This is a genomic window from Leptothrix mechoopdaensis (SeqCode) (assembly GCF_053893855.1).
The window spans coordinates 4146089-4200839 of the sequence record NZ_CM132699.1; the positions used below are offsets into that span (position 1 = coordinate 4146089).

At 70.4% G+C, this 54751-nt stretch carries 57 protein-coding genes and 1 tRNA gene (2 of these 58 cut by a window edge); 24 read left to right on the forward strand and 34 right to left on the reverse strand.

The features are described 5' to 3' along the window. Both ACWA7K_RS17980 and ACWA7K_RS17985 read right to left on the reverse strand, forming a co-directional pair. Positions 1 to 124, reverse strand: the beginning of a protein-coding gene (locus ACWA7K_RS17980) for a helix-turn-helix domain-containing protein (protein WP_456162867.1). Its footprint begins 191 nt before the window's first position; the window shows 124 of its 315 coding nt (coding positions 1-124); it begins with the start codon at positions 122 to 124; its stop codon lies off the left edge, out of view. An 87-nt stretch (positions 125 to 211) separates the two neighbouring features. Next, the gene (locus tag ACWA7K_RS17985; protein ID WP_456162869.1) at positions 212 to 361 is read right to left on the reverse strand and encodes a type II toxin-antitoxin system RelE/ParE family toxin; all 150 of its coding nucleotides are present in this window, start codon (positions 359 to 361) and stop codon (positions 212 to 214) included. Between the two features lie 268 nt (positions 362 to 629). On the opposite strand from ACWA7K_RS17985, the gene ACWA7K_RS17990 reads away from it, so the two are divergent. Further along, on the forward strand, positions 630 to 2261 hold the full coding sequence (locus ACWA7K_RS17990) for a methyl-accepting chemotaxis protein (protein ID WP_456162871.1): 1632 nt from the start codon (positions 630 to 632) through the stop codon (positions 2259 to 2261). A gap of 10 nt (positions 2262 to 2271) precedes the next feature. Here the strand turns inward: ACWA7K_RS17990 and ACWA7K_RS17995 are convergent, their stop codons facing one another. Both ACWA7K_RS17995 and ACWA7K_RS18000 read right to left on the reverse strand, forming a co-directional pair. Continuing rightward, the gene (locus ACWA7K_RS17995; protein WP_456162873.1) at positions 2272 to 2679 is read right to left on the reverse strand and encodes a nucleotide pyrophosphohydrolase; all 408 of its coding nucleotides are present in this window, start codon (positions 2677 to 2679) and stop codon (positions 2272 to 2274) included. A 32-nt stretch (positions 2680 to 2711) separates the two neighbouring features. After that, entirely contained in the window at positions 2712 to 3578 is an 867-nt protein-coding gene (locus ACWA7K_RS18000) for a 2OG-Fe(II) oxygenase family protein (protein ID WP_456162875.1), read from the reverse strand. Between the two features lie 76 nt (positions 3579 to 3654). On the opposite strand from ACWA7K_RS18000, the gene ACWA7K_RS18005 reads away from it, so the two are divergent. Then, a complete protein-coding gene (locus tag ACWA7K_RS18005) occupies positions 3655 to 4569 on the forward strand; it encodes a Rossmann-like and DUF2520 domain-containing protein (protein WP_456210209.1) in 915 nt (304 codons plus the stop codon). Positions 4570 to 4831: 262 nt separating this feature from the next. On the opposite strand, the gene ACWA7K_RS18010 is transcribed toward ACWA7K_RS18005, so the two are convergent. Further along, a complete protein-coding gene (locus ACWA7K_RS18010; protein WP_456162879.1) occupies positions 4832 to 6259 on the reverse strand; it encodes a c-type cytochrome in 1428 nt (475 codons plus the stop codon). A 239-nt stretch (positions 6260 to 6498) separates the two neighbouring features. Here ACWA7K_RS18010 and minC point away from each other — a divergent pair, with 239 nt between their 5' ends. The 7 genes from minC to ACWA7K_RS18045 all read left to right on the forward strand — a co-directional run bounded on the left by minC (position 6499) and on the right by ACWA7K_RS18045 (position 11568). Next, complete coding sequence (gene minC, locus ACWA7K_RS18015; protein WP_456162881.1) at positions 6499 to 7278, forward strand: septum site-determining protein MinC; 780 nt, start codon at positions 6499 to 6501, stop codon at positions 7276 to 7278. A 51-nt stretch (positions 7279 to 7329) separates the two neighbouring features. Further along, positions 7330 to 8145, forward strand: a complete 816-nt coding sequence (minD, locus tag ACWA7K_RS18020) for a septum site-determining protein MinD (RefSeq protein WP_456162883.1) — start codon at positions 7330 to 7332, stop codon at positions 8143 to 8145. A gap of 4 nt (positions 8146 to 8149) precedes the next feature. Then, complete coding sequence (minE, locus tag ACWA7K_RS18025; protein ID WP_456162885.1) at positions 8150 to 8413, forward strand: cell division topological specificity factor MinE; 264 nt, start codon at positions 8150 to 8152, stop codon at positions 8411 to 8413. A gap of 159 nt (positions 8414 to 8572) precedes the next feature. Then, positions 8573 to 8827 carry a hypothetical protein gene (locus ACWA7K_RS18030; protein WP_456162887.1) on the forward strand — a complete coding sequence of 85 codons (255 nt, stop codon included), beginning with the start codon at positions 8573 to 8575 and terminating at the stop codon, positions 8825 to 8827. 35 nt (positions 8828 to 8862) lie between these two features. Then, complete coding sequence (locus tag ACWA7K_RS18035) at positions 8863 to 9147, forward strand: hypothetical protein (protein WP_456162889.1); 285 nt, start codon at positions 8863 to 8865, stop codon at positions 9145 to 9147. Between the two features lie 129 nt (positions 9148 to 9276). Next, positions 9277 to 10530: a CaiB/BaiF CoA transferase family protein gene (locus tag ACWA7K_RS18040; protein WP_456162891.1), complete on the forward strand. Its 1254-nt coding sequence runs from the start codon at positions 9277 to 9279 to the stop codon at positions 10528 to 10530. A 60-nt stretch (positions 10531 to 10590) separates the two neighbouring features. Next, positions 10591 to 11568 (forward strand): Bug family tripartite tricarboxylate transporter substrate binding protein, encoded by a 978-nt coding sequence (locus ACWA7K_RS18045; RefSeq protein WP_456162893.1) that lies wholly within the window; start codon positions 10591 to 10593, stop codon positions 11566 to 11568. A gap of 30 nt (positions 11569 to 11598) precedes the next feature. On the opposite strand, the gene ACWA7K_RS18050 is transcribed toward ACWA7K_RS18045, so the two are convergent. The 6 genes from ACWA7K_RS18050 to ACWA7K_RS18075 all read right to left on the reverse strand — a co-directional run bounded on the left by ACWA7K_RS18050 (position 11599) and on the right by ACWA7K_RS18075 (position 18434). Beyond that, positions 11599 to 12813 (reverse strand): 6-phosphofructokinase, encoded by a 1215-nt coding sequence (locus ACWA7K_RS18050; RefSeq protein WP_456162895.1) that lies wholly within the window; start codon positions 12811 to 12813, stop codon positions 11599 to 11601. A gap of 1321 nt (positions 12814 to 14134) precedes the next feature. Beyond that, the gene (locus ACWA7K_RS18055; protein WP_456162897.1) at positions 14135 to 14827 is read right to left on the reverse strand and encodes a substrate-binding domain-containing protein; all 693 of its coding nucleotides are present in this window, start codon (positions 14825 to 14827) and stop codon (positions 14135 to 14137) included. 64 nt (positions 14828 to 14891) lie between these two features. Beyond that, the gene (locus ACWA7K_RS18060; RefSeq protein WP_456162899.1) at positions 14892 to 15803 is read right to left on the reverse strand and encodes a metallophosphoesterase; all 912 of its coding nucleotides are present in this window, start codon (positions 15801 to 15803) and stop codon (positions 14892 to 14894) included. Positions 15804 to 15869: 66 nt separating this feature from the next. Next, complete coding sequence (locus ACWA7K_RS18065) at positions 15870 to 17339, reverse strand: ATP-binding protein (protein ID WP_456162901.1); 1470 nt, start codon at positions 17337 to 17339, stop codon at positions 15870 to 15872. Beyond that, positions 17336 to 18013: a response regulator gene (locus ACWA7K_RS18070; protein WP_456162903.1), complete on the reverse strand. Its 678-nt coding sequence runs from the start codon at positions 18011 to 18013 to the stop codon at positions 17336 to 17338. The genes ACWA7K_RS18065 and ACWA7K_RS18070 overlap by 4 nt, the downstream gene beginning before the upstream one ends. A gap of 58 nt (positions 18014 to 18071) precedes the next feature. Continuing rightward, on the reverse strand, positions 18072 to 18434 hold the full coding sequence (locus ACWA7K_RS18075) for a PepSY domain-containing protein (RefSeq protein WP_456162905.1): 363 nt from the start codon (positions 18432 to 18434) through the stop codon (positions 18072 to 18074). Positions 18435 to 18558: 124 nt separating this feature from the next. Between ACWA7K_RS18075 and ACWA7K_RS18080 the strand changes: the two genes are divergently transcribed. The 4 genes from ACWA7K_RS18080 to ACWA7K_RS18095 all read left to right on the forward strand — a co-directional run bounded on the left by ACWA7K_RS18080 (position 18559) and on the right by ACWA7K_RS18095 (position 20818). Then, complete coding sequence (locus tag ACWA7K_RS18080) at positions 18559 to 18981, forward strand: DUF1924 domain-containing protein (protein WP_456162907.1); 423 nt, start codon at positions 18559 to 18561, stop codon at positions 18979 to 18981. 14 nt (positions 18982 to 18995) lie between these two features. Continuing rightward, positions 18996 to 19463 carry a diheme cytochrome c gene (locus ACWA7K_RS18085; protein ID WP_456162909.1) on the forward strand — a complete coding sequence of 156 codons (468 nt, stop codon included), beginning with the start codon at positions 18996 to 18998 and terminating at the stop codon, positions 19461 to 19463. 36 nt (positions 19464 to 19499) lie between these two features. Beyond that, on the forward strand, positions 19500 to 20255 hold the full coding sequence (locus ACWA7K_RS18090) for a cytochrome b/b6 domain-containing protein (RefSeq protein ID WP_456162911.1): 756 nt from the start codon (positions 19500 to 19502) through the stop codon (positions 20253 to 20255). Positions 20256 to 20359: 104 nt separating this feature from the next. Further along, positions 20360 to 20818 (forward strand): tetratricopeptide repeat protein, encoded by a 459-nt coding sequence (locus ACWA7K_RS18095; protein ID WP_456162913.1) that lies wholly within the window; start codon positions 20360 to 20362, stop codon positions 20816 to 20818. 36 nt (positions 20819 to 20854) lie between these two features. On the opposite strand, the gene ACWA7K_RS18100 is transcribed toward ACWA7K_RS18095, so the two are convergent. From ACWA7K_RS18100 to ACWA7K_RS18125, 6 genes are all read right to left on the reverse strand, one after another. Beyond that, positions 20855 to 21691, reverse strand: coding sequence for an SIR2 family NAD-dependent protein deacylase (locus tag ACWA7K_RS18100; protein WP_456162915.1), 837 nt, complete (start codon positions 21689 to 21691; stop codon positions 20855 to 20857). A gap of 53 nt (positions 21692 to 21744) precedes the next feature. After that, a complete protein-coding gene (locus ACWA7K_RS18105; protein ID WP_456162917.1) occupies positions 21745 to 22029 on the reverse strand; it encodes a hypothetical protein in 285 nt (94 codons plus the stop codon). Between the two features lie 88 nt (positions 22030 to 22117). Then, on the reverse strand, positions 22118 to 23263 hold the full coding sequence (locus ACWA7K_RS18110; protein ID WP_456162919.1) for an N-acetylglucosamine-6-phosphate deacetylase: 1146 nt from the start codon (positions 23261 to 23263) through the stop codon (positions 22118 to 22120). 24 nt (positions 23264 to 23287) lie between these two features. Continuing rightward, positions 23288 to 23977, reverse strand: a complete 690-nt coding sequence (locus ACWA7K_RS18115) for a putative N-acetylmannosamine-6-phosphate 2-epimerase (RefSeq protein WP_456162921.1) — start codon at positions 23975 to 23977, stop codon at positions 23288 to 23290. A 342-nt stretch (positions 23978 to 24319) separates the two neighbouring features. Then, a complete protein-coding gene (locus tag ACWA7K_RS18120; protein WP_456162923.1) occupies positions 24320 to 25111 on the reverse strand; it encodes a FadR/GntR family transcriptional regulator in 792 nt (263 codons plus the stop codon). 105 nt (positions 25112 to 25216) lie between these two features. After that, positions 25217 to 26293 carry a YjhT family mutarotase gene (locus tag ACWA7K_RS18125; protein WP_456162925.1) on the reverse strand — a complete coding sequence of 359 codons (1077 nt, stop codon included), beginning with the start codon at positions 26291 to 26293 and terminating at the stop codon, positions 25217 to 25219. Positions 26294 to 26834: 541 nt separating this feature from the next. On the opposite strand from ACWA7K_RS18125, the gene ACWA7K_RS18130 reads away from it, so the two are divergent. Next, entirely contained in the window at positions 26835 to 27008 is a 174-nt protein-coding gene (locus ACWA7K_RS18130; RefSeq protein ID WP_456210211.1) for a hypothetical protein, read from the forward strand. A gap of 36 nt (positions 27009 to 27044) precedes the next feature. Here the strand turns inward: ACWA7K_RS18130 and ACWA7K_RS18135 are convergent, their stop codons facing one another. Continuing rightward, on the reverse strand, positions 27045 to 28241 hold the full coding sequence (locus tag ACWA7K_RS18135) for an IS256 family transposase (RefSeq protein ID WP_456162314.1): 1197 nt from the start codon (positions 28239 to 28241) through the stop codon (positions 27045 to 27047). A gap of 58 nt (positions 28242 to 28299) precedes the next feature. Between ACWA7K_RS18135 and ACWA7K_RS18140 the strand changes: the two genes are divergently transcribed. Continuing rightward, a complete protein-coding gene (locus tag ACWA7K_RS18140; protein ID WP_456162927.1) occupies positions 28300 to 29043 on the forward strand; it encodes a hypothetical protein in 744 nt (247 codons plus the stop codon). On the opposite strand, the gene ACWA7K_RS18145 is transcribed toward ACWA7K_RS18140, so the two are convergent. The 11 genes from ACWA7K_RS18145 to galE all read right to left on the reverse strand — a co-directional run bounded on the left by ACWA7K_RS18145 (position 28982) and on the right by galE (position 39843). Then, a complete protein-coding gene (locus ACWA7K_RS18145; RefSeq protein ID WP_456162929.1) occupies positions 28982 to 29479 on the reverse strand; it encodes a DUF488 domain-containing protein in 498 nt (165 codons plus the stop codon). The two genes, ACWA7K_RS18140 and ACWA7K_RS18145, sit on opposite strands and share 62 nt — an antisense overlap. A gap of 123 nt (positions 29480 to 29602) precedes the next feature. Beyond that, positions 29603 to 29678 (reverse strand) — tRNA-Phe (locus ACWA7K_RS18150). Between the two features lie 66 nt (positions 29679 to 29744). Next, positions 29745 to 30587 carry a response regulator gene (locus ACWA7K_RS18155; RefSeq protein WP_456162931.1) on the reverse strand — a complete coding sequence of 281 codons (843 nt, stop codon included), beginning with the start codon at positions 30585 to 30587 and terminating at the stop codon, positions 29745 to 29747. Between the two features lie 7 nt (positions 30588 to 30594). Continuing rightward, positions 30595 to 32943, reverse strand: a complete 2349-nt coding sequence (locus ACWA7K_RS18160; protein ID WP_456162933.1) for an ATP-binding protein — start codon at positions 32941 to 32943, stop codon at positions 30595 to 30597. 48 nt (positions 32944 to 32991) lie between these two features. After that, positions 32992 to 33615, reverse strand: a complete 624-nt coding sequence (locus ACWA7K_RS18165) for a DUF4390 domain-containing protein (protein ID WP_456162935.1) — start codon at positions 33613 to 33615, stop codon at positions 32992 to 32994. A gap of 54 nt (positions 33616 to 33669) precedes the next feature. Continuing rightward, a complete protein-coding gene (gene rsmB / locus ACWA7K_RS18170) occupies positions 33670 to 35019 on the reverse strand; it encodes a 16S rRNA (cytosine(967)-C(5))-methyltransferase RsmB (protein ID WP_456162937.1) in 1350 nt (449 codons plus the stop codon). An 85-nt stretch (positions 35020 to 35104) separates the two neighbouring features. Further along, positions 35105 to 36025, reverse strand: coding sequence for a hypothetical protein (locus tag ACWA7K_RS18175; protein ID WP_456162939.1), 921 nt, complete (start codon positions 36023 to 36025; stop codon positions 35105 to 35107). A 96-nt stretch (positions 36026 to 36121) separates the two neighbouring features. Next, the gene (locus ACWA7K_RS18180) at positions 36122 to 36700 is read right to left on the reverse strand and encodes a LemA family protein (RefSeq protein WP_456162941.1); all 579 of its coding nucleotides are present in this window, start codon (positions 36698 to 36700) and stop codon (positions 36122 to 36124) included. Positions 36701 to 36707: 7 nt separating this feature from the next. Then, a complete protein-coding gene (queC, locus tag ACWA7K_RS18185; RefSeq protein WP_456162943.1) occupies positions 36708 to 37415 on the reverse strand; it encodes a 7-cyano-7-deazaguanine synthase QueC in 708 nt (235 codons plus the stop codon). 33 nt (positions 37416 to 37448) lie between these two features. Continuing rightward, a complete protein-coding gene (locus ACWA7K_RS18190; RefSeq protein ID WP_456162945.1) occupies positions 37449 to 38729 on the reverse strand; it encodes a glutamate-5-semialdehyde dehydrogenase in 1281 nt (426 codons plus the stop codon). Between the two features lie 73 nt (positions 38730 to 38802). Further along, positions 38803 to 39843, reverse strand: coding sequence for a UDP-glucose 4-epimerase GalE (gene galE / locus ACWA7K_RS18195; RefSeq protein WP_456162947.1), 1041 nt, complete (start codon positions 39841 to 39843; stop codon positions 38803 to 38805). Positions 39844 to 40020: 177 nt separating this feature from the next. On the opposite strand from galE, the gene ACWA7K_RS18200 reads away from it, so the two are divergent. The 6 genes from ACWA7K_RS18200 to htpX all read left to right on the forward strand — a co-directional run bounded on the left by ACWA7K_RS18200 (position 40021) and on the right by htpX (position 46120). Further along, positions 40021 to 40533, forward strand: a complete 513-nt coding sequence (locus ACWA7K_RS18200) for a hypothetical protein (RefSeq protein ID WP_456162949.1) — start codon at positions 40021 to 40023, stop codon at positions 40531 to 40533. Between the two features lie 8 nt (positions 40534 to 40541). Next, positions 40542 to 42122 (forward strand): ubiquinone biosynthesis regulatory protein kinase UbiB, encoded by a 1581-nt coding sequence (ubiB, locus tag ACWA7K_RS18205; RefSeq protein WP_456168864.1) that lies wholly within the window; start codon positions 40542 to 40544, stop codon positions 42120 to 42122. A 124-nt stretch (positions 42123 to 42246) separates the two neighbouring features. After that, the gene (locus ACWA7K_RS18210; protein ID WP_456162951.1) at positions 42247 to 42597 is read left to right on the forward strand and encodes an FmdB family zinc ribbon protein; all 351 of its coding nucleotides are present in this window, start codon (positions 42247 to 42249) and stop codon (positions 42595 to 42597) included. 49 nt (positions 42598 to 42646) lie between these two features. Then, a complete protein-coding gene (locus ACWA7K_RS18215; protein ID WP_456162953.1) occupies positions 42647 to 43291 on the forward strand; it encodes a DUF502 domain-containing protein in 645 nt (214 codons plus the stop codon). A 39-nt stretch (positions 43292 to 43330) separates the two neighbouring features. Then, positions 43331 to 45127, forward strand: coding sequence for an aspartate--tRNA ligase (gene aspS, locus ACWA7K_RS18220; RefSeq protein WP_456162955.1), 1797 nt, complete (start codon positions 43331 to 43333; stop codon positions 45125 to 45127). Between the two features lie 117 nt (positions 45128 to 45244). Beyond that, entirely contained in the window at positions 45245 to 46120 is an 876-nt protein-coding gene (gene htpX / locus ACWA7K_RS18225; RefSeq protein ID WP_456162957.1) for a protease HtpX, read from the forward strand. 66 nt (positions 46121 to 46186) lie between these two features. Here htpX and clsB read toward each other — a convergent pair whose 3' ends face one another. Further along, a complete protein-coding gene (gene clsB / locus ACWA7K_RS18230) occupies positions 46187 to 47533 on the reverse strand; it encodes a cardiolipin synthase ClsB (protein WP_456162959.1) in 1347 nt (448 codons plus the stop codon). Next, a complete protein-coding gene (locus tag ACWA7K_RS18235; RefSeq protein ID WP_456162961.1) occupies positions 47530 to 48351 on the reverse strand; it encodes an endonuclease/exonuclease/phosphatase family protein in 822 nt (273 codons plus the stop codon). The genes clsB and ACWA7K_RS18235 overlap by 4 nt, the downstream gene beginning before the upstream one ends. 357 nt (positions 48352 to 48708) lie before the next feature. On the opposite strand from ACWA7K_RS18235, the gene ACWA7K_RS18240 reads away from it, so the two are divergent. Then, positions 48709 to 49950 (forward strand): hypothetical protein, encoded by a 1242-nt coding sequence (locus ACWA7K_RS18240; protein WP_456162965.1) that lies wholly within the window; start codon positions 48709 to 48711, stop codon positions 49948 to 49950. 70 nt (positions 49951 to 50020) lie between these two features. Here the strand turns inward: ACWA7K_RS18240 and nudB are convergent, their stop codons facing one another. Then, positions 50021 to 50524: a dihydroneopterin triphosphate diphosphatase gene (gene nudB / locus ACWA7K_RS18245; protein ID WP_456162967.1), complete on the reverse strand. Its 504-nt coding sequence runs from the start codon at positions 50522 to 50524 to the stop codon at positions 50021 to 50023. 576 nt (positions 50525 to 51100) lie between these two features. Here nudB and ACWA7K_RS18250 point away from each other — a divergent pair. Next, entirely contained in the window at positions 51101 to 53236 is a 2136-nt protein-coding gene (locus ACWA7K_RS18250; protein ID WP_456162969.1) for a hypothetical protein, read from the forward strand. A gap of 237 nt (positions 53237 to 53473) precedes the next feature. On the opposite strand, the gene ACWA7K_RS18255 is transcribed toward ACWA7K_RS18250, so the two are convergent. Then, positions 53474 to 53926, reverse strand: a complete 453-nt coding sequence (locus ACWA7K_RS18255) for a hypothetical protein (RefSeq protein WP_456162971.1) — start codon at positions 53924 to 53926, stop codon at positions 53474 to 53476. Further along, positions 53923 to 54552: a glutathione S-transferase family protein gene (locus tag ACWA7K_RS18260; protein WP_456162973.1), complete on the reverse strand. Its 630-nt coding sequence runs from the start codon at positions 54550 to 54552 to the stop codon at positions 53923 to 53925. Before ACWA7K_RS18260 ends, ACWA7K_RS18255 begins: the two co-directional genes overlap by 4 nt. Before the next feature lie 178 nt (positions 54553 to 54730). Between ACWA7K_RS18260 and ACWA7K_RS18265 the strand changes: the two genes are divergently transcribed. Then, on the forward strand, positions 54731 to 54751 hold the start of the coding sequence (locus ACWA7K_RS18265) for a DUF2127 domain-containing protein (RefSeq protein ID WP_456162975.1). The gene runs 438 nt beyond the window's last position; 21 of the gene's 459 nt are visible here — the first part of the coding sequence; it begins with the start codon at positions 54731 to 54733; the stop codon falls past the right edge of the window.

The following is a 54751-nucleotide window of genomic DNA, read 5'->3' on the forward strand; positions in this document are numbered from 1 at the left end:
CAATCGGTGGAAGACAGATCCGATCGAACTCGCGCAACGTCACCTGGTCCAGCACACCTGCCTTGTGCAGGCCATGGGCGGTCTCGCGGACGGCTTCAAGAATCGGTGATCGTGTCTTGCGCATGGCCTTGCACCTCCAACAGTTCGCCTGAGAGCTGAGCCGCGGTGACGGCCGGCGCCGACATCGACAGCAGTTGCGTTGCCAGCGTTTTCAAGGCATCCGCTTCTTGACCAGCCCGCCGCCGAGATCCACATCGATCAGACCTCTGGTCATCTCATCGACAGCGGCCAGCAGACTGGCGTCGCGAAGTCCTTCCTTGCGCGCCCAGCGGTCGAACCAGCGAGTCTTGTAGACCGTCATGTGCGCCTTTGATGTATAGCACCAAGTGCTAGGAATGGCGAGCGGATCCCGAATCATCTGGCCTGATCGGCGAAGTCCGGATGACTCGTGCAAGGCGACGCCTGCCTCGAACGTGTCCAGAACAACCCCGCAACACCCGCCTCCCCGTGACCTCCGCCACGCATCTGCCCCCCGATTCACGCTTTGTTCAAGTGATGTCGAGGGGGTGGCCGCTGGCCCAATCCGGGTTCGGGTCCCCACGCTGGCGGGATGCGGATGGAGTGCGGCGATGCGCGTCAACTTGCCCGTCACGGGTCAGGAGTTCAAGGTTCCGGGCGACCGGATGCTGGTGTCGGTGACCGACCTCAAGGGTCGGATCACCTATTGCAACCAGGCCTTCATCGACGTCAGCGGCTACACGCGCGACGAGCTGATGGGGCAGCCGCACAACCTGGTGCGGCATCCGGACATGCCGGCCGAGGCGTTCCGGGACCTGTGGGAGACCGTCGAGGCCGGTCTGCCGTGGACCGGGCTGGTGAAGAACCGGCGCAAGACCGGCGAGCACTACTGGGTGCAGGCCAATGCGACGCCGATGCGGCAGGGCGAGCGCATCGTCGGCTTCCTGTCGGTGCGCACGCCGGCCAGCCGCGAGGGCGTCGACGCGGCCGAGGCGCTGTATGCGCAGATGCGCGAGGAAGCGGCGTCCGGCCGGCCCTTGCGCCACATCGTCCATCACAGCCGCGTCCATCAGGCGACGTGGGCCGGGCGCCTGCGCCGCCGTGTCGCCGAGGCCTGGCATGCGCTGGGCGGGGCCGGCGCGCTGGCGCTGCATGGCGCGACGCTGGGCAGCATCGGCCTGGCGGCGGCGACGTTGCCGGCGCAGACCTGGGTGCCACTGGCCGCGCTGCTGGCGCTGGCCGCCGCCTGGACCGGCCAGCATCACGCACGCCGACAGCTGCGCGAACTGGCGCGCGAGGCGCAACGGCTGGCGGCGGGTGACCTGTCGCGGCCGCCGGCGGTCACCGATCCGGGGCCGCTGGGCGAGGTCCAGCAGGCGCTTGCGCAGATGACGGTCAACCTGCAGGCGCTGATCGGCGACTGCCGGGCCGAGATGAGCCAGGTCGGCGCGGCGGTCAGCGAGATCGCCGCCGGCAACCAGGACCTGTCGGGCCGCACCGAGGCGCAGGCCAGCAGCCTGGAGGAGACGGCGGCGTCGATGGAGCAGATCAACGGCACGGTGCAGCAGAGCGCCGAATCGGCCCGCCAGGGCGCCCGGCTGGCGCAGGAGACGGCCGAGGTCGCGCAGCGCAGCCACGATGCCGTGCAGGGCGTGGCGCAGGCGATGGCGGCGATCCGCGAGTCGTCGCAGCGCATCGGCGAGATCGTCCATGTGATCGAGTCGGTCTCGTTCCAGACCAACATGCTGGCGCTGAACGCGGCGGTCGAGGCGGCGCGGGCGGGCGAGGCCGGCCGCGGCTTCGCGATCGTCGCGGCCGAGGTCCGCGCGCTGGCCACCCGCACGGCCGGCGCGGCGCGCGAGATCCGCGTGCTGATCGGAGAGGCGCACGAGCGGGTCGCCCAAGGCGATCAGCAGACCCAGGATGCGCGCGCGCGGATGGGCGACGCGCTGGAGGCCGTCGCCAACGTCAGCAGCCTGCTCGGCGAGATCAGCGGCGCGGCGCAGGAGCAGCAGCTCGGCATCTCGCAGGTCAACGAGGCGGTCTCGCACATGGACGCGATCACGCAGCAGAACGCCGCGATGGTCGAGCAGCTGGCCGCCTCGGCGATGACGCTGAACGGGCAGGTCGCGCGGGTCACCGACTCGATGCGGATGTTCCGGCTCGACGACCACGACCGCACGCTGGCCGAGGACGACGCGGTCGGGCTGCGGCGCTCGGCCAAGGCCGCGCTGGCGGCCTGAACCGGGCGGATCAGGCCGCGCCTTCTGCCCCGTCGTCCAGCACCAGCTTGCCGTTCGCGCCCAGCACCAGCGTGGCCTGCGCGGCATCGGCCGGTGCCGGGTACTTGGCGGCGTTGAGGGCCATCTTGCGGTCGATCGCCGCCGCCACGTCGATGCCGCAGCGGTCGGCGATCTGCAGCAGGTAGACCAGCACGTCGGCCATCTCCTCGCCCAGGTGCTGCTGGACATCGGGCTGGTCGGCGATGCGGGTGGACGCCTCGGGGGTCATCCACTGGAAGATCTCGACCAGCTCGCCGGCCTCGACCACCATCGCCATCGCGAGGTTCTTGGGCGTCTGATAAGGCTCCCAGCCACGTGCGTCCGAGAAGGCGCGCAGCCGGCGCTGCACGGTGGCGACGTCCAGGATGCCCGTGCCCATCGGCCTGTCCTGCGATCCGGTGTCCGGGTGGCTCATGGCTTGAGCCCCAGTTCGCGCAGCCGTTCGAGCAGGTAGCTGCCGGCGGTGTGGCGTGCCGACAGGCGCACTTCCGGGCGCGGGTGCAGGAACAGCGGCAGCGACAGCCGCGAGCGCAGCGCGCCGTCGCCGGTCGGGTTGACGACGCGGTGCGTGGTCGACGGGTAATGGCCGCCGGAGGCCTCCTGCAGCATGTCGCCGGTGTTGATGACGACAAGCCCGGCCTGCGGCGCATCGGCCGCGCACGGCACCGTGATCCAGTGGCCGTCGCGGCCCAGCACCTCCAGGCCCGGCTCGCTGGCGGCGGGCAGCACCGTCAGCAGGTTGATGTCCTCGTGCGCGGCGGCCCGCAGCGCACCGGCCGGCTCGTCGCCCCGCAGCGGCGGGTAGCGCAGCACGCGCAGCAGCGTCTGGTCGCTGCCGTCGATCATCCCGGGCAGCGGCTCGCTGTAGCGCGCACGGACCTCGGCCGGGCTGTGCTGCTCGACCCAGCCCAGCAGCGTCGCGGCCAGCGACTCGGCCTCACGGGCGTGGCGGCGCGCCGCGTCGCTCAGCTCGGCCGGGTAGCGGCCCCACGGGTAGAGGTGGAAGAACTCCTTCAGGTCCTTGCGGGTGTGGCCCTTGGCGGTCTCGGACACCTCGGGCGAGAACCAGCCGTCCTGGCGCACCGGGTCGAAGGCATAGGCCGCCTTGGCGGGGCTGTCGAAGAAGGCCAGCCACTCGTCGCAGACCTGTTCGACCAGGTCCGGCGACAGGGGGGTGTGGACCAGCGCGGCGAAGCCGGTCTCGCGCAGGCTGGCGCAGAAGCGCTCGGGCGCGTCGGCGGCGCGGAAATCGAGGATGGGCAGGGCGGAGGTCGGCATGGCCAGTGGCAGCAAGGACTGCGGGTCTGCGGGGCAACCAGTCTCGCAGCAAGGCCGCGCGCGGCAAACTGGCGCCATGACCGAGCCGCAGAACCCGTCCCCTGTCCGCCCCCGCATGGCCTTCCTCGGCGCCGGCCGCATCGCCCGGGTGATGGCCCCGGCGCTGCAGGCGGCAGGCTGCGAGATCGTCGCCGTGGCCAGCCGCACGCCGGCATCGGCAGAGGCGCTGGTCGACCGCCTGCGGCAGGACGGCGGCGCGGCCGAGGTGATGTTGATGCAGGCGGCGGCCGATGCGGCCGACTGGGTCTGGCTCAGCGTGGTCGACGACGCGATCGCCCCGACCGCTGCGGCGCTGCGCTGGCGGGCCGGCCAGGCGGTGCTGCACCTGAGCGGCGCCACCGATGTCGCCACCGCCCTGCAGGCCGCCGCCGACCAGGGCGCGGCGGTGGCGGGATTCCATCCGCTGCAGATCTTCTCGGACCCAGTGCTGGCCGCGCAACGGCTGCGCGGCAGCAGCGTGGCGATCGAGGCCTCCGACGACGGCCTGCGGGTGCAGCTCGAAGCGCTGGCCGATGCCCTGGGCCTGCCGGTGCTGCGCCTGCCGCCGGGGCAACGAGCGCTGTACCACGCGGGGGCGGCCTATGCCGCGAGCTACCTGCTGGCGATGCTGGACGAGGCCGCATCGGTCTGGCGCACGCTGGGCATCGACGAGGCCGCGACGCTGCGGGCCCTGTTGCCGCTGGCCCGCGTCACCCTCGGCGCCGCCGCCGAACGCACGCTGGCAGGGGCGCAAGCCGGCCCGATCGCCCGCGGCGATGCGGCGGTCGTCAGCCGCCAGATCACGGCGCTGGACGGCCTGGGCGCGGACCACGCCGCGTTCTACCGCGAGCTGGGAAGGCGCCAGCTGGCGTTGGCGAGGCGGGCGGGCAAGCTGGACGAGGCGGCGCTGGGGCGGCTGGCGCGAGCGTTGGGTGAAGGTGAGGGCGGCTAGCTGCGTGTCTCGGGGGGAAGGGGCTTGCGGAGGCTGCTGGACCCCCTCCCCCTGACGGGTACTCCCCCTTGGCAGGGGGAGAGTCGATCGAGGACGGCCACGTCAATCAGCGCGCTGCCTTCCACTCTCCCCCTGCCAAGGGGGAGTACCCCGGTCCCCGGGGGAGGGGGTCAGCGACCTGTCCAGTCACACCCACGCCACCACCACCGCGCCAGCCATCGTCGCCCTCCGGCGACGCACTCGGCGTGCGCCAGCCGGCCCCTCACAACCCGTTCGCCTTCGCGATGTAGGCCGACAGATCCAGCAGCTCCTGCTGCGTCAGCGTGCTGGCGAAGAAGCTGTGGGCGGACTTGCTCGTCATCGCGGTCTGCAGGCCGGTCAGCGTGGCGCCCTTGGGGACCGGGTTGGACGTGGCCGCTCCGTGGCAGCCGGCGCAGGTGGCGCTGAACTTGGTCGCACCGGCAGCTGGGTCACCGACCGGCGCGGGTGCCGGTGCCGGTGCCGGTGCCGGTGCCGGTGCCGGTGCCGGTGCTGGCGCGGGCGCAGGGGCGGGCGCAGGGGCGGGCGCGGGCGCAGGGGCGGGCGAGGGCGCGGGAGCGGGCGCAGGGGCAGGGGCAGGCGCGGGGGCCGGTGCCGGAGACGGGGAAGGAGCCGGTGCGGGTGCTGGCGTCGGCGCGGGCGTCGTGCTCGGTGCGGTGGCCGTCCAGGTGCCGGCGTCGCCGGTGCGGCTGTCGGTGAAGTTGCCGCTCAGGCTGCCGTCGGCGGCCTGCTGGCCGGTCAGGGTGACGGCGTGGCCGCTCCAGGAGAAGCGCAGCGTGACCGCGCCGGTGGCGCTGATCGTGCCCTTGACGTCGACCTTGCCGCCACGCGAGCTGCGGCTGCTGCGCGCGCCGGCGTCGGCGCCAGACAGGCTGTCGTCGAGAGAACCCTGCAGCGACTCGGTCGCCGCCCGCATGCCGGCCGTGAAGGTGGCGATGGCGGCGCGGGTGGCGGCGGCGTTGCCGGCGTTGCGGCGGATCGAGTCGTCAAGCTGGCTCGCCAGCGTGCGGACCTGGCTGCGGTAGGTGTCGCGGGATGCGGCGACCGCGCCGGTGGGTGTCGAGGCGCCGCCCAGCCGCGAGGCCAGCACGGTGGTCGACGCCAGCGACGGCACGAAGCGGCCTTCGAGGCGGGTGGTGCCGTCGCTGCGCAGCTCGCCGCGCAGCATCAGCGCGCCGGTCAGCGAGGTGCCCGCGCCCGGGCCGGTGGCGATGGCTGCGCTCAGCGTGTATTGCGTGCTGGTCCACTGGATCGCGCCGCTGTCGTCGCTGCCGGCGGCGTCGTCGCTGTCGGACGCGCTGCGGCTGCCGCGCAAGGCCCGGGCGGTGCCGCTGGCGGCGGTCGCGCCGGCACTGGCGCTGCCGGCCGCGCTGGCGATGGCCGAGCCGTCCTGCAGCGTCACGCTCAGGCCGTGCGCGGTCTCGCTCAGGGCGACCGCGCCGGTGCCGGTCGTGCCGGTGCTGCCGTAGGTGGCGCCGTCGTTGCCGCCGCCGCAGGCGCTCAGCATCGCGACGGCCAGTGCCAGCGTGGCCAGGCCCAGGGCCGGGCGGGCGATCGGGCTGCGGGCATCGGCGCCGACATCGGCGCGGGCATGGCGGGCCGCCACGAGGGCGGGGCGGGGGCAGGCGCCCAGGGTCGTTTGCGGGTTCATGGCGGTCTCCGTGAAGTGGATGGACCGCATCTTCTGCAGCGCCGGGCATACCGTCGCGGGTTTGCGTCCGAGCCTTGCACCGCTCACACGGATGCGGCCTGCGTTAGCACCCGCACACGCCCTGTGATGTTTCGGCGACAACCCTTGTGGCCCCTGAAAGCGGTGTCCAGGCGTGACGGAACGCGCAGTTCCGGCAGGGTGCGACGGCTAAACTCCGCCCGCCTTCCGCTGACGCTTCCATGGCAGTCACCCACCGAAATCCTCCCGCTGCGCCTGCCCTGCTCGACCTCAAGAGCGCCGTCCTGACGCTGACGGCGTTGACCGTGCGCGACGCCGACCTGAGCGGCCTGAGCGCCGAACTCGAAGCCCAGACCGCCGACGCGCCGGGGATGTTCGACCACGATCCGCTGCTGCTCGACCTGGCCTCGCTGGACGCGGACGCCGCGGCCCGGCTGGACCTGGCGGCGCTGGTCGCGCTGCTGAAGCGCCATCGCCTGCAGCCGGTGGCCTGCCGGGGCGGTGGCGAGGCGCTGCAGGCGCAGGCCCGCGAGCTCGGCCTGGCCGAGGCACCGCCCGAGGCGGCCGCGCCGATGCCGTCCGCACGTCCTGCCGCACCGGTCGCGACACCTGAAGCGCCGCCCGAAACGCCGCCTGAAACGCCCGCCGAACCGCCCGCTCACGTCCCGACCCTGGTGATCGACCGGCCACTGCGCTCGGGCCAGCGGGTCTATGCACGCGGCGGTGACCTGGTCGTGCTGGCGGTCGTCAGCCACGGCGCCGAGGTGATCGCCGACGGCAGCATCCACGTCTACGCGCCGCTGCGCGGCCGGGCGATTGCCGGTGCCCGCGGCGATGCCGGGGCGCGCATCTTCAGCACCTGCCTGGAGCCGCAGCTGATCTCGATCGCGGGCACCTGGCGCACCTTCGAGACGCCGCTGTCGGCGGACCTGCAGGGCCGTCCGGCCCAGGTCCGGCTCGATGGCGAGCGGCTCATCGTCGAACCCCTGAAGCAGCGCTGAGACCGGTCGGACCGGACACGCTGATTCACTCACCGAAAAGGATTCCAACCGATGGCCAAGATCATCGTCGTCACCTCCGGCAAGGGCGGCGTGGGCAAGACCACGACCAGCGCCAGCTTCGCCTCCGGGCTCGCGCTGGCGGGCCACAAGACCGTGGTCATCGACTTCGACGTCGGCCTGCGCAACCTCGACCTGATCATGGGTTGCGAGCGTCGCGTGGTCTACGACCTGATCAACGTGATCCACGCCGAGGCCAACCTCAACCAGGCGCTGATCAAGGACAAGCAGTGCGACAACCTGTTCGTGCTGGCCGCCAGCCAGACACGCGACAAGGACGCGCTGACGCAGGAGGGCGTCGAGCGCGTGCTGATCGAGCTGGCCGAGATGGGCTTCGAGTTCATCGTCTGCGACTCGCCCGCCGGCATCGAGACCGGTGCGCTGATGGCCATGCACTACGCCGACGAGGCGCTGGTGGTGACCAACCCCGAGGTGTCCTCGGTGCGCGACTCGGACCGCATCCTGGGCATCCTGTCGTCCAAGACCCGCCGCGCGATCGAGGGCCGCGAGCCCGTGCGCGAGCACCTGCTGATCACCCGCTACGACCCGAACCGCGTGCAGGGCGGGCACATGCTGTCGCTGGAGGACATCCACGACATCCTGCGCATCCCGCTGATCGGCGTGATCCCCGAATCGCAGCAGGTGCTGGAGGCCTCCAACCAGGGCCTGCCGGCGATCCACCTGAAGGGCAGCGACGTGTCCGAGGCCTACAAGGACGTGGTCGCCCGCTTCCTGGGCGAGGAGAAACCGATGCGCTTCATCGAGGTGGTCAAGCCCGGTTTCTTCAAGCGCGTGTTCGGCGGGAGGTGAGGCGATGAACATCCTGTCCTTCCTGATCGGCGAGAAGAAGGCCACCGCCAGCGTCGCCAAGGAGCGCCTGCAGATCATCCTGGCGCACGAGCGCGCCGGCCGCGGCGCCAGCCGCCCGGACTACCTGCCCGCGCTGCAGCGCGAGCTGGTCGCGGTGATCTCGAAGTACGTGTCGATCCAGCCCGACGACATCAAGGTCCACCTCGAACGCCAGGACAACCTGGAGGTGCTCGAGGTCAAGATCGAGCTGCCGGACGCCCTGCGCTGACGCTGGCGCGCTGACCCACGCCGGGGTCCGCGCCGAACAGCGCCCCCGGCACCCCGTTGATCCGGCCTTCATGACCGGACCACCAGACCGATAAACGAGTCTGGTGGACCGCAGCCCATGTCGGACCTGTCGGCCACCCCCGAACAAGAGGTGCCGACCATGATCAGCGACGTCCTTTTCCTGACCGCACGGCTGGGCATCAGCCTGGCCGTGTTCGCCTTCCTGTCCCAGACCTGGGACGCGGCCACGCAATCGTGGTCCGCCTGCGCGAACGACGCCCAGTCGACCGCCAGCAGCCCTGCGGATGTCGTGCAGTCGCTGCAGCAGCTCACGCGCCATCTGCCCTTCATCCCCGCCCAGCTGCAACAGGCCGACGACGGCCAGCCGGTCAGCTCGACCTGCAGCCACAGCTGAGCGCGCGGCCGCCCGTCAACCCCGAGAGCACGACCATGACCCAATTCCTGATCCTGATGCTGCTGAGCTGCGTGGCGATGGCCCTGACCCAGGCCGTGCTGGGTGCCTTCTTCCCGAGCACGCACCGGCCCTGGTGGCATCCGCTGAAGCGCGAGACCCGCCCGATGTCGTCTGCCACCGCCGCGCCGCAGACCGCGCTGCAGCTGGTCGAGACGCTGGACCGCCGCCAGACCCCGATGCCCTTCGTCGGCCGCGACCGCCGCAAGGCCGGCCGCGCCGAAGCCGGTGCCGACCAGCGCCGCACCGGCACGCGTGACTGAACGACCGGGCGACTGAGCGACGAGGCCCGATCGCGCGCGCCGGCCCGGGGCATGCCCGGGTGTGACGCGACCGGCCGCAGCTTCGAGAATCGGGGGCCCGCACCGACGAGCCCGATGGCTCCGCCCCCGATGACCGCCGACCTTCCGCCGGACCGCCCGTCCGGCCCCTGGACCGACCCCGTCCCCGACCGCCCCTCGCCCCCGCAACCGCTGGCCGGCCTGCGCGTGGTCGAGTTCACCCACATGGTGATGGGCCCGACCTGCGGCATGGTGCTGGCCGACCTGGGCGCCGAGGTCATCAAGATCGAACCCCCGGGCGGCGAGAACACCCGTCGCCTGCTGGGCGCGGGCGCGGGCTTCTTCCCGATGTTCAACCGGAACAAGAAGAGCATCGCGGTCAACCTGCACGACCCCGAAGGCGCCGCCGTCGCGCGCCGCCTGGCCGCCAGCGCCGACGTCGTGGTCGAGAACTTCAAGCCCGGCACGATGGCCAAGTACGGCCTGGACTACCCGAGCCTGTCGGCCGTCAACCCGCGCCTGATCTACGCCAGCCACAAGGGCTTCCTACCCGGCCCGTATGAACACCGCACCGCCCTGGACGAGGTCGTCCAGATGATGGGCGGGCTGGCCTACATGACCGGCCGGCCGGGCGATCCGCTGCGGGCGGGCACCAGCGTCAACGACATCATGGGCGGCATGTTCGGCGCCATCGCGGTGCTGGGCGCGCTGGTCCAGCGCGGCATCAGCGGGCGCGGCATGGAGGTCCAGAGCGCCCTGTTCGAGAACAACATCTTCCTGGTCGGCCAGCACATGCTGCAGTACGCGGTGACCGGGAAGCCGGCCGCGCCGATGCCCGCGCGGATCAGCCCCTGGGCGATCTACGACGTCTTCACCGTCGCCGACGGCGAGCAGATCTTCCTGGCCGCCGTCAGCGACGCGCAGTGGGCCACCTTCTGCGACGCGCTCGGGTTCGATGACCTGAAGGCCGAGCCGGCCTGGGCCACCAACAACCAGCGCGTGCAGGCCCGTGCCACGCTGCTGCCGATCCTGCGCGAGCGGCTGGCCACGCGCAGCGCCGCCGACCTGAGCGCGACGATGGAGGCCGCCGGCCTGCCCTACGCGCCGATCCGCCGCCCCGAGGACCTGTACGACGACCCGCACCTGCTGGCCACCGGCGGCCTGGCCGACATCACGCTGGCCGACGGCGACAAGGCCGGCCAGACCGTCAAGACCACGCTGTTCCCGATCACGCTGGACGGCCAGCGCCTGGGCGTGCGGCTGGACCCGCCGCGCCTGGGCGAACACAGCCGCGAGCTGCTGGCCGGCCTGGGCTACAGCGGCGCCGACATCGACGCGCTGAGCGCGCGCGGCGTGGTCGGCTGAGGCCGCCCCTCCTGCCATGACGACGGCCACGACATCACCAGACCCCCACGGAGACACGCCATGCCCCAGACCCGCCGCCAGACCCTCGGCCTGCTGACCGCCACGTCCCTTGCCCTGCTGGGCGGCCCCGCGCTGGCGCAAGGTGCGGGCGAGAAGACCGTGCGCATCGTGCTGCCCAACGCGGTGTCCTCGGGCGTCGACACCATCACGCGGACCGCGCAGGCCGCGCTGTCCAAGGCGCTCGGGCATCCGGTGACGGTCGAGAACCAGCCCGGCGCGGGCGGCGTGCTGGGCGTGCAGACGCTGGCCCGGTCGGCGCCGGACGGCTACACGCTCGGGGTGGTCTCCAACAACGTCGTGATCTTCCCGAGCGTCATCAGGCAGCTGCCCTTCGACCTGAGCACCGATGTCGTGCCGATCGCCATCGTCGGCTACACGCCGATCGTGCTGGTCGTGAACCCGAAGGTGCCGGCCAGCAACGCGAAGGAATTCGTCGCCTGGCTGAAGTCCCGCAACGGCGAGGCCAACTACGCCTCCGGCGGCAACGGGACGATCCTGCATCTGGCCTCGGAGATGTTCGTCGACGAGGCCGGCGTCAAGGCCCGCCACATCCCCTACAAGGGCGTCGGGCCGATGCTCAACGACCTGATCGGCGGCCAGGTCGAGTTCGCCACCGCCGCGCTGCCCAGCGTGCAGCAGCACCTGAAGACCGGTGCGCTGCGCGCCATCGGCATGGGCACGCAGCAGCGCGTGGCCGCCGCACCGGACATCCCCACCTTCGTCGAACAGGGCCTGCCGGGCTACGTGGTCGAAGCCTGGTTCGCGGTGCTCGGCCCCAAGGGCCTGCCGGCGGCGGAGGTCAAGCGCATCAACGCCGCCGTCATCGCCGCCTTCGCCGACCCGGCGGTCGCCGAGGCGATGGGCAAGCAGGGCAACGTCATCAACGTCAGCACGCCCGAGCGGGCCCAGCAGTTCTTCAAGGACGAGCTGGCCAAGTACGCGCAGCTGGTGAAGAAGGCGGGCATCGAGGCGCAGTGAGGCGCCTGACACCCGCCCGGCGCGGGGTCGTCAGCGCTTGAGCACCTTCGCCACCGGGTTCGGCCGCAGCCGGAACGCGTCGGGCATGCCCGAGCCCAGCAGCGGGCGCAGGTAGAGGCGGAAGGCGTCGGTGACGTCGGTGCCGCTGGGCGAGATGAACTCGTCCTCCATCGTGCGGGTCTTGCCGGCGACCGCCTCCAGCGGCAGCAGCTCGTAGTCGGCCGCGTAGTAGCCGCTGCGCTTGATCGCGACCGAGCCGTCCCGGTTGCCCCACATCGCGTACTGCACGGCCTTCTCGCCGACCTCGCGGGCCTCGCGCTGGTCGACGTCCGAGACGCAGCCGATGAAGCTGCGTTGCAGGTAGCCGAAGGTGTCGCCGCGCACCCGCTTGATGCCCAGCTTGGCCTTGATCTCCTCGCACAGCAGGTCGGCCAGCGCGCCGGTGCCCGACAGCTGCACGTTGCCGTGCGCGTCGCGCTCCAGCTCCTTGGCCAGCGTGGTGATGATGGGCTGGCCGCTGGCGTCGTGGATGCCCTCGCTGACGGCGATCACGCAGCGGCCGAAGCGCTCGTAGGTGGCCTTCACGTCGGCCAGGAAACGGTCGACGTCGAAGGTGCGCTCGGGCAGGTAGATCAGGTGCGGGCCGTCGTCGGCGAACTTCTTGCCGAGTGCCGAGGCCGCCGTCAGGAAGCCGGCATGGCGGCCCATCACGACACCGACATAGACACCCGGCAGCGCCGCGTTGTCGAGGTTGGCGCCCGCGAAGGCCTGCGCCACGAAACGCGCCGCGCTCGGGAAGCCGGGCGTGTGGTCGTTGCCGACCAGATCGTTGTCGATCGTCTTCGGGATGTGGATGCAGCGCAGCGCGTAGTTGGCCGCCTGGGCCTGCTCGCTGACGATGCGCACGGTGTCGGACGAGTCGTTGCCGCCGACGTAATAGAACTGCCCGATCTCGTGCGCCTGCAGCACCTTGAAGATCTCCTGGCAGTACTTCAGGTCGGGCTTGTCACGGGTCGACCCCAGCGCGGCGGCCGGCGTCGCGGCAACCAGTTCGAGGTTGTGGCTGGTCTCCTGCGTCAGGTCGACGAGGTCCTCGTTGACGATGCCGCGCACGCCATGCCGCGCCCCGTAGACAAACTCGACCCCCCGGTGTCGCCGCGCCTCCAGCACCACGCCGACGAGCGACTGGTTGATGACAGCGGTGGGGCCACCACCTTGGGCGACCAGGATCTTGCGCGGGTTCATCGGGTGTGTCTCCTCGTGGTGCCGGCGACGGGCCGGGGGTGTGCGGATCATCCTAGCGAGCCCGGCAGGAGACGGGGAGCGGGTCGGACCGGGCTGTAACCGGAAAGTACCTGGGGTGGTGGGTGCCGGTCCGGACCCCCTCCCCCTGGCGGGGACTCCCCCTTGGCAGGGGGAGAGTTGGCTGCGCGCTGCCACGTCGACAAGCGCCTCGCCTTCAACTCTCCCCCTGCCAAGGGGGAGTACCCCGGCCCCCGGGGGGAGGGGGTCAGCGCCCTGTCCAGCCACACCCACGCCACCACCACCGCGCAAGCCATCGTCGCCCTCCGGCGACGCACTTGGTTGGCGCCGCCGGAGGGTGGCGGGACCTGGCGCCTTGAACGTGCCTTGAATCCCACCGGTAGGTCGGACACCTGCGGTGTCCGACGGGGTCGTGCACGAAGAAGAGACCGAGCGGGGGCGCGAACCCCCTCCCCCTGGCGGGTACTCCCCCTTGGCAGGGGGAGAGTTGGCTGCGCGCTGCCACGTCGACAAGCGCCTCGCCTTCAACTCTCCCCCTGCCAAGGGGGAGTACCCCGGCCCCCGGGGGGAGGGGGTCAGCGCCCTGTCCAGCTACACCCACGCCACCACCACCGCGCAAGCCATCGTCGCCCTCCGGCGACGCACTTGGTTGGCGCCGCCGGAGGGTGGCGGGACCTGGCGCCTTGCACAGGCCTTGAATCCCACCGGTAGGTCGGACACCTGCGGTGTCCGACGGGGTCGTGCACGAAGAAGAGACCGAGCGGGGGCGCGAACCCCCTCCCCCTGGCGGGTACTCCCCCTTGGCAGGGGGAGAGTTGGCTGCGCGCTGCCACGTCGACAAGCGCCTCGCCTTCAACTCTCCCCCTGCCAAGGGGGAGTACCCCGGCCCCCGGGGGGAGGGGGTCAGCGCCCTGTCCAGCCACACCCACGCCACCACCACCGCGCAAGCCATCGTCGCCCTCCGGCGACGCACTTGGTTGGCGCCGCCGGAAGGCGGCGGGACATAGCGCCTTGCACAGGCCTTGAATCCCACCGGTAGGTCGGACACCTGCGGTGTCCGACGGGGTCGTGCACGAAGAAGAGACCGAGCGGGGGCGCGAACCCCCTCCCCCTGGCGGGGACTCCCCCTTGGCAGGGGGAGAGTTGGCTGCGCGCTGCCACGTCGACAAGCGCCTCGCCTTCAACTCTCCCCCTGCCAAGGGGGAGTACCCCGGCCCCCGGGGGAGGGGGTCAGCGCCCTGTCCAGCTACACCCACGCCACCACCACCGCGCAAGCCATCGTCGCCCTCCGGCGACGCACTTCTCAGGCCGGATCCATCCCGTGCCGCCGCTTGTCGTCCGCCGTCCCGGCCGACGCCAGGAAGGCGATCAGGGCCTGGGCGGCGTCGCGTTGCGGGGTGGTGGCCGAAGCGGCCGCCGAGAAGGTCGTGACGATCTGGATCTCGGCCGGCAGGGCGCCCAGCACGGTGATGCCGGGCAGGGACATCAGCTCGCTGAGCTGCTGGAAGCCCAGCTCGACCTCGCCGCTGGCGACCAGCGAGCCGACCGGGACGCCCGGGGGCGGGGTGACGATGCGCGATTGCAGCGACTCGGTCAGGCCCCAGCGCTCGAACAGCCTGGCGAGCTGCACGCCGCTCGGGCCGGTGGAGTAGCCGATCGTGCGGGCGGCCGCGACGGCGGCGCGCACCGCCGCCTCGCTGGACAGGTCGGGCTGCGGCGCGCCTTCGCGCACGGCGACGGCGACGCCGGAATGGACCAGGTCGACGCGCGGGGCCGCCAGGTGGCCGTCGGTGATCAGGCCGTCGATCGCGTTGGACGCCAGCGCGACGACGTCGAAGGCCTCGCCGGCGCGGACCCGCCTGGCGGCGTCGACACCGCCGACCGCGACGCTGCGCACGGTGTTGCCGGTGTCGCGCTCGAAGCGCGCGACCAGGTCGGCCAGCAGGGCGCGCGTGGCCATCGAGGAAATCATCGAGAGGGTGACGGGGGCGGTCATGGCAAGGACGTCCGGAAGGTGTTGACCGCCGGATTATCCCGTTGCGATCGGCCTTGTCGGCCGTTCAGGCCGGCGCGGGCAGGTCGATCAGCATCAGCGGCCGGTGGCCGTCGCGCTCGCCCTTGCGGTCGTAGCCGAGCGGGTTGGCGATGACCCGGCAGCGGCCGGTCGAGCCGTCCGGGCGCGGGCCCTCGGCGATGAAATCGGTCGGGCAATGCAGGTGGCCGTGCAGCCACAGGTCGGCCAGTGGCAGCAGCTCGTCCAGCGCGTTGCAGAAGCCGGCCGTGCCGGGCACCAGGCCGTAGCGCGGATCGGCGCAGCGCAGGCTGGGCGCGAAGTGCGTGACGACCACGCGCGGCTCGCCGGCCGGCGTCGGCGCGGCCAGCGCGTCGCGCAGCCAGGCCTGGTCGGCGCGGCCGAGTTCACGCAGCGCGGCGGCCAGCATCGGCTGGCCGTCGGCGTCGCGGGTGGTGTGGCGGCGCAGCCAGTAGTCGGCCGCGCGCAGGGCCTTGTCGCGCTGCTTCTCCTGCCGCACGGCCAGGCTGTGCGCGGCGCCGGCGGGGCCGCGCAGGTGCGCGCCCTTGCGCGGCGGCGCGTGGGTCTCGGCGGCGGCCAGGGCCTCGAAGTCGGTCCACAGCGTGCAGCCGATGAAACGCACGCCGCCCAGGCTCAGCGCCTCGCGGTCCAGCCAGATCAGGCCCAGCTCGTCGCACAGGCGGCGCAGGCGTTCGCGCGTGTCGAGCAGCGGCAGCTCGTCGTATTCGTGGTTGCCGGGCAGGTAGAGGACCTGCCGCCAGGGCCCGCCGCGCAGCGGCGAGAAACGCGCCAGCCCGAAGTCGTCGCCCGGCAGCTTCGAGCCGGCCTGGTAGGAGCCGACGTCGCCGGCCAGCACCAGCACGTCGGCACCCGGCGCGTGCGGCGGCAGGTAGCCGGGGTCGGACTCGAGGTGCAGGTCGGACAGGAGCTGGATGCGCAAGGCGGGCTTTCAGGGGAGACGGGCCAACGTCGGCCGACAAGGGCCGGGACGGGTCGCGAGCCTATCTCAGCCCGCCTCGCCAGGATCGCCCGCTGCACCCGGCGCACCCGGTAGCCAGACCCGCACGCGCAGGCCGCCGAGCGGGCTCTCGTCGAGCCGCAGGTCGCCGCCGTGCAAGGCGACGGCCTCGCGCACGATCGCCAGGCCCAGGCCGTGGCCGGGCACCTGCTCGTCGGCACGCACGCCGCGTTGCAGCACGGCCTCGCGCTGGGCGGCGTCCAGACCGGGGCCGTCGTCGTCGATGGTCAGGCGCAGCCGGCCGGTGTTGGACGCGGCACCGCTGCGGTCCCAGGCCGCGTCGACCTTCACGCGCCGGCGGGCCCACTTGCAGGCGTTGTCGATCAGGTTGCCGAGCAGCTCCTGCAGGTCCTGCGCATCGCCGAGGAAGGCCAGCCCGGGCGGGTCGGCGTCCCACTCGATGGCCAGCGCGCGGTCCTGGTGGACGCGGTCCATGACCCGCACCAGCGCGTCGACCTGCGGCGCGACCGGCGTGCGCAGCCCGCTGCTGCCGGCCAGCGCGGCGCTGCGGGCGCGGGCGAGCTGCCAGTCGACCTGGCGCCGGGCGGTCTCGACCTGCTCGACGACGCCACGTGCCAGCTCGCCCAGCGGGCCGTCGTCCGCCTGATGCGCGGCGGCCTGGTTGGCCAGCACCGCCAGCGGCGTCTTGACCGCATGCGCCAGGTTGCCGGCCTGGCTGCGGGCCCGCGCGAGCCACTGCGACTGGCGTTCGAGCACCTGGTTGAAGTCGTCGATCAGCGGCTGGACCTCGGCCGGGAAGTGCGTCCCCGGATCGGGCGGCACCAGGCGCTGCTGGCGGCCGTCGCGCAGCTCGCCGAGCGCCCGTTGCAGGCCGCGCAACGGCGCCAGCCCGAGGCGGACCTGGGCCAGCGCGGCCAGCACCAGCAGCAGGCCCAGCAGCACCAGCGAGGCGACCAGCCCGCCAACGAAGGGCCGCCGGGCGGCGTCGAGCTCGGCCGCGTCGACCGCGACGATCAGGCGCCAGCGCGGCGCCTCGGCGTCCGGGCCTGCGGCGGGCATCACGACGACGCGTTCCAGCACCAGCAGCGTCGGCTCGAACGGGCCGCTCATGTGGTGGACGTGGACCTCGCCCGGCACGACCGCGTCGTCGGGCAGGTGCAAGGTGCTGTCCCACAGCGAACGCGAGCGCAGCGCGCCGCGCTGCGCCGGCAGGTCGAGCTGCCAGTACAGGCCGCTGGACGGCCGGCGCCAGCGCGGGTCGACCAGCGCGGCGGCGTCGACCTGCGGGCTGCCGTCGTCGCCGCGTTCGACCTGGGCGGTCAGCAGGTCCAGCTGCAGCCGCAGCATCGCCTCGGCCTGGCGTTCGACATGGCGCGAGAACAGCGCCGCCAGCCCCCAGCCGGCCAGCGCCAGCGCCACCACGATGCCGGCCAGCGTCAGCGCCAGCAGGCGCCAGCGCAGCGAATCGCGCAGCAGGGTCCGCACGCGCGCGATCACGGCATCGTCGTGCCCGGCCCCGCCTCCAGCCGGTAGCCGAGGCCGCGCACGGTCTCGATCAGGCCCGGCGGCAGCTTCTTGCGCAGCCGGCCGATGAAGACCTCGATGGTGTTGGAGTCGCGGTCGCTGTCCTGCGCATACAGGTGCTCGGTCAGCTCGGTGCGCGAGACGACCTGGCCGACCCGGTGCATCAGGTAGGCCAGCAGCTTGTATTCGTGGCTGGTCAGCGTGACGGCCGACCCGTCGATCGTGACGCGGCCGCTGCGGGTGTCGAGCACGACCGCGCCGCACTGCAGCGTCGGGCTGGCCAGGCCGTTGGCGCGCCGGATCAGCGCCCGCACGCGCGCCAGCAGCTCCTCCATGTGGAAGGGCTTGGCGAGGTAGTCGTCGGCCCCGGCGTCGATGCCGGCGACCTTGTCGTGCCAGTGGTCACGCGCGGTCAGGATCAGCACCGGCAGCGTCCGGCCGGCACTGCGCCAGTGCCGCAGCACGCTCAGGCCGTCGATGCGCGGCAGGCCCAGGTCCAGCACGGCGGCGTCGTAGGTCTCGACCTCGCCCAGGTGCTGGCCGTCGCGGCCGTCGGCGGCATGGTCGACCGTGTAACCGGCCTCGGCCAGGGCGGCGCGCAGCTGCTGCGCCAGCGCGGCTTCGTCTTCGACCAGCAGGATCTTCATCGCGGGGCTTCGTCTCGGGATGCGTCGTCTCGGGAGGTCGATCTTGCCGCAGCGGGCCTCAGCGGTCGCCCCGGTTGCGCAAGGGTTCGGCGGTGCGGGCGTCAAGGCGGACCTTCGTCACGCGGCCGTCGGCCTGCAGCAGCTTGATCTCGTAGAACAGCAGGCCGTGTTTCTCCTCCAGCTCGACCTCCAGCACCTGCGGCGCCGGCTGGCCGGGCGGCTGCTGGCGCTCCAGCGCCTCCAGCACCTTGCGCAGCGGCAGCACGCGGCCGCTGGCGACGGCGGCGCGGGCGCGTTCATGGTCGTCATCGGCCCGGGCGGGCGTCGGCAGGGTCGTCCACAGGCCGGCGACGGCACCGCACACGACGGCGAAGCGCGTGAGGGGCGACGGGTGACGGCGGAGCGGCTTCAGCGGGGACATGGGGCGCCGATGCTGCGCAAGGCGCGATGAATCTCGCGTGAATGCGGCCTTCAGGGTCGGTACAGCGCGGGTTTTCGAAGATGCGCTTCAACGGCTCATGCAGCCTCGCCCCAGGAGCAACCCCATGCAGATCACCCGCACCCTCGGCCGCACCGGCAGCGTCTGGCTCGCCAGCCTCTGCCTGGGGCTGGGCATGGCATCGGCCGCGCAGGCCGGCGACACCACGCCGGCCGGCGAGCTGGCGCGCTGGAACCAGGCTGCCGGCACGCCCGGGCAGGCCGCCCGCGGCGAGGCCTTCTTCAACACGACCCACGGCGGCGAATGGTCCTGCGCCAGCTGCCACGGCAAGCCGCCGGTCGACACCGGCAAGCACGCCAGCACCGGCAAGGCGATCCAGCCGCTGGCGCCGGCGAAGAACCCCGAGCGCTTCACCGACGTCGCCAAGGTCGACAAGTGGTTCAAGCGCAACTGCAAGGACGTGCTCTCGCGCGAGTGCACGGCCGCCGAGAAGGCCGACGTGATGGCCTGGCTCGTCAGCCTGAAGTGAACCGGAGCCCGAGCATGAAGACCCCCCTGATCGCCACGCTGGCCGCCGCCGCCTGGCTGGCCTTCGCGACCCCGGCGATGGCCGACGGCAACCTGTCGCCCAGCCACCCGCTGAAGGCCTACGACGCCGAGTGCGCCGCCTGCCACCTGGCCTTCCCGCCGGCACTGCTGCCGGCCGGCTCGTGGGCGCGGCTGATGTCCCGCCTGGACCACCACTACGGCAGCGACGCCTCGCTCGACCCGAAGGCCGCCGCCGAGATCGGCGCCTGGCTGCAGCACGAGGCCGGCACCGGCCGGCGCGCCCGCAGCGAGCCGCCGGACGACCGCATCACGCGCTCGGCCTGGTTCCAGCGCAAGCACGACGAGGTCCGCAGCGACATCTGGAAGCGCGCCTCGGTCAAGAGCCCGGCCAACTGCGCGGCCTGCCACCGTGGCGCCGAACGCGGCGACTACGACGAGGACTCGGTGCGCATCCCGCGCTGACCGCCCGCCTGATCTGCCCTTCGGAGCCCCACCGCCATGAGCTTCACGACCACCCCGGCCGGCCTGTCATCGCCCGCCTCGACTGCCAGCCCGCGCACGCTGCGCCAGCGCCTGGTCACCGACGCGCCGACGCGGGTCTTCCACGCGCTGTTCGCGTTCAGCTTCCTGGGCGCCTGGCTGACCGCCGAAGGCGAGCGGCTGCGCGCGCTGCACATCACCCTCGGCTACACGATGGCCGGCCTGCTGGTCGCGCGGGTGCTGTGGGGCCTGTTCGGCCCGCGCCACGCCCGGCTGGCGCCGATGGTGCGCAAGCTGCAAGGCCTGCGCGGCTGGTTCGACCAGGCCTTGCGGCAGGGCGCGCCGACGGCGGTCTCGCGCCAGCACTGGGCCCTGGGCACCAGCCTCGTCATGACCGCCGCGCTGCTGGCGCTGATGGCCTTCATCGTGCCGCTGACGGCCAGCGGCTACGCGGTCGACCACGAGATCGGCGGCGACTGGCTGTCGGAGATCCACGAGTTCTTCGGCAACGGCGTGCTGTGGCTGGTGCTGGCGCACCTGGGCCTGCTCGCAATCGGCATCGCGCTGCGGCGTCGCAACCTGGCGCTGTCGATGTGGAACGGCCGGCAGGAAGGCGCCGGGCCGGACCTGGTCAAGCGCCCGCTGCGCGGGGTCGCCGTGCTGGTCGTGGTGGCCGTGCTGGGCTGGTGGACCTGGTCGTGGCTCGACGCGCCGAACGGCCTGATCCCGATCGCCAAGGTGATCCAGAAGCTGGAGCGGCTGCAGCAGCGGTGATTGTTCTCGCCGCCGTGTCGCCCCGGCGGCGTGGCCAGGATCGCGCCACGCCTGCGGCTGGAACAATCGGCTTCCCCTGACGACCTGATTGCCCGAGACCCGCCATGCGCCCCTGGACCGCCCTTGCCCTGTCGATGCTGATCACGCTCGCGCTGCCCCTGGGCGCCCGCGCGGCCGACCCGGCACCGGCCACGCCGCTGCTGGCGCAGGCCGACGCGCTGATCGCCGCCGGCCAGCACGCCCAGGCGGTGCCGCTGCTGCAGCAGCTGACCGACCAGGGCGACCGCGCCGCGCGCACCCGGCTGGCGCGCCTGTACGAGACCGGCCAGGGCGTGCCGCAGGACGACGGCCTGGCCGCGCGGCACTACGAACGGGCGGCGCACATGGGTGATCCGGATGCGCAGTTCGCGCTGTCGCGGATGTTCCGCGACGGCCGAGGCGTCGAGGCCGACCGCCTGTTCGCGTCGGTCTGGCTGCGCAAGGCGGCCGCCAACGGCCACGCCGAGGCGCGTGCGCTGATCGGCCTGCCGCCGCTGGCGCCGGGTGCGTCCGGCCCGCGCTGAGCCGTTCGCCCGCCGACCTTCCGCCCCGCCAACGCTTCAGCCCAGCCCGGCCAGCACCGCGTCGATCGCCTGCAGGCCGGCCAGCGCGCCCAGCGGCAGGCCGACATCGTCCTTCAGCGGCACGGCCGATTCACGCGGGTTGAGACGCACCAGCCGGCCGCCGTGGCGCGTCACCACGCGCTGGCCGAAGTGGCGCACCGACGGGATGTGGGTGCCCGCGCCCAGCTCGACCACCACCGGCCGCCGCACGCCGGCCAGCCAGGCGTCGAGCCGGCTGGCCTGTTGCTCGAACTCGCGCTCGATCCAGGCGCTGTCGCCGAACATCAGGATCGCCGGCCGCGCAAGCGCGCCGCAGTGCGGGCAGGTCGGCAGCGGACCGCGCCAGCGACAGGCCGCCTCGTCGATGTCGGGCACCAGCGCGTCGGCCGACCAGGTCGCCAGCGAGCAGGGCCGCGTGCATTGCAGCCGCTCGATCGCGCCGTGGCATTCGTGGATCAGGTCGGCCGGGTAGCCGGCACGCTGGAACTGGCCGTCGACGTTGCTGGTGTAGACGAACAGCCCGCGCGCCATGCGCTCGCCCCAGCGCCGCAGGATGCCGAAACCGGCGTGGGGAACGGTGCGCCGGTAGAGCGCCAGCCGGTGGCCGTAGAAGCCCCAGGCCAGCGCCGGGTCGCGCCGGAAGGTCTCCGGCGACGCGACCTCGGTGAACTTCAGCCCGCTCGCGCCGAGCGCCGGGTAGGCGCGCCAGAAACCGCTGTCGCCGCGGAAGTCCGGCAGGCCCGAATCGACGCCGATGCCGGCCCCGGCGGCCACGACCAGCGCATCGGCCTGGTCGACGAGTTCGGCGGCGTGGACGAGCAGGGGATCGGTCATGACGGCGGGTCGGTCGGGGTTCGGCCCGCGATGTTGTCATGCCCTCCTCGGGCTCAGAAGCGGTGGCGGATGCCCGTTTCGACACGCGGCTCGCGGTTGGGCGCGGTCAGCGCGGCGGTCGTCGCGCTGACCTTGCCGCCCGGCTTGCTGACGTTGCCGTAGATCGAGGTCGTCGGGGTCAGGAAGTAGTCGGCACCGACGCCCAGCCGGGTCGCGCTCTCGTCCTTTTTCCAGACGCAACCGGCCCGCAGCGTGGCCTTGAACGTCTCGTTGTGGACGACGATCAGTGCCAGCGTGGTGCTGCGGGCGTCGGGGGTGTCGGGGGGTTCGGGATTCATGTCCGCATCTCCTGGGTAGGGGTCGCCCGAGCCGGGTGTGGGCCAACGGACGGGGGTGGGCGTGACGGCGGCAGGGGCGTCAGAGGCGTCAATCGCCCTCGGCTTCGAGCGCGATCTCTTCGCCTTCGACGAACACGCGCTGCAGGGCCAGCTGGCGGTCGAGCACGACGATGTCGGCGCGGGCACCGACGCCCAGGCGGCCGCGGTCGGTCAGGCCGAGGTAGTCCGCCGCATGGGTCGAGACCCGCCGCGAGGCGTCACGCAGCGACAGGCCCAGCGACACGAGGTTGCGCAAGGCCTGGTCCATCGTCAGCGTGCTGCCGGCGAGCGCGCCGTTGGCCAGCCGCAGTCCGCCAAGGCACTTGAAGACCTGGCGACGACCGAGCGGGTATTCGCCATCGGGCAGGCCGGTCAGCGAGGCCGAATCGGTGACGCAGTACAGGCCCGGAATGCAGCGCAGCGCCACGCGCAGGGCGCCGGGGTGGACATGCTGCAGGTCCGGGATCACCTCGGCGTGCTGCGCATGGGCGAGCGCCGCGCCGACCATGCCGGGCTCGCGGTGGTGCAGGCCGCTCATCGCGTTGAACAGGTGGGTGAAGCCGACGGCACCACGTTCGAGCGCGGCGACGCCGTCGTCGTAGCTGCCGGCGCTGTGGCCGATCTGGACGGCGATGCCGCGCTCGCGCAGACGGCCGATCAGGTCGAGGTGGCCGGGGATCTCGGGCGCCAGCGTGATGAGCCGGACCGGTGCCAGCGCGGCCAGCCCGTCCAGCTCGTCGAAGTCGAGCCGGCGTACGGTGCCGGGCCGATCGTCCGGCGACTCGACGCGGCGGAACGGCGCCTCCAGGTGGACCCCGAGGATGCGGGCGGTCCCCGGCGGACGCTCGGCGCAGGGCGGTGCGAGCGCCGACAGCGCGACCCGGAGGTCGGGCACCGCCGCCGTCATCGTCGTCGCGAGCAGCGAGGTGGTGCCGTACCGGGCGTGGCAGCGCGCCACCCGCGTGGCCGCGTCACCGCCCTGCATGACGTCGGCGTTCGCGCCGCCATGCACGTGCAGGTCGATGAAGCCGGGCAGCAGGATCGGGCCGTCGGTGTCGAGCGCCCGCGCGGTCGGCACCCGGGCCCCCGAGATCACCTGGATGCGGCCGTCGCGCGCGACCAGGAAACCGTCGACGAAGCCCTCGGGCGTCAGGATGCGTCCCTGCAGCCGGAGCACGCCTCGCAGGTCAGCCATGGCGCGTCGCCCCGAAGCCGATCGTCATGCTGGGCTCCGGTCGCGCAGCGCGTCGGCGTAGCCTGCCGTGACCTGCCCGATGCAGGTCAGGCCCGAGCCGATCGTCACGCATCGGGCCCCGGCGGCGATGGCCTCGGCGGCCTGTCGCGGCGAGCGGATGTTCCCCTCGGCCACGACGCGACAGCCGTGGCCGGCCAGCGTCCGGACCAGGTCCAGATCCGGCCCCAGGTCCGCCACCGCACCGTCGCCAGCCTCGTCCACGGGTGCGGTCGCCAACAGTTCGGCACCGAGCGTCCAGGCGGCCAGGCCATCGCCCGGATCGGCGCTGCCGGCCATCGCCAGGCAGCCGTGGGCATGGATGCGGGCAATCAGCGCCGCCACCTTCACCGGGCGGACCCGCCGGGTCGCGTCGAAGGCGACGATCGCGGCGCCGGCATCGGCCAGCGCGTCGACGTCTTCGAGCCAGGGCGTGATGCAGACCGGCGTGTCCGGCAGCGCTCGCCGGACATAGCCGATCACCGGCACGTCGACCCGGGCGGCCACGCGGCGCACGTTGTCCACCCCCTCGATGCGCAGCGCCGCGGCGCCACCGGCGACGGCCGCCAGGGCCATCGCCAGGAGGATCTCGGGCTGGTCCATCGCGCTGCCGGGCAGCGGCTGGCAGGACACCACCAGCTGGGGTTGCATGGCTTGGAGCGGCAGGTCGTCGTTCATGGGTGGAAATCCGGTCGTTCGGAGTGGTGAGAGCGGCGCAAAGGGCACGGCACGGCCCAGGCTTCGGCCGCACGCGAACGAGCCTCGGCAGGGCGTGCCTGCGGGGCGGATCGCGTGGATCGCGTGGATCGCGTGGATCGGAGTAGGGGAGGACGGGGCGAGGGTCAGCGGTGGCTCAGGGCGGGGGCTCCCTGTTCGCCATCGGGCCTGCACGGCATGGCATCGCGCGCGCCAGCGGCTGCGGCGCGGTGATCCAGCCCATCGTCGACTTCAGCATGTCTTCCTCTCCGGTCAGGACCGCATCACGTGGATGCCCCGGCCATCGAGCAAGCACATGTGCGATCAGGTCTGCAGGCGATCCAGTCGGCCTTGCAGGTTCAAGCCGCGCAGCGGCTCGAGGTCACTTCGGCTTTGCCGCACCACCGGACCGGCGGCGGGCTTCTTCAACAGGCTCGTGGCCACATCGAGTCGCTCGAAGCCGGCGTGGAAATGCTGCCGATGGGCTTCCAGCAGGCCGTTCTTGTCACGCGCTTCGAGCATCTCGACGATCTGCAGGTGTTCCCGCGCCGACTCCTCGAAGGCCTGCTGCTCTTCCAGGTGGTTGGCCTCGTGCAGACGGCGATGAACCTGCCAGAACATGCCCAGCAAGCGGTTCAGGAAACCGTTGTTCAGGCACTGGAAAAGGGTGGCGTGAAACTCGCCGTCCTGGTCCTCGAAACCGCCGCCGGCACGCGCCTTGGCAATCATCGTTTCGGCCAGGCCGCGCAATTTCTCGATGTCCTGCGGCTCGATCCGGTCGACCACTTCGGTGATCAACCCGAGTTCGATCGCGGCCCGAACCTGCAACAGGTCGGCCACGCTGCTGGCGTCCGCCAATCTGGAATAGGGAAGGTTCTCGATGATGGTGTCGAACGAAAAGGCAGCCACGAAAACGCCCTCGCCGTGGCGCGATTCGATGATGCCGAGTGATTCCAGCGCCTTGAGCCCCTCCCGCAGCGACGGGCGACTGATCCCCAGTTCGCTGGCCAGCGTGGCCTCCGGGGGCAGGGCATCTCCGACGCCGAGCTGGCGTGCCTCGATGAAACGCTTGATCTCGATCTGCGCCTGTCGGTAGGCGGGAATTCGGGTGGCCATGACGGTGTCCTCTCTCGATGGGGCTGTGCTGCGCCTTCCTTTTCTGACTCCAGAACCCTGAAGTCAGACCTCTCTGCGCACGTTGTAGCACAACCGCCCACCGATTCAGGTCACCCTGTTTGTTGGATCCTCCCATGTCAATGTGTTCGTCTCCGAACGTGGCTGACCGCCATCGGCCTCGCCCCCGACGATCACCGGCCCGTCGTTCCACCGGAAGACCTGCGCGTGCGCCAGCCCGCGTGGCAGACGGCCGGCGAGCCGCCAGGTCGAGTCCTCGAGGACGAAGATCTCCCGGCACCACTCCTTGCGGAGGTTCTCGTGGGGGTGCCGATGCCCTTGCAGGGCCCGCCCCCGGGCGCCAGGAAAGCGGGTACCGCCCACCAGCACCAGCCGGTCGCCACAGTGGCCGGCCATCGCACCCGCGACACCTTCGGGCGTGGCCGCGCCCGCAACACCGGGCAGGTCGGCCAGGCGTTCGACTTGCGGTCCGACGCCATGCGCGTCCAGCCGGTGCGCCTGGACCGAGCGCAGTCCCGGCCGGGTTTCGCCACCCAGCAGGCAAACCTGCTCGCCATCCTGCGCCAGCGCCATGCCCACACGCGGCTCGCCCGCGTAGTCGCTGCGCAGCGTCCACTGATCGGTCCAGGGGTCGAACTCCTGCACGGCCTTGGCATACCGGTAATCAGCCGGTTCCATGCTGAGGTAGTCGCGCACGATCTCGTCCAGCCGCCCGGCGGTCGCGCCGGCACTGGTCCTGAAGAAGGCGTTGAAGACCCCGTCGTGGACACCGCCGAAGAACCTCGCGACGCCCCCCGGCGCCGCCGCGATCGCCGCACCCAGCAGCGGCACCGGGCTGCAGGTCGGCCAGACCGTCCACGCATCGGTTCGGGTGTCATAACAATGGATGTCCTGGAAGGCCCGGAATCGCTTCTCGATGCCGTCATACCCGGCCCCGCCGAACACCAGGATCTGCGGCCCGAACGCCATCGCCAGCGCCTGCTCGCGCAACATCCCCGGAAAGTCAGCCAGCCGCCGCCACGCCGGACGGCCGTCGGCGAGGTCCAGCACCATCCAGGCCCGTCCGGCCGACCCCAGGCCGACGTGGATGCAACTCCCCACCTGCGCGCCCACCCCCTGCCCGACCGGCACCGGCAACTTCGGCAACCCACGCAACACGGCCATCCGCGGTGCGGACGCTGTGGCAGTGGGGGTCGAGGTGGGGCTCATAGCAGAACAGAAGTCAGTGGTCAGACGAGTTGAATGACCGAATGATCGCCACGGAAACGGGCGCAGGAATCAGTGTTTTCCCTTTGTTCGACGGCGCACAAAGGGTCGCGCAGACGCAAAAAAGCCCGCTCGGGGCGGGCATTCTGCGGTGGGTCGTGCGCGTGGCACTCGGCTTGAATCTTGGTGGCCTGGGGCGGAATCGAACCACCGACACGCGGATTTTCAAGCGGCCAATGCTCTGGAGCCGCAGGTCGGCTCAGTCACGCTTCGTGGGTGATGAGGCATGTCGGGTAGATCTAGCGGCTCATCAAACAACGCCAGATAGCTGGATCCCTGATTTCGGTATGGTTGACGTGAGCCGGGGAGATTACCAGTGCCCGCTCGTCCAAATACCCAGCCGAGATCAAAAGAACCCATCCGATCCAGGGGTGGGGTTCGACCTGTGCGCCTTGCATCGTTCCTCGGGGACGATGGCCCGGACCCAGGGAGAACTCACATGACACCCGATTCGCAACGCATCCTGATTCTCTGCAAGACATACCCATCGCCAAGCGCACGGTATGTCGAAACCTCCTGCGTGGCAGGAATGTCGGAGGACGGGCGGCTGATCCGGCTGTTTCCGGTGCCATTCCGGCTGGTGGATGAGGTGATGTCCCAGCGCGTGGTGTAAGTCCACAGCCCGGACAGGCTGGGATGCGCGGGTTACTCAGCGTGCCACTGCAGACAGCCGAGTCGGGACAGTATCACTGAGGGCCTGCAGGCCTTCGAGCTGCATGTAGCGCCGGGTCAGGCTCCACTCGTCGTTCTGCTCGAGCATCATGGCCCCGACCAGTCGAGTGATGGCGTTGTCATTGGGGAAGATGCCCACGACGTTGGTCCTGCGCTTGATCTCCGCGTTGAGCCTCTCCAGCGGGTTGGTGCTGTAGATCTGTGGCCAATGCGCCCTGGGGAAACCCATGAAGGCCAGCACGTCGTTCTCGGCCTCGTCCATCATGGCGCTGAGCTTGGGCAGCTTCTCGCGGAACTGGTCGGCCACGCTGCGCCATTGCATCCTTGCCGCCTCGGCCGTCTCCTGCACGAACACCGTGCCGATGGCCGCGCTCACCATACGCCGCTGCGTCTTGTTGGCATAGGCCAGGACGTTGCGCATGAAGTGCACGCGGCATCGCTGCCAAGTGGCCTTGAGCGTCTTTGCCGCGGCCGCCTTGATGCCTTCGTGGCTGTCGCTGATGACGAGCTTGACGCCCCGCAGTCCGCGTCGGTTCAGGCTGCGCAAGAACTCGGTCCAGAACGGCTCTGCCTCGCTGGCCCCGACCTTGATGCCCAGCACCTCACGCTGCCCCTCGGTGTTCACGCCCACAGCCACTATCACCGCGACACTCACGATGCGGCCCGCCTCGCGCGTCTTCACGTAGGTGGCGTCGATCCAGAGGTACGGCCAGTCGCCTTCGATCTGCCGGTTCAAGAACGCGCCGACACGCTCGTCGAGTTCGGCGCAAAGGCGCGACACCTGGCTCTTGGACACGCCGCTCATGCCCATGGCCTTGACCAGGTCGTCCACCGAGCGCGTGGAGATGCCCTTGATGTAAGCCTCCTGGATCACCGCCGTGAGCGCCTTCTCGGCGGTTCTGCGCGGCTCCAGGAACTCGGGGAAGTAGCTGCCTTGGCGCAGCTTGGGGATATTGAGTTCGACACTGCCGGCACGCGTCTCCCAGGTGCGATCCCGGAAGCCGTTGCGGCTGTTCAAACGCTCAGCGCTCTTCTCGTCGTAGCCGGCGCCGCAGCGCCCCTCGACGTCGATCTCCATGAGCCTCTGGGCCATGAACTGCACCATCTGGCGCAGCACATCAACGTCGGCTCCCTTCTCGGCCAGTTCGGCCAATGCCATAGTGGAGGTGGTCATCGTGATTTCCTTTGGACAAGGGTTGGTGGGTCGCACCTCAACCTTATCCGGGACCACGATGGCCACCCTCTACGGGCCGCCTCGCCTAAAAACTTACACCACCTCGCGGGGCATCACCGTGGATGACGAGCATCAGTTCAAGAAGTGGCAGTGGATCCGCGCGCGCGTGCGCCGGGCGCAGGACGATGCGCGGCCGGAAAGCCACCGGGTGTCGGTCGACACCATCGCCCTCCTGGGCAAGCCCCTGCCGAACGACGGGCATGGGGCGCAGCGGCGCGACAGTCTCCAGGGCGTCCCGGTGTTCGCCTCCTTCGATGAGCTGGAAGCGGCTCGGTTGCGCGACGGCACCAGCCTGGGCCTGGTGCGACCGAGTCGCTTGCTGGGCCTCGACATCACCGCCGTGAAACATCCGGACTGGACCGACGACGAGAAGGCCAAGCTGCTGCAGGAGCAGATGCAGGGCAATCTCTTTGATGCCGGAGAGGAGCAGAGGACCTTGTGGACGCTGAAGAAGCTGCCCTTCGACTTCCACTATCGCTACGAGTGCGAGTCGGCCGCGGGCCTCTCGGTGCATCTGCACAAGCTGGTCGACTGGGAGGCCGGGGCGCTGTACTGGAACATCCGCCACAAGCCCGACTGGCAGTCGCTGTTCCGCCAGAAGTTCGTCACCGACTTCGGGCGGCGCGACGTGCTGTTCCTGCTGGGCACCATGCACCGCTTCCCGGGGCAATGGCTGATCGTCAGCGTGCTGTACCTGCCGAGGCTGCCTGAGACGCTGTTGCGTCAGCAAACACTGTTCTAGCCGTCAGGTGATGCACGGCAGGCGCACCGGCCGAATGTGCGGCCCTGGCCACATAGGTGCGGTGGCAGCGTCCGAAATCGGCCTCGAAACAGACCAGGCAAGCTTGCCGGACGAGGGCGGCACGCCCCAGGTCTTCCACTTCGGCGGATTGCCGGGCCAGGTGGGCCAGAAAGCCGCGGGTGTAGGTCTGCCAGTCGCCATCGACCTTGTAGCGATCGCGCACGGGCTTCGGACACCCGAGTGCCGGCCGATGTTCATAGGCGACGTCGGCAGCGGCGAGGGCGTCGCGGAAGGCGGTCTTCGAGAAGCCCTTCTTGCGCGACAACGGCAACTCGCGGACGTCGACGATCAGCTGGACGCGGGCCTGCCGAAGACGTTCGATGAACGCCTCGATGGTCAGGCCTTCATAACCGAAGGTGTAGAGCGCGCGGGTCACCTGTGCTCCGGGGAGGTTGTCGTGAAGTCGGTCAAGCGGATCCTCCTCCACCCAGACGCAAAAAAGCCCGCTCGGGGCGGGCTTTCTGCGGTGCGTCGTGCGCGTGGCACTCGGCTTGGATCTTGGTGGCCTGGGGCGGAATCGAACCACCGACACGCGGATTTTCAATCCGCTGCTCTACCAACTGAGCTACCAGGCCATCGAGCCCGAAAGTATAACGTGAAAACGGCGGGCTGCGAGATTTTTGTGGGGCGGGGGGTGGCGGTCAGTTGCCGCCGCCTCGCTTGCTGCGGTTGAGGTCGACGCCGAGCTGCTTGAGCTTGCGGTAGAGGTGGGTGCGTTCGAGGCCGGTGCGTTCGGCGACGCGGGTCATGCTGCCGTTCTCGCGGGCGAGGTGGAACTCGAAGTAGGCTTTCTCGAAGGCGTCGCGCGCCTCGCGCAGCGGGCGGTCGAGGGAGAAGTTCTGCTCGGACTGGGGACCGGTGGACAACATGGCCGAGATCATCGGCGCGCCGCCCGGCGGGTGGCCCATCGCGTGCAGGCTGCCGTGGCCCATCGAGTGGGCGGCGGCATTGCCCGTCACCGGCGCGTCGACCAGGCCGATGTCGCGGTCGAGCGAACCGTAGCCGGAGACCGCGCCCAGGCCGGTGCCCGGACTGCGCAGCGGTGCCATCGAGCTCATGCCCAGACCGCCGACCATCGGGGCGACCGCCGGTGCGGCCGCGCGGGGTGCGGCCGCGGGCGCCGGCTTGGCCAGGCCCTGTTCGACCGCGCGCAGCAGCTTCTGCAGGGTGATCGGCTTCTCGAGGAAGGCCATCGCGCCGTATTTGGTGGCCTCGACCGCCGTGTCGATGGTGCCGTGACCGGACATCATGATCACGGGCATGCCCATCTGGGTCGCGGCGCCCCACTCCTTCAGGAGCGTGATGCCGTCGACGTCGGGCATCCAGATGTCGAGCAGGACCAGGTCGGGCCGCATGCGTTCGCGGGCGGCACGGGCCTGGGCCGCGTTCTCGGCAAGCTCGACGTGGTGGCCTTCGTCCGAAAGGATCTCGTGCAGCAGGGCACGAATGCCCATTTCGTCGTCGACGACAAGGATGTTGGCCATGGGGGAATCAGGACACGCTCACCAGGGGAGGCGGGGTTCGACCCCGGGGAGTCCGGGTGTCGAGGGCCTGCTGGGCCGTCTCTGCCCAGCGGGAAAATGATATCGAAACTTGTGCGCCACTCCGCGGGGGGCTACCCGGTTGAGTGGGGAGCAAGTCGGCAAGGTTACCGAGTTGGATGCGCGCGCCGTGTTCCTCGACGATCTTGCGCACCACCGCCAGGCCCAGTCCGGTGCCGCGGCTCTTGGTGGTGACGTACGGTTCGAAGGCGCGCTTGAGCAGCGCCTCGCTGAAGCCGGTGCCGTTGTCCTGCACCTTCAGGCGCACGCTGCGCAGGTTGCCGTCGTCGTGGAAGGCAGCCTCGGTGCAGACGACGACATGGCCGGCGTCACCGCGTTCGGCGACCGCGTCCAGCGCGTTCTGGACCAGGTTGTGGATGACCTGGCGCAGCTGGCTCGCGTCGCCGATCAGCGCCGGCAGGTCGGCGGCCAGGCGGGTCTCGATGCGGCCGGATTCCAGATGCTGGCCGTACAGCCCGAGCACCTCGCCGACCAGCGCGTTGAGGTCCAGCGCGCCGAGCTGCGCGGCCGGCAGGCGGGCGTAGTCGCGGAACTCGTTGACCAGCGTCTTCATCGCCTGGACCTGGTTGACGATGGTCGAGACCGAGCGCTCCAGCATCTGCGCGTCCGGCTCGTTGAGCTTGGCCTCGAGCTTGTGGCGCAGCCGTTCGGCCGACAGCTGGATCGGCGTCAGCGGGTTCTTGATCTCGTGGGCGACCCGGCGGGCGACCTCGGCCCAGGCGACGCTGCGCTGGGCCGAGACGACGTCGCTGATGTCGTCGAAGACGATCAGGCGGTTGCCGTCGGGCAGCAGCGCGCCGCGCACCAGCAGGGTCAGCTCGCCACCCTCGACGCCGCCGAGCTCGAAGGTGTGCTGCCAGTGGCCGCGCTCGCGTTCCGGGCTGGGGGTGTCGGCGCCGTCGGCGGTGTCCTGCAGGGCCCGCTCGAAGTGCTGGTCGATCGAGCGCGAGAAGGCTTCCAGCCCCGGCACCTGCGCCAGCGGGTGGCCGCGCCAGGCCGCCATCGGCACACGCAGGATGCGCGCCGCGCCGGGGTTGACGGTGTCGACGATGCCGCGTGCGGCGAACAGGATCACGCCGGCGCTGAGGTTGTCGAGGATGGTCTGCAGGTGCGCCTGGGCGCTCTCGGCGGTCGCCAGGCTGGTCTGGACCTGGGCGCGCGCGTCGGCCAGCTGCTGGGTCATGTCGGCGAAGGAGCGGGTCAGGCCGCCGAGTTCGTCGCGCGAGCTGAAGACCTCGGTGGGCCGCAGGTCGCCGCTGGCCACCTGGCGCACGCCATCGGCCAGCACCAGCAGCGGCCGGGCGAGCTGGTGACCGAGCGCGGCGGCCATCAGCAGCGCGCTGAAGACGCCCAGGATCAGCGCCAGCGTCAGCGTGCCGATGTACATCTTGCGCAGGCCCAGCCGGCCGAGCGCGCGCTGCTGGTACTCGCTGTACGCGGCCTGCACGTGCAGGGCGTTGTTGGCCAGCTCGAACGGCACCTGCTGCGTGACCTGCAGGAAGCGGTCCTCGCCGGTCAGGGTGTAGTTGCCCGACGGCACCCAGGCGATGGCGCGGATGCGGGCGTCCTGGATGGTGGCGAGCTGGCCGCGCTTCTCGGTCGGGTCGCCGTCCAGGCCTTCGAGCTGCGACAGCACGCGCAGGCTGCGGGCCTGGCGCAGCATGGCCGCGCTGGGCCGGTCGGGCAGGAAGACGGTGCCCAGCGTGCCACCGGCACTGGCCAGCACCTGGCCGCTGGGCGACAGCACGGCGACGCTCTGCGCGGCCAGCTGCTCGCGCAGCCGCTCCAGGGCGATCACGGAGATCCGATCGGGTGAATCGGCGGCCCGTTCGGCCGCCAGCCGGGTCTTGCCGCCGAGGTCGGTCACCAGCATCTGCAGCGAGGTCCGGCCCAGGTTCAGGCCGGATTCGAGCGCGCCCTCGACCTCGACGTCGAACCAGCTCTCGATGCTGCGCGAGACGAACTGGTAGGACACGCCATAGATCAGCGCGCCCGGCACGACGCCGACGAAGGCGAAGATCACCGCCAGCTTCAGCAGCAGCTTGCTGCCGAACTTGCCCAGCTTCATGCGCCGCCACAGGTGGGCCAGCGCCGCCAGGATCACCAGGCCCAGCACGGTGGCCACGCCGATGTTGACCCACAGCAGCCAGCCGAAGTGGCGCTCGTACAGCGCGCGGTTGTTGGTCGCGACGGCCAGCAGGAAGGCCAGCACCAGCACGGTGGCACCGGCCGCGATCAGGGCGACCAGCAGGGTCCAGCGCAGGGAACGGCGGGTCATCGCAGGGACGGGGACGAGGGTGGCGGGAGACGCGCGGCCGGGCCGGCTTCAGCGGGCCGGAGGGAGCAGGATCGTACGCTCGATGCGCAGGCTCCATTCAGGCTGGCTGCCGATGGAGATCAGCAGCGGCCGGGGCAGCTGGTCGACGTCGAGCCAGTAGCGGAACTCGAGGTAGTCGGCGTCCTGCGCGTCCTCGGCGTCGCCGATGCGCCAGCTGCTCAGGCGCTGGATGGCGCGCAGCGCCTCGCGCAGCGTCGCGTAGGTCTGCGACAGGCCGCCCAGACTGACGCGGTAGTTCAAGGTCAGCGGCTGATAGGCCAGACGCCAGGTGCGCCGGACCTGCGCCAGGCGCTTGTCGCGCCAGTACCAGCGCGAGTGCGACAGCTCGGCCTCGGCGACGAAGTAGAGCGACACGCCCTTCTGCAGCGCGTCCTCGACGCCAGCGGGCAGGTCGAAGCGGGCGTCGAAGTCGATCGCCAGGCCCTGTTCGGTGCGCAGCACCTCCAGGCGCTGCAGGTCGACCGGCGTGGCGGCCCGGCCGGGCGCGACCGCCAGCAGGCTGGCCAGCAGCAGCAACAGCTGCCACAAAAGCCGACGCCACGGCGCGGCGCCACGCGCGGCCTGGGCAGGCTGGGCGGCGTCGCGGCGGTCGATCGGGCGGGCGGAGGGCACGGGGTTGTCGCAGGGGGCTGGCGTCGGCTCGACCCCGGACGTCAGCGCCGCAGGTCAGGAACTCTTGTCGACGCGGGCGTAGAAGAAACCGTCACCCCGGATCGCGGGTTGCGCGGGCGCCTCGCCAGCCGTCTCGGACCCATTTTCAGCGATGCCCAAGCGGTGACCGGGCACCACCTGCGTGCATGCGTCGCCGGTCCGTTGCAGAAACGCCGCAAGCTGGGCGTCGCCCTCGGCGCGGAAGATCGAACATGTCGCGTAGACGAGACGGCCGCCCGGCTTGAGCAGCGGCCAGAGCGCGTCCAGCAGCCCGGCCTGGGTGCGCACCAGCGCGTCGATGTCGGCCGGGCGGCGCAACCAGCGCACGTCCGGATGGCGCCGCACGATGCCCGAGGCGCTGCACGGCGCGTCCAGCAGGATGGCGTCGAAGGGCCTGCCGTCCCACCAGGCGTCGACCTGCGCGGCGTCAGCCGCCTGCAGGCCGGCCTTCAGGCCGCAGCGGCGCAAGGTGTCCTCGACGCGGGCCAGGCGGGTCGGCTCGACGTCCAGCGCCAGCAGGTCCAGGTCGGCCAGTTCCAGCAGGTGGGCGGTCTTGCCGCCGGGCGCGGCGCAGGCGTCCAGCACGCGGGCGCCGGACGGCAGGCGGTCGGCGCCTGTACCCAGCAGCAGCGGCGCGGCGATCTGCGCCGACAGGTCCTGCACCGAGACGCGGCCGGTCGCGAAGCCGGGCAGGGCCGTCACCAGCACCGGGCGGGACAGCACCAGCGCGTGGCTGCCGATCGCCTCGGCGTCGATGCCGGCCTCGGCCAGTTCGGCCAGGTAGCCGACCGCGTCGGTCTGGCGGGCGTTGACGCGCAAGGCCATCGGCGCGGCCCGGTTGGCGGTGGCCAGCAGCGCCTGCCACTGCGTCGGCCAGTCGCGCTGCAGCCGCTCGATCCACCAGCGTGGATGCTGCCAGCGCACCACCGGGTCCTCGGCCTGCCAGACCGGCACGAGCGTGGCGCGCTCGCGCTGGAAGCGCCGCAGCACGGCGTTGACGAAACCGGCGCTGGCGGCGCGGCGCTGGCGCATGCAGGCCACCGCCTGGTCGACCAGCGTGTGGTCGGCGTAGCTGGGCGTGGCGACGTCCGGGTCGTCCTGCGGCCACAGCAGCGCCAGCGCGCAGAGCAGCAGCGACTGGACCTCCGGCGGCGGCTTGCGCGGCGCCAGATGGGCCAGCGCACGCTGGGCGCCACCGAGCTGGCGCAGCGCGTGGAAGGCGAGCGCCTGGGTGCCGGGCCGCGCCGGCGCCGGGCAGGCGGCCAGCGCGTCGGTCAGCGAACGCCCGGCGAGCACGGCGCCGACGGCATCGGCGGCATGGCCCAGCAGGCGCTGCAAGGGCAGGCTGGCGGGACTGCCAGGCAAGGAGGACGGCGGCGGAGGGGGGGCGGTTCGGGTCACGGGCGGCAGTCTACGGGTGAGCTGCCGATGCCTGCGGCGCGCCGCCGCGTCAGCTGCCGGGGGCGCCGGGCAGTTCGGTGAAGAGGCGGCCCAGCTCGGGCGGCGAGGGCGTGTCGAGCAGGCCGCAGGCGACCCGCAGGGCTTCGGCGCCGGCCAGGTCCAGGCCGCCCAGCGAGCTGACGCCGCCACGGGCAACCGGCGCACCGGGCTGTTCGGCCAGCGCGTGCAGCGCGTCCAGCCAGGCCCGCACGATCTGCGGCCGGCGCATCCAGTCGAGCTGGCGCACCATCAGCACGGCACGCACCAGGCCGTCGGTGTCGGGCACGTGGCAGGCCGGTGGATGGGGCGCGGCACCCCAGAGCGCGGCGACGACGCGGGCATGCCACGCGGCACCGGCCGCGCCAACGCGGGCATCGGCATCAAGCTGCGGCACGACACGGGCCAGGAAGGCCGTCAGGTCGGCCGCCGCGATGCGCAGCGCCAACGGCAGCAGGCCGGTCGCGGGATCGCCTTCGCGCAGGTTGGGCCGCTGGGCGATCGGCGCGCCCGACAGGCGCTGGCGCACCAGCAGCAGCGTCAGGCGGTCGATCGGGCGGACCCGGCCGTCGGCGCACATGACCCGCCGCACCGCCGGCGCGAGGTCCTGGCGTTCGACCAGCGGCAAGGCCGCCGCGTGGGCGAGCACCGTCTCCAGGGCCGGCAGGCGGGCGCTGGCGGGCAGGTTCTCCAGGTCGGTCATCAGGAAGGAGACGCCTTCGAGCTCGTCGGTCTCCTCGATCCAGCACTGGCGCTCGCGCGAGCTGCCCGGCGTCAGGACCAGCGCCAGCAGCATCGCGCGCAACTCGCCCGGGCCGCGACGCAAGCGCAGCCGCGCCCAGGCATCGAGCGCGGCGGCCGACAGCGGCGCGGCCGACCTGGCGCCTTCAGCCCTGGCAACGGGTGCGGCGGCGGGAACTGGGGTCGCGGTCATCGGGGCGTGCACGGCATGGGACTTCAGCCAGTGGGATGGCGCCGATGCTCCCGCGCCACCGCCGGCTTGTCCAGCCGACAGGTGTATCAGCCCGGGTCAGATCGGCGGGAACTCGGGCGCGCGGTGGAAGCGCAGCACGTTGGCGGCCAGCGTGGTCGGGAACAGCGCGATGGCCTGGTTGTAGGCGTCGGCGGCGCGGTTGTAGACCAGCCGGGAGAAGGCGATCTGCTCCTGCAGCTGGTCGCGCTGGCGCAGCAGGTCGCTGATGGCCGGGTCGGGGCCGTCGCCGGAGGTCAGGTCCTGCAGCGCCAGGCCGAGCTCTTCCAGCAGCGACACCAGCCGCTCCTCGGCCACCGCCACCTGCTGCAGCACGTCGCCGCGCAGGGACTTCAGCTGGACCTGGTCGCAGGCGTGACCGGCCCGGCGCGCCGCACCGGTCAGGCCGGCGGGCAGCTCGGCCTGCAGGCCGTCGGGCAGGCGTGGCCGCGAGGTCTCGGCCAGCGTCAGCGCCACCGCATGGCGCTGGCGCAGCGCGCTGGACAGGGGCGCATAGGCGCTGCGCAGGTCGTGGCGCAGGCGGACCAGGCGGTTGTGCGCGCCCAGCATCCAGAAACCCAGCACCGCCAGCAACAGGGCCCAGACCAGCGTGCTCGACATCTGCGGAACGAGGTTCAAGCGCGGCTCACCGGCCCGACAGCCAGGCCGAATGGCCGGCCGCACGCAGCGCGCAGGCGGGGCAGTGGCCGCAGCCGTAGCCCCAGGCGTGGCGCTGGCCACGTTCGCCCAGGTAGCAGGTGTGGCTGTGCTCGACCAGCAGGTCGACCAGCGCGGCGCCGCCGAGGTCCTCGGCCAGCGTCCAGGTCTGCGCCTTGGTCAGGAACATCAGCGGCGTCTCGAGCGTCATCGGCGTTGCCAGCCCGAGCGACAGCGCCACCTGCAGCGCCTTGAGCGTGTTGTCGCGGCAGTCCGGGTAGCCGGAGTAGTCGGTCTCGCACATGCCGCCGACCAGCACGCTGGCGCCGCGCCGGTAGGCCAGCGCGCCGGCCAGCGTCAGGAACAGCAGGTTGCGGCCGGGCACGAAGGTGTTGGGCAGGCCGTCGGCCTGCATCGCGATCTCGCGCTCGACGGTCAGCGCGCTGTCGCCGACCTGGCCCAGCACCGACAGGTCGAGCAGGTGGTCGTCACCCAGCCGGTCGGCCCAGTCCGGGAAGCGGCGGCCAATCTCGGCCCGCACGGTCAGCCGGCAGTCCAGCTCGATGCGGTGGCGCTGGCCGTAGTCGAACGCCAGCGTCTCGACCCGCGCGTAGCGGTCAAGCGCCCAGGCCAGGCAGGTGGTGGAGTCCTGCCCGCCCGAGAACAGGACCAGGGCGGTGCGCGGGTCGCGGGTCATGCGGGAACGATCGGCCACGTCAGCTCGGGCCGATCAGGTGCGGATCTCGCCCTGACCCAGCACGACGTACTTCAGCGAGGTCAGGCCGTCCAGCCCGACAGGGCCGCGGGCGTGGAACTTGTCGGTGCTGATGCCGATCTCGGCGCCCAGGCCGTATTCGAAGCCGTCGGCGAAACGGGTGCTGGCGTTGACCATCACGCTGGCCGAATCGACCTCGCGCAGGAAGCGCATCGCGTTCGGGTGATTCGTCGTCAGGATCGAGTCGGTGTGGTGCGAGCCGTGGCGGTTGATGTGGGCGATGGCCTCGTCCAGCGAGTCGACCACCTTGGCGCTGATGATCGGCGCGAGGTATTCCTCGCCCCAGTCCTGCTCGGTCGCCACCGCCGTCTTCAGGCCGGGCACGGCGGCGATGGCCGCCAGCGTGCGCGGGCAGCCGCGCACCTCCACGCCCTTGGCCGCGAACACCGCCGCGATGCGCGGCAGGAAGGCGTCGGCCTGGGCGGCATGCACCAGCAGCGACTCGGTCGCGTTGCAGGGGCTGTACTTCTGGGTCTTGGCGTTCTCGGTCACGACCAGCGCCATGTCGAGGTCGACCTCGGCGTCGACATAGGTGTGGCAGTTGCCGTCCAGGTGCTTGATGACCGGCACGCGGGCCTCGGCGCTGATGCGCTCGATCAGGCCCTTGCCGCCGCGCGGGATGATCACGTCGACCGACTCGGGCATGGTGATCAGCTTGCCGACGGCGGCGCGGTCGGTGGTCTCGATCAGCTGCACCGCCTCGGCCGGCAGACCGGCCTCGACCAGCGCGGCCTGGACCAGCTTCCACAGCGCGACGTTGGAATGCAGCGCCTCGGAGCCGCCGCGCAGGATCGCCGCGTTGCCGCTCTTGATGGCCAGCGACGCGGCCTCGATCGTCACGTTCGGGCGGCTCTCGTAGATCATCCCGAAGACACCCAGCGGGACACGCATCTGGCCGACGCTGATGCCGCTCGGGCGGCGCCGCAGGTTGAGGATCTCGCCGATCGGGTCTGGCATGCCGGCGAGCTGCTCGCAGCCTTCGGCGACCGTCGCGATGACCTTGTCACCCAGCTTCAGGCGGTCGAGCATCGGGCCGCTCAGGCCGGCCGACCCGGCGGCGGCGAGGTCGCGCGCATTGGCCTCGGCAAGCGCCGGACCGCTGTCGCGCAGCAGCCGGGCGAGCGCCAGCAGGGCCTCGTTCTTGGCCGCGGTCGAGGCGGCGGCCATGTGGGTCGAGGCGCTGCGCGCGGCAGCGCCGACATGGGCCATGTAGGCGGAAAGATCGTGCACGTCCATGCGCCGGATTGTCGCAGAGCGTGCCCGGAAAGCGCCCCGTGCAGGGCCTGATCCGGAGCGGGTCGGACGACCTTCAGGCCGCGATCGGCGAGCCCACCGCCGGCGCGTAGCCCTGCGGGTTGCGCGACTGCCAGCGCCAGGCGTCCTCGCACATCGCGTCGATGCCGCGTTCGGCCTGCCAGCCGAGCAGCTCGCGCGCCAGCGCCGGGTCGGCGTAGCAGGCCGCGACGTCGCCCGGGCGGCGCGCGACGGTCTTGTACGGGACCGGCCGGCCGCTGGCGCGTTCGAAGGCGCGGATCACGTCCAGCACGCTGTAGCCCTGGCCGGTGCCGAGGTTGACCGTCAGCGACTGCTTGCGTTCGAGCAGGTGGCGCACCGCCGCGACGTGGCCGGCGGCCAGGTCGAGCACGTGGATGTAGTCGCGCACCCCCGTGCCGTCGGGCGTGTCGTAGTCGTTGCCGTAGACCTGCAGGAACGGCCGCTTGCCGACGGCGACCTGGGCGACGTAGGGCATCAGGTTGTTCGGGATGCCGCGCGGGTCCTCGCCGATCAGGCCGCTCGGGTGGGCGCCGACCGGGTTGAAGTAGCGCAGGTAGGCGATCTTCCAGCGCGGGTCGCAACGTTCCAGCTCGCGCAGCAGCTGCTCGCCCATCAGCTTGGTCAGGCCGTAGGGGTTGGTGGCCGACAGCGCGGCGCTCTCGGCGATCGGCAGCGTCTCGGGCTGGCCGTAGACCGTCGCCGACGAGCTGAAGACCAGCGCGAAGACGTCCTGTTCGGCCATCGCCTGGCCGACGGTGACGAGGCCGCCGAGGTTGTTGCGGAAGTATTCGAGCGGCTTCTCGGCCGACTCGCCGACCGCCTTGTGGGCGGCGAAGTGGACGACCGCCTGGGCGCCGTGCGCCGAGATCACGCGCGCCATCGCGGCGCCGTCGTTGACGTCGGCCTCCTCGAACACGGGCGCCTCGCCCAGCAGCACGGCCAGCCGGTCGAGCACCTGCGGCGAGCTGTTGGCGAAGTTGTCGACGCCGACGACGTCGTAGCCAGCCTGCTTGAGCGCGATCCAGGTGTGGGAGCCGATGTAGCCGGTGGCGCCGGTCAGGAGGACGGTGGTCATGGCGGTCGATCCGCGGCAGGAGATTGGGGGTACGGCACGGCGCCATCCGCCTGCCCGGCGGCGCCATCACAGGGGTCGGTGAAGACACGACCCCGGACAAACGATTCTGTCAAACGCCCCGTGCCGCGACGCCCCGGCCGGATCAAGGTTTCGTGAACTGCCTCCTACAATTCCGCGATGTTTCAAACCCTGCTCGAACCCCTCGGCCGCGAGGCCCAGGCCCGCGTCACGCTGCTGGTCAACCACGTCATCGCCGCAGAGCCCGAGGCGACCCGGCGGCTGCTGGCCCACAGCGGCGCGCTGATCGAGGTCGAGTGGACCGGCTGGCCGGCCTTCCTGCCGCCGCCACCGCCGGCGCAATGGCGGGTCACACCGGCCGGGCTGCTGGAAGTCGAGGACGGCAGTGCCGATCCGGTCGATCCGGCCCGCACGCTGGTGGTCTCGCTGGACCAGCCCGCGCTGACCGCCTGGGCCTTCTCGGGCGCCCAGGGTCGTCCGCCGATGGCCGTGCGCGGCGACGTCGGCCTGGCCGCCGAGATCGGCTGGATGGCCGAACACCTGCGCTGGGACATCGAGGACGACCTGGCCCGCGTGATCGGCGACGCCCCGGCGCGCCAGCTGACCCAGTTCGGCCGTGCGATCGCCCAGGGCGTGCAGGCCCTGCTGCAGCGCCTGCGTCCGCAGGCATGAGGGGCAGCCTGCGCAACACGCTGCGCCTGGGCCTGATCGTCTGGGTCCTGATGCGCCACGGCATGGACCAGCTGGTCCTGCGCAGCCTGCCGCACGCCGGCCTGCGGCTGCTGGCACGCATCCTCGCCATCGGCCGCACCCACGATGCGCCGCGCGGCGAGCGGCTGCGGCTGGCGCTGGAGCGGCTCGGCCCGATCTTCGTCAAGTTCGGCCAGGTCCTGTCGACCCGGCGTGACCTGGTCCCGCACGACATCGCCGACGAGCTGGCGCGGCTGCAGGACCGCGTGCCGCCGTTCCCGAGCGACCAGTCGCGCGCCATCGTCGAGCGCTCGCTGGGCAAGCCGATCGAGGCGGTGTTCCGCAGCTTCGAGGTCGACCCGGTGGCCAGCGCGTCGATCGCGCAGGTCCACTTCGGCGTGCTGCACGACGGCCGCGAGGTTGCCGTGAAGGTGCTGCGCCCGGGCGTGCTCGACATCATCGAGGCCGACCTGGGCCTGCTGCGCAAGGCCGCCGCCTGGCTCGAACGGCTGTCGCCCGATGGCCGCCGGCTGCGTCCGCGCGAGGTCGTCGCCGAGTTCGACAAGTACCTGCACGACGAGCTCGACCTCGGCCGCGAGGCCGCCAACGCGGCCCAGCTGCGCCGCAACATGTCGGGCCTGGACCTGCTGCTGATCCCCGAGATGATCTGGGACCTGTCCAGCGCCGAGGTGCTGGTGATGGAGCGCATGCGCGGCGTGCCGATCAGCCAGATCGACACCCTGCGCACGGCCGGCATCGACATCCCCAAGCTGGCCCGCGACGGCGTGACGATCTTCTTCACGCAGGTCTTCCGCGACGGCTTCTTCCACGCCGACATGCACCCCGGCAACATCATGGTGTCGACCGAGCCGGCGACCTTCGGGCGCTACATCGCACTCGATTTCGGCATCGTCGGCACGCTCGATTCGCGCGACAAGGAATACCTGGCGCAGAACTTCCTGGCCTTCTTCCGGCGCGACTACCGGCGCGTCGCCGAGCTGCACGTCGAATCCGGCTGGGTGCCCGCCAACACCCGCGTCGACGAGCTCGAAGGCGCCGTGCGGGCGGTCTGCGAACCGCACTTCGACCGGCCGCTGAAGGACATCTCGCTCGGCCAGGTGCTGATGCGGCTGTTCCAGACCTCGCGCCGCTTCAACGTCGAGATCCAGCCGCAGCTGGTGCTGCTGCAGAAGACGCTGCTGAACGTCGAGGGCCTGGGGCGCCAGCTCGATCCGGAACTGGACCTGTGGCGCACCGCCAAGCCCTTCCTGGAACGCTGGATGAACGAGCAGGTCGGCTGGCGCGCGCTGCTGGGCTCGCTCAAGGACGAGGCGCCGCGCTACGCCCAGCTGATCCCCGAGCTGCCGCGCCTGCTGCACGACGCGCTGCTGCGCCAGGCCCATCCGGACCCGAACCAGGAACAGCTGCTGCGCGCCCTGCTGCGCGAGCAGCGCCACACCAACCGGCTGCTGACCCTCGCGCTCGGCACCGCCGGCGGCTTCGTGGCGGGCGCCCTGTTCGCCTACTGGCTGCTGCCGGGCCTGTGGACCTGGCTGCACCACCTGCGCTGACGCATCGAGGCGCCGAAGGCCTGCGGGCCGCCGGTTTGCAGGGGGCCGCCCGGGGCGCCGCGTCAAGTCGCCCACCTATAATTTCGGGTTTCGCATCAACGGTCTGATCCACTGTTTCACAGCCATGCCGATCTATGCCTACCGATGCAGCGCGTGTGGACATGCCAAGGACGTGCTGCAGAAAATGTCCGACCCGGCCCTGACCACCTGCCCGTCCTGCGGCGCCGAGTCGTTCTCCAAGCAGGTGACCGCCGCCGGCTTCCAGCTCAAGGGCTCGGGCTGGTATGCGACCGATTTCCGCAACGGCGGATCGTCCGGCGCGACCAGCGCACCGGCGACCGGCGCCTCGACCGGCCCGGCCGCCAGCCCCGCGTCGGGTGACGGCGCCGGCTCGGGCGGCAGCTCCGGCGACAGCGGCACCAGCGCCTCCGCCAGCAGCGGCACCGCCTGCGGCGGCTCGTGCGCCTGCCACTGACCCCCGCCCCTCAACCGTTCGTCCTCACCACGCCGCTGGGCGCCTGACCGTGAAGAAATACATCGTCGCCGGCCTGCTCGTCTGGCTCCCGCTGGCCGTCACCATCTGGGTGCTGGCGTGGGTGCTGGGCGTGCTCGACGGCGTCTTCCAGGCCCTGCTGTCGCTGGCCGCCGCCGTGCTGCCGGCCAGCGCGACGGCGGTGATCGAGGCGATCTCGCACGTGCCCGGCCTCGGCGTGATCGTGCTGGTCGTGCTGATGCTGCTGACGGGCGTGTTCGTGGCCAACTTCGTCGGCCAGTGGTGGATCCGGATGTGGGACCGGATCTTCCAGAACATCCCCATCGTCAAGTCCATCTACAGCTCGGTCAAGCAGGTCTCGGACACGCTGTTCTCGAGCAGCGGCCAGGCCTTCCGCGAGGCGGTGCTGGTGCAGTACCCGCGCGAGGGCCTGTGGACTATCGCCTTCGTCACCGGCAAGCCCGGCGGCGAGGTCGGCGAGGCGCTGCACGGCGACTTCGTCAGCCTCTATGTGCCGACCACGCCGAACCCGACCTCGGGCTTCTTCCTGATCGCCGCCCGCGCCGACCTCCGTCCGCTGGCGATGAGCGTGGACGAGGCGCTGAAGTACATCATCTCGATGGGCGTCGTCGGCCCGGAACCCGGCAGCCATGCCGAAGAGCCGGCCCGAACCTGATCCCCTGAACACCCAGAATTCCCCCGGAGACCTCCCACCATGCGCAGCAGCTATGCAGGCCTCGTCAGCGAGAAGCTGATGGGCCAGACCGTCACCCTGATGGGCTGGGCCCATCGTCGTCGCGACCACGGGGGCGTGATCTTCATCGACCTGCGCGACCGCGAAGGCATCGTCCAGATCGTCTGCGACCCCGATCGCGCCGAGATGTTCAAGACCGCCGAAGGCGTGCGCAACGAGTTCTGCATCAAGGTCACCGGCCTGGTGCGTGCCCGTCCGGCCGGTACCGAGAACGCCGCGCTGGTCTCCGGCAAGGTCGAGGTGCTGTGCCACGCGCTGGAGGTGCTCAACCCCAGCGTGACGCCGCCCTTCCCGCTGGACGACGAGAACCTCAGCGAGACTACCCGCCTGACGCACCGCGTGCTGGACCTGCGCCGCCCGCAGATGCAGAAGAACCTGATGCTGCGCTACCGCGTCGCGATGGAGGTGCGCAAGTTCCTCGACGCCAACGGCTTCGTCGACATCGAGACCCCGATGCTGACCAAGAGCACGCCCGAAGGCGCACGCGACTACCTCGTGCCCAGCCGCGTCCACGACGGCCACTTCTTCGCGCTGCCGCAGTCGCCCCAGCTGTTCAAGCAGCTGCTGATGGTCGCGGGCTTCGACCGCTACTACCAGATCACCAAGTGCTTCCGCGACGAGGACCTGCGCGCCGACCGCCAGCCCGAGTTCACGCAGATCGACATCGAGACCTCGTTCATGGGCGAGGAAGAGATCCGCGCGATGTTCGAGGGAATGATCCGCACGGTCTTCCGCCACGCCATCGGCGTCGACCTGCCGGTCTACCCGGTGATGACCTATGCCGAGGCGATGTTCAAGTACGGCTCGGACAAGCCCGACCTGCGCGTCAAGCTGCAGTTCACCGAGCTGACCGACGTCATGAAGGACGTCGACTTCAAGGTCTTCTCGACCCCGGCCCAGAGCAAGGGCGGCCGCGTCGTCGCGCTGCGCATCCCCGGCGGTGCCGAGATGAGCCGTGGCGAGATCGACGGCTACACCGAGTTCGTCAAGATCTACGGCGCCAAGGGCCTGGCGTGGATCAAGGTCAACGACGCCGGCAAGGGTCGTGACGGCCTGCAGTCGCCGATCGTCAAGAACCTGCACGACGGCGCCATCGCCGAGATCATCGCCCGCACCGGCGCGTGCAACGGCGACCTGATCTTCTTCGGCGCCGACAAGGCCAAGGTCGTCAACGACTCGATCGGCGCGCTGCGCATCAAGGTCGGTCACAGCGAGTTCGGCAAGAAGCTCGGCCTGTTCGAGGACAAGTGGGCGCCGCTGTGGGTGGTCGACTTCCCGATGTTCGAGCACGACGAGGAAGAGAGCCGCTGGAACGCCGTGCACCACCCGTTCACGGCGCCCAAGGACGGTCACGAGGACCTGATGGACACCGACCCGGGTGCCTGCATCGCCAAGGCCTACGACATGGTCCTGAACGGCTGGGAACTCGGCGGCGGCTCGGTGCGGATCCACCGCGCCGAGGTGCAGAGCAAGGTCTTCAGCGCGCTCAACATCAGCAAGGAAGACGCCCAGGTCAAGTTCGGCTTCCTGCTCGACGCGCTGCAGTACGGCGCGCCGCCGCACGGTGGCCTGGCCTTCGGCCTGGACCGCCTGGTCACGCTGATGACCAAGGCCGAGTCGATCCGCGACGTCATCGCCTTCCCGAAGACCCAACGCGCCCAGTGCCTGCTGACCGGCGCGCCCAGCCTGGTCGACGAGAAGCAGCTGCGCGAGCTGCACATCCGCCTGCGCAACGCCACGATCGCCGCACAAGGCTGATCGCCCGCCCGGGCCCGACAAGCCGGCTCACGCCCCGTGCGTGCAGCCGGCTTGAACTTTTCGGGGGCCGCCTGCATCTGAGGGCTTCGTTCGCCACCCCCAACCACGCAAGGCCACATGAAACGCATCGCGCTTTTCCTCGTCACCAACCTCGCCGTGATGCTGGTGCTGGGCGTCACGACCAGCCTGCTCGGCGTCAACAAGTTCCTGACCGCCAACGGCCTGAACCTCGGCATGCTGCTGGGATTCGCGGCCGTCATGGGCTTCGGCGGCGCGTTCATCTCGCTGCTGATGAGCAAGCCGATGGCCAAGTGGAGCACCGGCGCGGTCATCATCAACGACTCGCACGACCCGATGCACCGCTGGATCGTCGGCACCGTGCAGCGCTTCTCGGCCGCCGCCGGCATCAAGATGCCCGAGGTCGCGATCTACGAGGGCGAGCCCAACGCGTTCGCCACCGGCGCCTTCAAGGACTCGGCCCTGGTGGCCGTCTCGACCGGCCTGCTGCAGGGCATGACGCGCGAGGAGGTCGAAGCCGTCATCGGCCACGAGGTCGCCCACGTCGCCAACGGCGACATGGTCACGATGACGCTGATCCAGGGCGTCATGAACACCTTCGTCGTCTTCCTGTCGCGCGTGATCGGCTACGTCGTCGACCGCGTGATCCTGAAGAACGACAAGGACGCGCCGGGCATCGGCTACTACGTCTCGACCATCGTGCTCGACATCGTGCTCGGCCTGGTCGCCGCGATCGTCGTGGCCTGGTTCTCGCGCCAGCGCGAGTTCCGCGCCGACGCCGGTGCCGCCCAGCTGATGGGCAGCCGCGTGCCGATGCAGCGCGCCCTGGCCCGCCTCGGCGGCCTCGAACCCGGCGCCCTGCCGCAGAGCGTCGCCACGCTGGGCATCGGCAGCAGCGCCAGCGGCCTGATGGCCCTGATGTCCAGCCACCCCCCGATCGAGGAACGCATCCGCGCCCTCGAAAACCTCCGCTGACCTCGGCCCTGTAGGTCGGACTCCGAAGGCGTCCGACGGGCTCGTGCCCCGGGGCGCCAAGGCGCCTCAATATCGGCCCGTGACCCCGGCCACGCGCAGGTACACATACGCCACCCACGCCACCACCGCCCGCCGCGCCAGCCGGACCCAGCCGGCTTCGCGAAGCGTGTCGGGCAGGATCTCGCGGCTGTCGGCATAGGCCCGCTCCAGCTCCGCCACCAGCGTTGCCTGGAAGCCGGCATCCGACACGATCAGGTTGGCCTCCAGGTTCAGCAGCAGCGACAGCGGATCGATGTTGCTGCTGCCCACCGTGCTCCAGTCGTCGTCGACCAGCATGACCTTCGCGTGCAGGAAGGCCGGCAGGTACTCGTGGATGTGGACGCCGTGCAGGTGCAGCTCGCGGTAGAGCGCCCGCGCCGCCCAGGCCGCCAGCCGGTAGTCGGCCTTGCCCTGCAGCAGCAGCCGGACCTCGACGCCGCGCCGCGCCGCATCGGCCAGCGCCTGGCGGAAATGGGTGCCCGGATAGAAATACGGCGTGACCAGCCAGATGCGCCGCCGCGCCGTGCGCATCGCGTCGATGCAGGCGCGTTCGATGGTGCGGCGCTGGCGCAGGTTGTCGCGCACCACCAGCGCGGCCCGCACCGGCTGCGGTGCCGGCGTCGAGGGCAGCACCGCCGGGGCCGCGCCGGACTCGTCCGCCAGGGCCGGACGGGCCGGCATGCGCAGCTCGCGCAGCAGCGTGCGCAGCCGTTGCATCGGACGCGGCGCGACGATCAGCCGGCGCAGCGCGCCGCGCCAGTCGCGGCCATGCCAGGCGCGTGACCACATCGCCCGCACCACCTGCGTCATCGTGTCGACCACCGGCCCGCTGACCGCCAGCGCGTAGTCCAGCCGCGGCGTCTCGGTCAGGCCGTGGTTCAGGTCGACGTGGTCGCCGATCAGGTTGATGCCGCCGACATAGCCCACCGCGTCGTCGACCGTGCACAGCTTCATGTGCAGGCGGCGCAGCTGGCCCGGCTGCAGCCAGTGGGTCCAGCGCTCGATCGGCCGGAACACCGCCAGCTGCAGGCCCGGCGCCCCGGCCAGCCGCTGCTCGATGCGGCTGCGGCTGTGCTTGGTGCCGAAGCCGTCGATCACCACCCGCACCCGCACGCCACGCCGGGCGGCCGCCACCAGCGCGTCGGCCACGACCAGCGCCTCGGGGTCGTCGTTGAAGATGTAGGTCGCCAGCCAGACCTCGCGCTGCGCCGCATCGATCGCCGCGCACATCGCCGGGAACAGCTGCGCGCCGCCGCGCAGCAGCGTCACCGCATGCCCGCCGTGCAGCACCGGCCGCTGCAGCAGATACCAGCCATACCGACCGCGCCGCAGACGCTGGCGCAGCGGTTCCGGCGGCGGGCCGTCCGCGTTCACCCGATCAGCTCCAGCTCCACCACCAACGGCAGGTGGTCGGACATGCGGGCCCAGCGCGCGCCGCGCGGCACCTCCGTGCGCAGGCAGCGCAGCCCGCGCGTGTAGACCCGGTCGAGCGAGAACAGCGGCAGCCGCGAAGGGAAGGTCAGCGGATGCCGCCCCGCCCCGGCCACCGCCGCGCGTGTCAGGCCGGCCCGCACGAAGGTCGGGTCGAGCCGCTCGCCCCAGTCATTGAAGTCGCCCGCGACGACCACCGGCGCGCCGGCCGGCACGCGGCTGGCGACGTACTCGGCCAGCCGCTGCGCCTGGCGCATCCGGCTGGCATGGAACAGCCCGAAGTGCGCCACGATGCCGTGCACCGCCACGCCCTGCCAGTGGACGATCGCGTGCAGCAGGCCGCGCTGCTCGAAGCGGTGGTCCGACACGTCGTGATGGCCGATGTCGCCCAGCGGCCAGCGCGACAGCAGCGCGTTGCCGTGTTCGCCGCCCTGCGTGACCGCGTTGGTGCGGTAGGCCGTCTCGTAGCCGTCGGGCGCCAGGAACTCGGCCTGCCCCTGCGCCGGCCAGCCGAACGAGGTGTGATCGAAGCGCCGCGCATCGCCGTGGTGAAACAGCCGGACCTCCTGCAGGAACACCAGGTCCGCATCCAGCTGCGCCACGCCGTCGCCCAGGTTGTGGATCTCCAGCCGCTTGCGCGGCCCGACCCCGCGCACGCCCTTGTGGATGTTGTAGGTCGCCACCCGCAAGCGCCGGCCGCCCGTGCCTTCGACGAGCGACTCGGCGGCGGCACGCGCCGGCAACCGCGACACCCGCGTCATGGCCGCGCCCCGGGCGTCTGCTGCGGAAGTTGCAGGTCGGCGGTGAGGATCACGACGAACACAGACTCGGGGACCTTGGGCGGGCGAGCGGCAGGCGGGGCGGCGACATCGGGCAGGGACATGGGCGGCAGCGCTGGCTTGGGATGCGAGGCTGGTCAGGATACCGGCCGAACGCGACGGCGCGTCCTCCGTTCTGACCGGTCGCAGCGAGATGGGTTGCCGATTGCCAGCCACGAGTGATTGGGGCAATCCGCCATTCTGCGAAAAGCGCTGCTGGCACGGGTTCATCCCGATCAACCCATCCAGCGAGCGAAAGTGGCCATGCGCACCAGAACCGATCCCGTCACGAGAGCATTCATGTTCCTGTTCCTGCTCCCATCGGCCTGCCTCGCCGATGCCGACTTTGAACTCGACCTGGAGCGGTCGCTCACCGTTCAATGCACATACGCCGACGAAAAAACCTATCCGCACGAACACGTCACGGTCAAGGGAACGACAGTCGATGAGCCTGACGCCGATGGCGTCACGACCTTCCAGAAAGGCGAGAAATGGAGAACCGTGACCCATGTCGTCAGCACGGGTCAGGTCTCGGAATGCGTGTTTCCTTCGGGCAACCGGATACGTGTGAAGGTGGGCTCAGGCATCGCCACCGCATTCGGCGCTTGCGGGTCCGATCCCGCCGTTTTCACGTCCATCTGGGTGAACGAGCGGAAGGTGGTGTCGAGGTTGCAGTTTGAAGGGCGCTGCTGGGACAGCCAGAACCATCCGGCGGTGACATTCGATTTCTCTGGCGGCCCATCGGCCAGTTTTCGGAGATGCCATATTGCCCCATTGCCCGAATCAGATTCGGACTCCAGCATCGCCAAACCCGCCGGGGCCAAGCCGCTGCCGGTGTGCATCAACTATCCCGACCTCAAAAGGTATCCGATCGACCTGATCGAATATCCGCGACCTGGTCAGAAAACCAAGTCCGTGGGGGACTTCGAGGTCCTGTCGAACACCGGTCCGGTCTGCGACGCCATGCTCGACAAGCTCAAGGAGGATGCCCACCAGCAGGTTGATCCTTCGGCCAGTCAGCCGGCATCCACGTTGACGTATCCGGACTGGCGTGATCCCACCGTCAAATTGCCGAAAGAACTGGAAGAAGGCAGTGAAGGCATATTCGATGTCGACAACGATGGCAACCTGGACCGGGTCATCCTGAAATCCAGATCGGACCACTACACGAATGGATCGACGCTGCTGGTGATGCCCGGCAGGTCGAAGACAGAACTCAAGGTGCCCAGAGCACCCCTGGGCCCGAAATCCTGGTTCCTGCCTTGCCAGATGGACCCCGTTCGGCACAGCATCCAGGACTGCCCGACCTTTTCCCAGAACGCCGACGAGGCGGGTTTCTCGATATCGTCGGGCGGCAAGGATCCGGTCCTGTTTCGAGCCCGGTATACCTCGCTCACCCCCTTCTTCTTTCAGGGCCAGACCCATCTGGAGGTGAACGGCACCTCCGAGGACACCCAGGAATACTTCGCCGTCCTCAAGCCGCTGCCGCACAAGCGGTTTCAGAAGATGTGCCTGTTCCGTCAGGTGCCCGAGAACTTCTGAGCGGCGTCGCTCAGCGCATCGGCTGAGCGACGTCCGGACGCGGCACGCGCCGGCAGCCGCAACACCCGCGTCATGGCCGCGCCCAGGGCGTCTGCTGCGGCAGTTGCAGGATCGCCTCGGCGTTGCTCGGCGAGAAGCAGCGGTCGGCCGCCTCGCGCCACGGCAGCCAGGCGTGCTGCAGGTGCTCGCGCGGCGCCAGCGTCACCACCACGTCGCGCGGCACCGTCAGGCCGAAGACATGCTCGGTGTTGTGCGTCACGCCCGGCGCATAGCGGTGCCGCCAGACCGGGTAGATCTCGTAGACGTTGCGCAGCCCCCAGTCCCGCAGCGCCTCGTCCGGCACCCCGGCCGAGCCGACGACGATGCCGGTCTCCTCGGCCACCTCGCGCACGGCGGTCAGCCGCAGGTCCTCGTCCGGATGGTCCTTCGACCCCGTCACGCTCTGCCAGAACCCCGGCTTGTCGGCCCGCTCGATCAACAGCACCTCCAGGTCGGCGGTGTGGATGACGACGAGCACCGACTCGGGGATCTTGGGCGGACGAGCGGCAGGCGGGGCGATATCGGGCAGGGACATGGGCGGCAGGGCTGGCTTGGGATGCGGGGCTGGTCAGGATACCGGCCGAATGCGACGGCGGCACCGCGCTGCGGTCACGGTTGACCCGATCCAGGCGTCTTCACGGCTGGTCGCGGGCGGCGCGCGCCCTCTTCGGACCGGTTACAGCGAGATGGGTTACTGATTGCCATCCATCAGTGATTTGAGCAGACCAGGCGCCCGGAAATAGATTCGGATACTTTCTGGATATCGGTCACTTGAATCCCAGACGAATGCTATTGCATGGCTTCTGGATGGTTCGGCCGGCCCTTCCGCGATACGTCGGACAACGTAACTCGTTCAAGTCAATAAAACTGTTGACGTTTGTTATGGGTGCTCATTTTTGAGTATCTCAGAATCGCTTCACTTGAGATTTTCCATTTGATCGGCGATTGGTCTTTCTGGATATTCAGCAAGGAATTCAGGGTGCGTGATTCTGACCACCCTAAATTCGCGCTCGAACCATCTTGGTGACGATTCAAATGATCGAAAGGTAGAAGCGGTCAGCAACCCAGACAAGGTTTTCCTGACTTCCGGTTCCGTCAACAAGAGTAAGCCATGAACCCATACTTCCTGTCCCGCCGCGCAGAGCTGATTCTGCTGGCCCCTGTCGCAGCCATCGTGCTGACCGCCTGTGGCGGCTCGGATACCGTGCAGCAAACGGCGCCGCTGCTGTCGGGCACACAAGCACCCGCCAGCACCGAAGGCGGCAATGGCAGCTATTACCTCAATACCACCACCGGCGACCTGTTTGGCCCCAAGGCTGCTGATGCCTGGCCCACCACTGCCGCGATGAACTTGTCGGGCAAGGCAGGCGCAGCCGGAACCAATGGCACCAACGGCACCAACGGCACCAATGGAACGAATGGCATCAATGGAACGAACGGCGCGACGGTACTCAGCGGCAGCACCGCACCCGCAGCCGCCACCGGCGCAACGGGCGACTTTTACCTGCAGCTCGACGCCACGACCTCCACCATGTACGGCCCCAAAAGCGCAAGCGGCTGGCCCATGGGCGTATCGCTCAAGGGGTTGGCGGGCAGTAACGGGGCAAATGGGACCAACGGCACGAATGGAATCAACGGCACGAACGGCGCCAATGGCACCGACGGCAAAACCATCCTGACAGGAACCGGTGCGCCGGCGGCCGCGGCGGGCAACAACGGTGATCTGTATCTGGATACCGCATCCACCAGCTTGTATGGCCCCAGGACAAGCACGGGCTGGGGTACGGGCGTGTCGCTCAAGGGTGCCAACGGCGTGAATGGCACGAACGGCACGAACGGCACAAATGGGACCGATGGGACCAACGGGACGAATGGCACCAACGGTTCCAACGGCAACACCATCCTCAATGGCAGCGGCGTACCTGCCAGCAGTTTGGGAGCCAATGGTGACTTCTACCTGGACACCTCAAACAGCAACCTCTATGGCCCCAAAGCCTCGGGCGCATGGCCTGCTTCGGGGGTTTCGCTCAAAGGGGCAACGGGCACCAACGGAACGAATGGTACGAACGGCAGCAACGGTAGCAACGGCAACACCATTCTCAACGGGACCGGAGCGCCGGTCAGCACCACAGGGGCCAATGGCGATTTCTACATCGACACCGCCACCAGCAACATGTATGGCCCCAAAGCCGGTGGCGCATGGCCCGGCACGGGTGTCTCGCTGAAGGGGGCTGCAGGCACCAATGGAACGAATGGCGCAAACGGCACAAACGGCAGCAATGGCAACACCATCTTGAGTGGTGCGGTCAATCCGACTGCTGGCACAGGCGCCAATGGTGACTTCTATATCAACACGGCCACCAGTACGTACTTTGGTCCCAAGGCTGCAGGTGCGTGGCCGACCGGCATTTCGCTGTTGGGGGCGAACGGCACCAATGGAACGAACGGCACGAACGGAACCAATGGCAACACCATCTTGAGTGGTGCGGTCAATCCGACTGCTGGCACGGGTGTCAATGGCGACTTCTATATCAACACAGCCACCAGTACGTACTTTGGCCCCAAGGCTGCGGGTGCATGGCCGACGGGAATATCGCTGTTGGGGGCGAATGGCACAAACGGCACCAATGGAACCAACGGCAACAAGATCTGGACAGGTTCTGGCGCCCCCACCAGCAGTCTGCCCGTCGGGGCGCAAGACAACGACATTTATATTCAGACTGGCAGCAGCCCACTGCTTTACACCCGCACGGGCGGTAATTGGGGCACTGGCGTGAGCTTGGGCGGGGGCAGCAGCAGTACCAGCCTGGCGCTACAAATAAAGGCTGTGGCCAACCAGACGCTAAGCGCAGCAGCCGTCCCACTTTCAGGTTTACTGGCATGGGACACCGCAACGCTGCAAAACGCCAGTGGAAATGTCACCTATAACAGCACAAATAGCGAATTCGCCGTCCAAACCGCTGGAGTCTATTTGGTCAACGCACAAATGAGCTTTGCAGACGGCAATTATTGCTATCCCATGATTGACGTGAATGGCACAGGCTGGTCTGACAGCAGCCTTGTCGGTTACCAAATGATTGATATTTTTGCACCCTCAGGCCATCAAATGCATGGCTATATCAATCAGATAGTCAGTTTTTCTGCCACCGATAAATTTAAGGTCCGCCTCATTGACCCAAGCTCCTCGTCAACATGCACGATCACCACTTCTGCAAGAAATTGGATAACGCTAATGAAAATGAATTAAGTGTTGTGCGCCCGACTGGTTTTTAAAATGCAACTCCAAGTCTGAGCGCCCCGCCTTTCGCGCAGATCAGTTGCCTTGAGTCAGCGCTGTCTGACGGCCAGACCCATCTGGCCGTCGACAGTTCCTCCCGGCAAAGGCGACCACCATTCTTCGCCGTCCTCAAGCCGCTGCCGCACCAGCGGCTTCAGGAGATGTGCCAGTTCCGCCAGATGCCCGAGAACTTCTGAGCGCCTTCCCTCAGCGCATCGGCTGCGGTGACCGGCTGCGTGCCTTGAGGGCCTGGCGGATGCGGTCGCTCATGGCCTCGAAATCGCTGCGCAGCTGGGTGCAGGCGGCGGCGTTGGCGGATTCGCAGAGGGTCTGGATGTCGATGCGCAGTTCGCCGACCGGTGGGCGTTCGACGACCCGTCGGACCAGCGCCGGGTGGGCCGGGTGGCCGGGTGGGGTGAAGGACCATTGGGCCGACGCCATCGGGTCGTTGACGGTGGTCCAGCCGTCCGCGTGGGTGACGATCGTGCCGTTGCCGTCGCGCGCCTCCAGTGCGGCCAGTGCCTCGGCGACGCGGGTGTAGGGGATCGGTGGAACGGGCTGCGCAGTAGGCTGTGCCTGTTCCTGGGCCTGGGCGGTCGAGCACACGGCGGCGGCCAGCAGGCTGGCCAGGGCGATGCGGGTCCGGAGGGTGGTCGTCATGCCTTCGTCGCGTCGATGCGCGCCTGGTTGATCTGGTGGGCGCGCTGCGCGGCCGGGCGGGACTGGCAGCGGGCGACGTAGGCCTCGAAGGCCGGGCGCTTGTCGATCGTGCCGAACATCAGGCCCCAGCCCAGGCTGGAGCCGACGTAGACATCGGCCGCCGTGAAGCGGTCGCCGCAGAGGAAGGGCCCGGTCGAGACCGCGCCCTCGAGCGTCGCCAGCGTGCGGTCGCGCGAGCCGAAGCCGACCATGCCGTTGCGGCCCTCGGGCACCTGCCAGCCCAGCGTGTGGGCGACGGTCGCCTGCTCCAGCGGGCCGGCCGCGAAGAACAGCCAGCGCAGGTAGGGCGCACGTTCGCGGCTCGCCGGATCGGGCGCCAGGCCGGCCTGCGGGAACCGGTCGGCCAGGTAGGCGCAGATCGCGGCGGCCTCGGTCACGACCGCATCCCCATCGCGCAGCGCCGGCACCTTGCCCATCGGGTTGATGGCGAGGTAGGCCGGATCCTTCATCGCCGGCCCGTAGTCGAGCCAGACGGTGGTGTAGGGCTGGCCGACCTCTTCGAGCATCCAGTGCGCGATGCGGCCGCGCGACTGGGGGTTGGTGTAGTAGACGAGTTCGCTCGACATGGCAGGCCTCCGTTGGGGACGAAGGTGGACGCTAGCGCAGACCACGCCGCTTGTCGGCCCCGGGCAAGTCCGGAAACCGGTGGCCGGCCGGGTTGCAGCTGAAACACGCGGTCATCGCGGCGAAGCCGGGCCGACATGCGGGAACGCGAGCATCGACGCGTCGGAAGAGGAGATCCGCATGGTCCGTGCCGCCACACAC

Excerpts from the sequence above, each read along its gene's own strand:
- ACWA7K_RS17985 (WP_456162869.1), bottom strand. The coding sequence starts at position 361 with ATGACGGTCTACAAGACTCGCTGGTTCGACCGCTGGGCGCGCAAGGAA.
- ACWA7K_RS17990 (WP_456162871.1), top strand. The coding sequence starts at position 630 with ATGCGCGTCAACTTGCCCGTCACGGGTCAGGAGTTCAAGGTTCCGGGC.
- ACWA7K_RS17995 (WP_456162873.1), bottom strand. The coding sequence starts at position 2,679 with ATGGGCACGGGCATCCTGGACGTCGCCACCGTGCAGCGCCGGCTGCGC.
- ACWA7K_RS18000 (WP_456162875.1), bottom strand. The coding sequence starts at position 3,578 with ATGCCGACCTCCGCCCTGCCCATCCTCGATTTCCGCGCCGCCGACGCG.
- ACWA7K_RS18005 (WP_456210209.1), top strand. The coding sequence starts at position 3,655 with ATGACCGAGCCGCAGAACCCGTCCCCTGTCCGCCCCCGCATGGCCTTC.
- ACWA7K_RS18010 (WP_456162879.1), bottom strand. The coding sequence starts at position 6,259 with ATGAACCCGCAAACGACCCTGGGCGCCTGCCCCCGCCCCGCCCTCGTG.
- minC (WP_456162881.1), top strand. The coding sequence starts at position 6,499 with ATGGCAGTCACCCACCGAAATCCTCCCGCTGCGCCTGCCCTGCTCGAC.
- minD (WP_456162883.1), top strand. The coding sequence starts at position 7,330 with ATGGCCAAGATCATCGTCGTCACCTCCGGCAAGGGCGGCGTGGGCAAG.
- minE (WP_456162885.1), top strand. The coding sequence starts at position 8,150 with ATGAACATCCTGTCCTTCCTGATCGGCGAGAAGAAGGCCACCGCCAGC.
- ACWA7K_RS18030 (WP_456162887.1), top strand. The coding sequence starts at position 8,573 with ATGATCAGCGACGTCCTTTTCCTGACCGCACGGCTGGGCATCAGCCTG.
- ACWA7K_RS18035 (WP_456162889.1), top strand. The coding sequence starts at position 8,863 with ATGACCCAATTCCTGATCCTGATGCTGCTGAGCTGCGTGGCGATGGCC.
- ACWA7K_RS18040 (WP_456162891.1), top strand. The coding sequence starts at position 9,277 with ATGACCGCCGACCTTCCGCCGGACCGCCCGTCCGGCCCCTGGACCGAC.
- ACWA7K_RS18045 (WP_456162893.1), top strand. The coding sequence starts at position 10,591 with ATGCCCCAGACCCGCCGCCAGACCCTCGGCCTGCTGACCGCCACGTCC.
- ACWA7K_RS18050 (WP_456162895.1), bottom strand. The coding sequence starts at position 12,813 with ATGAACCCGCGCAAGATCCTGGTCGCCCAAGGTGGTGGCCCCACCGCT.
- ACWA7K_RS18055 (WP_456162897.1), bottom strand. The coding sequence starts at position 14,827 with ATGACCGCCCCCGTCACCCTCTCGATGATTTCCTCGATGGCCACGCGC.
- ACWA7K_RS18070 (WP_456162903.1), bottom strand. The coding sequence starts at position 18,013 with ATGAAGATCCTGCTGGTCGAAGACGAAGCCGCGCTGGCGCAGCAGCTG.
- ACWA7K_RS18075 (WP_456162905.1), bottom strand. The coding sequence starts at position 18,434 with ATGTCCCCGCTGAAGCCGCTCCGCCGTCACCCGTCGCCCCTCACGCGC.
- ACWA7K_RS18080 (WP_456162907.1), top strand. The coding sequence starts at position 18,559 with ATGCAGATCACCCGCACCCTCGGCCGCACCGGCAGCGTCTGGCTCGCC.
- ACWA7K_RS18085 (WP_456162909.1), top strand. The coding sequence starts at position 18,996 with ATGAAGACCCCCCTGATCGCCACGCTGGCCGCCGCCGCCTGGCTGGCC.
- ACWA7K_RS18090 (WP_456162911.1), top strand. The coding sequence starts at position 19,500 with ATGAGCTTCACGACCACCCCGGCCGGCCTGTCATCGCCCGCCTCGACT.
- ACWA7K_RS18095 (WP_456162913.1), top strand. The coding sequence starts at position 20,360 with ATGCGCCCCTGGACCGCCCTTGCCCTGTCGATGCTGATCACGCTCGCG.
- ACWA7K_RS18100 (WP_456162915.1), bottom strand. The coding sequence starts at position 21,691 with ATGACCGATCCCCTGCTCGTCCACGCCGCCGAACTCGTCGACCAGGCC.
- ACWA7K_RS18105 (WP_456162917.1), bottom strand. The coding sequence starts at position 22,029 with ATGAATCCCGAACCCCCCGACACCCCCGACGCCCGCAGCACCACGCTG.
- ACWA7K_RS18110 (WP_456162919.1), bottom strand. The coding sequence starts at position 23,263 with ATGGCTGACCTGCGAGGCGTGCTCCGGCTGCAGGGACGCATCCTGACG.
- ACWA7K_RS18115 (WP_456162921.1), bottom strand. The coding sequence starts at position 23,977 with ATGAACGACGACCTGCCGCTCCAAGCCATGCAACCCCAGCTGGTGGTG.
- ACWA7K_RS18120 (WP_456162923.1), bottom strand. The coding sequence starts at position 25,111 with ATGGCCACCCGAATTCCCGCCTACCGACAGGCGCAGATCGAGATCAAG.
- ACWA7K_RS18125 (WP_456162925.1), bottom strand. The coding sequence starts at position 26,293 with ATGGCCGTGTTGCGTGGGTTGCCGAAGTTGCCGGTGCCGGTCGGGCAG.
- ACWA7K_RS18130 (WP_456210211.1), top strand. The coding sequence starts at position 26,835 with ATGACACCCGATTCGCAACGCATCCTGATTCTCTGCAAGACATACCCA.
- ACWA7K_RS18135 (WP_456162314.1), bottom strand. The coding sequence starts at position 28,241 with ATGACCACCTCCACTATGGCATTGGCCGAACTGGCCGAGAAGGGAGCC.
- ACWA7K_RS18140 (WP_456162927.1), top strand. The coding sequence starts at position 28,300 with ATGGCCACCCTCTACGGGCCGCCTCGCCTAAAAACTTACACCACCTCG.
- ACWA7K_RS18155 (WP_456162931.1), bottom strand. The coding sequence starts at position 30,587 with ATGGCCAACATCCTTGTCGTCGACGACGAAATGGGCATTCGTGCCCTG.
- ACWA7K_RS18160 (WP_456162933.1), bottom strand. The coding sequence starts at position 32,943 with ATGACCCGCCGTTCCCTGCGCTGGACCCTGCTGGTCGCCCTGATCGCG.
- ACWA7K_RS18175 (WP_456162939.1), bottom strand. The coding sequence starts at position 36,025 with ATGACCGCGACCCCAGTTCCCGCCGCCGCACCCGTTGCCAGGGCTGAA.
- queC (WP_456162943.1), bottom strand. The coding sequence starts at position 37,415 with ATGACCCGCGACCCGCGCACCGCCCTGGTCCTGTTCTCGGGCGGGCAG.
- ACWA7K_RS18190 (WP_456162945.1), bottom strand. The coding sequence starts at position 38,729 with ATGGACGTGCACGATCTTTCCGCCTACATGGCCCATGTCGGCGCTGCC.
- galE (WP_456162947.1), bottom strand. The coding sequence starts at position 39,843 with ATGACCACCGTCCTCCTGACCGGCGCCACCGGCTACATCGGCTCCCAC.
- ACWA7K_RS18200 (WP_456162949.1), top strand. The coding sequence starts at position 40,021 with ATGTTTCAAACCCTGCTCGAACCCCTCGGCCGCGAGGCCCAGGCCCGC.
- ACWA7K_RS18210 (WP_456162951.1), top strand. The coding sequence starts at position 42,247 with ATGCCGATCTATGCCTACCGATGCAGCGCGTGTGGACATGCCAAGGAC.
- aspS (WP_456162955.1), top strand. The coding sequence starts at position 43,331 with ATGCGCAGCAGCTATGCAGGCCTCGTCAGCGAGAAGCTGATGGGCCAG.
- htpX (WP_456162957.1), top strand. The coding sequence starts at position 45,245 with ATGAAACGCATCGCGCTTTTCCTCGTCACCAACCTCGCCGTGATGCTG.
- ACWA7K_RS18235 (WP_456162961.1), bottom strand. The coding sequence starts at position 48,351 with ATGACGCGGGTGTCGCGGTTGCCGGCGCGTGCCGCCGCCGAGTCGCTC.
- ACWA7K_RS18240 (WP_456162965.1), top strand. The coding sequence starts at position 48,709 with ATGTTCCTGTTCCTGCTCCCATCGGCCTGCCTCGCCGATGCCGACTTT.
- nudB (WP_456162967.1), bottom strand. The coding sequence starts at position 50,524 with ATGTCCCTGCCCGATATCGCCCCGCCTGCCGCTCGTCCGCCCAAGATC.
- ACWA7K_RS18250 (WP_456162969.1), top strand. The coding sequence starts at position 51,101 with ATGAACCCATACTTCCTGTCCCGCCGCGCAGAGCTGATTCTGCTGGCC.
- ACWA7K_RS18255 (WP_456162971.1), bottom strand. The coding sequence starts at position 53,926 with ATGACGACCACCCTCCGGACCCGCATCGCCCTGGCCAGCCTGCTGGCC.
- ACWA7K_RS18260 (WP_456162973.1), bottom strand. The coding sequence starts at position 54,552 with ATGTCGAGCGAACTCGTCTACTACACCAACCCCCAGTCGCGCGGCCGC.